We start from the raw sequence: 57,671 nt of genomic DNA, 5'->3' as shown, positions 1-57,671 counted from the left end.
GGGGCACGACGCTGCGGCTACTAGACACGCCATTCCGGTGCCACGACGTGCGACCACGGACGAGAACACGGCACCGGGCAAGAACACGGCAGCAGATGAGAACACAGCGCCGGGCGAAGACGGAAGCTGGAGAGCCGAGCCAAAGCATGGCCAGCCGATCGATCGACTGGCCAACGGCATCCGTCCGGGCCTGGACACGACGACGGTACTGCCCTACGCCGGCTCTCGCGCCTCCACACGTACCCGCAAACTGCGGGCCTGGATGCTGACTGCCCCGGTCGACGTCATCGCGCTGCTGGCTCCCCTGCTGTTGATACACCAGCACTGGCGCGGCACCCTGGCGATGGCCGGGCTGACCGTTGTCATCTTCGCGGCTGGCGGGCTTTACCGAGCACGCCGACACGTGAGCATCCTCGACGAGTTACCAAATCTCTGCGGCCGGCTGCTGGCCTCCGGAGCACTGGTCACCATCATTGCCGCACTGCGGCACGAATCCGCAGAGTACATGGGTGACTTCAGCCGCGGTGTGGGCATCTCCGCCGCCCTGGTCGTCCTCGGGCGTGCTCTGACCCGGGAGGCCACCATCGTCGCTCGAAAGCGTCGTTGGGTGGAGCACAACACCATCATCATCGGTAGCGGACCGACTGCGGTGGAACTCGCGCGACTGTTGCGTCGCTACCCTCAGTACGGCCTGCGATTCGTCGGCTTCGTTGACGTCGTGTCACGGCAGCAGGCCACCGCCAACCCACTGATCGGCACTCTCGACCAGCTCGACCAGCTCGTGAAGATGGTCGACTGCGACGTACTCATAATCGCGCAGCCGAACTGCCCGGAGCCGGTCCTGATGGAGATTCTCCACCGGCCGAGCAGTGCGAGCTGCGATCTGTGGGCGGTGCCCCGGCTCTGGGGATCCCGTTCCCGAGGCGACCACATCGGTGCAATCCCGATCGTCCGGGTGGGCGACATTACGCTGTCCGGACCCCAATGGGTGCTCAAGCGGGCGTCGGACGTCGTCTTCGCCGCCGTGGCGATGCTTCTGCTGAGCCCGGTCCTGCTGCTCTGCGCGATAGCCACGTTCCTGGAGTGCGGCCGCCAGATCTTCTTCCACCAGGAACGGGTGGGACGTGACGGCAAACTCTTCAACATCATCAAGTTCCGCTCGATGCACCCGGTTGACGACCACGAGGCACAGACGAAATGGTCGATTGCCAGCGACCAACGCGTTGGTCCGGTCGGGCGCTTCATGCGCCGTACGTCGCTAGACGAGTTGCCGCAGCTCTGGAACATCCTGCGGGGCGACATGAGTGTCGTCGGGCCACGACCAGAACGCCCGTACTTCGTCGAGAAGTTCTCCGCCGAGTACCCTACCTACGCAATGCGCCACCGAGTCCCGGTTGGGCTTACCGGGTTGGCGCAGGTCAGCGGCCTGCGAGGCGACACGCCAATCTCCGACCGGGCACGGTTCGACAACTACTACATCGAGAACTGGTCGCTCTGGTTGGACGTCAAGGTGCTCGTGCGCACAGTGCTGGAGTTGTTTCGCAGCAATGACCGTTAGCGACCTGCACCGCAACACAGGTCCGACCTGCCAACCCTATCGCGACGCACTGCTGCAGGCGGGGAGAGTCAATTGGCGAACGTATCAGTCGTAATCCCGACGACCGGCCGGACCAGCATCACGGAAGCGGTACTCTCCGCGCGCTCACAAAACGGGGTTTCTGTCCATATTGTAGTGGTGTGCGACCTAGCGCAAGTGCCTGCGTCCGTACAGCAGCTACGGGCGGAGATCGATGAGATCGTGGTTACCGGTGGCGGCAGGGGCGGTTCGTTCGCCCGGAACCTCGGAGTCGCCCACTCCACCAGCGAGCACGTCGCATTCCTAGATGACGATGATGCGTGGCTGCCAACGAAGCTGGCAGCTCAGCTACCAGTCGCCGAACGGCTGGCCGCAGCAGGCAAACTGCCCATCGTCTCGTCGCGGATACTGCAACGGAAAGCCGGCGGCGATCCGCTGCCGACAGCCGCGCCAGCGGAACTGATCGCCGAAGGCACCCTTCCCGAGGACTATCTCTTCCGCCATCGTCGCCTCGGCGTCGGCCGTCAGTCGTTGCCCACCTCGACCCTGTTGACAACACGGGAACTCGCCATCAGGTGCCGATGGGACGAATCACTGCCCCGCCATCAGGACTGGGACTGGCTGGTTCGCGCGGCCCGCACTCCGGCTGCCAGGATCGTCCAGATCGAGGAGGCCACCGCCATCTACACCGTCGGTAGTCCCGGATCGATCTCGGCGCGTGCCGACTGGCGGACCTCGTGGGAGTGGGCCAGGCGATGGGAAGGGAAGTGGGCAAAGGAGACGTTCTCCGACTTCGTAGCCGCCCAGACCCTTCGGTATGCCCTCCAGGCTCGGGATTGGCACGGTGCTCGCGAGATGGTGCACGCCATTCGGCGCAACTCCCCCCCGTCTCCAGGCAACGCCGTACTGGCCGTCCTGGGACTCGTACCTCGGGCCACGCTTGAGCGCCTCGCGATGCGACAGTCACGGACCCCCGACACCGCCCGCCCCCGGCCCACCCAGAAGGCTCCCTGATGCACCTGCATTTCGTACTGCCGCAGCTGGAACCCCTCTACGGCATGGAACGGGCCGCCGTGCTCCTCATGCGGGGCCTGCGGGCGCACGGCGTGGAGGTCTCCGCGACCGTACTGTCCCGGGCCGTACCACCCGGCCTTGACGATCTGGAAATTCACCACCTTGGTGTGGGCACCCGCATCACCCGCCTGATGGAGGCGGTTCCGCCACTACGCCGACGGTTACCGCACCTGCCGGCGGACGTCGAGATCGTCGCCAGCGGGTTGTGGGCGACCGTGCCGGTCGGTGCGGCGCTGGCCGGCACCGGCAGGAGCTTCGTTGCTTGGGAACACTCCATGCTGCCGGAGCGGCTCCGGATCGACCGGAGGGTGCGTACGCTCGCTCGGATCGCCCGGATCGGAACGCTGCGCCCCAGACTCGTGGTCGCAGTCTCCAACGGCGTCGCGAAGACCGTCCGACAGCTCATGCCCCGGCAACCGGTCATCACGATCACCAACCCGATGCCGCTTACCGAGTTCGTAGCGCCTCGCCAGGTCAGCGACCGCACGCGGATCCAACTCCTCACGACTGCGGCGTTCCGTCCCTACAAGAACCACTCCTGTGCACTCTCAGCGCTGGCCCTGCTACCGGATGACTACCACCTGACGCTCGCCGGCGACGGTGAGGAGCGTGAGCTGTTGCAGGCTCAGGTGCGAGAGCTCGGTTTGGAGAGCCGCACCGTGTTCCTCGGCCGGGTGCCGAGCGTCCGAGCCCTCCTTGCCGAGGCTGACCTGCTGGTACACCCCTCCCGCGCCGAGACGTTCGGATTCAGTCTGGTCGAGGCGGCCGAGGCGGGCCTGCCCGTCGCGGCCCTGCCGGTGCCCGCCCTCGACGAACTCGTTCCGAACCTCGTGCCTGGCACCCTAGCTGCGGATACGACACCAGCGACGCTCGCGGATGCGGTACGGCGAATGACTCGGGATGAGCGGCCCACCCAGGCCGATTTCGAGAAGGCCTGGCACACGCGGTGCGCCACCCTCGACCCCGCCGAGGTTAGCCGCCAGTGGGTGGAGGCGTTGCGCAGGTGACACTCGCTCATGGAACCGCAGATCCGGCAGGGCATAAAGACGCCGACGGACCCCCTGCCCCTCAACCGACCCGACGTCGGTTGCCCTTCGTTGGCCAGGGCGACAACTTCCTAAAGAAGTCCGGCAAGTTCTTTACCGGGACCCTGTTGCGCACCGCAGCTCAGGGCGCACTCTTCGTATTGCTCGCACGCGAGATGCAGATCGACACCTACGGGCTCTTCGTCGGTGTCACCGCACTCATCGCGCTGGTATCCCCGTTCGCCTCAGCCGGCGCACCAAGCCTGATCTTCCAGAACTATGCCGACTCCCCGGCGGAGTGGCCCCGGCATCTCGCCCGGGGCATGCTTCTGTCCGGAATCGTCGGGCTGGGCGCGGCCGGCCTGGTAGCAGGCGTGGGAGTCGCCATCTGGGGAAGCCAGATGGACTTTCTCGACCTCTTCTGGCTCGCCTGCGCGGACCTGGTCGCCTGGCGTTTGATCGAGGTCGTGGCGGCCTCGGTCCAGGCACGCGGTCGAGTGCTCCTCGCCTCGATGATCCCCGCCCTCCTACACGTGGTCCGACTGGCCGGGGCGCTGGCACTGGCGATGTCGACGCCGGAGCCCTTGGCGTTGCACACGTGGGCGACGACGTCAGCTCTGCTCTCCGGTGCCGTCTGCCTGTTGGTGATCTGGCACGGCCGGCGCGGATCGGGCGGGTTCCACCTGGACTTCCGTGGCGCGTTCGCCCAGGCACGATCCGGAATGCTCTTCGCCGTCGGTCTCTCGGCCCAGACCGTCTACAACGATCTCGACAAGGTCATGCTTTCGAAGCTGGGCACACCTGAGGGTGCCGCCATCTACGCTGCGGCGTATCGGGTGGTCGACTTCGCGTACACCCCGGCCCGTTCAATGGCGGCCATCGCCTATCCCCGGTTCTTCGAGGCCGGCCGAGACGGGCCGCGTGCGGCGTTCAAACTGACCCGCCGGCTGCTCCCGCGATATCTGCTCTTCAGCGTTCCGGCATGCCTACTGCTCGTCGCGTTCGCCTGGGTCATGCCGTACGTCTTCGGGCCTGAATTCGCGGCGGCCGAGGTGGCCCTCCAGGGGCTGGCTGCTCTCCTGGTCCTGAAGTCGATCCACTACCTCGCCGCCGACGCGTTGTCGGGAAGCCGGATGCAGGGCCGACGGACAATCGCCCAGATCGCGGTCGGCGTCGTCAACGCGCTGCTGAACATCTGGCTCATCCCCGCATACGGCTGGCAGGGCGCCATCGCCTCAAGTCTGCTCTGCGACGCGCTCCTCTGCGTCCTGCTCTGGAGTTGCCTCGCTGTCGCCATCCGCCGTCAGCCGCACCCCGAGACCGTCCCGGTACAACACCCGGCGACCATCAAGGAAAGGACCTGAGTTGGTCAGCCTCTTCGGTTTCCTGCTGACGGCGGCCGGTGTCGCGATAGCTGTCTGGCTGATCGCCACCAGGCGGAAGGTGGTGGCCGCGTTCGGTGACAGCTCTACCACCGTCGCACTCATCGGCTTCGCAGTACTCACAAACGCTGCGCCGGTACTCGCTGGGGACCACAGCTCCGCACTCATCGGATTACTCGTGCTGTGTCTGCTGGCCTGGGTGGTCTTCTCCGGCCGAGCGAGCCTGCGCGGCCCGTCCGACGGCTGGCTGCGGTTCTCCTGGCTGATGGCCGCAGTGCTGCTTGTCTGGTGCTTCAGCGTGGACGGCATCGTCGGCTCTGGGCTATACGGGTCGCGGATCGTGGCCTACGCCGCCGCCATGCTGCTGCTACTCACCGTGGGCCTGATGTCCGGCAGTACACCGCTGAACGTACGAGCAATGGCCTACCTGGGGCTGGCCATCCTCTCGATCATGACAATTCCGACGGTCTTGTCCGACTCGGCATGGCGGGCGTGCACCGCCGGAAAGCTCGAAAAGTGCTCGCTCGCCGGGGGACTGTTCAAGAGCTTCTACGACTCGGAAAACTACATCGCCATGCTCGCGACGTTCACCCTCGTCGCTGCGCTCTGTGTGATGCGGCGAGCCGAACTGCTGGCTGTGGGAGCCTTCTGCCTACTGATCGTCGTCGCCACCGGTTCACGAACCAGCTACCTGGCCATCGCCGCCGTCGCAGTCTGGCTGTTGGGCAGCTTCCTGCTGGAGCGGCGGCGGCAGTACGTCCGCATGCACCTCGCCATCTGCGGCACGATGGTGCTGACCGTTCTCGCGCTCGCCATCTACCTGACCTGGAGCGCCTCCAGGACGACCCTGAGCAACCGGGGCAACATCTGGATAACCGCGCGCGAGTACATAGCCGAAATGAAGGCGACCGGCGTGGGCGTATCGAAGTGGTATCACCTTCGGGACATCGGAGAGGCACCCACTCACTTCTTCCATTCGGGCTATGTCCTGGCCATCTTCGCCGGCGGTCTGATCGCACTGTCGATCTGGGGCCTCTGGGCAACCGCTCTGCTACGTGGGGCTGCCCTCGACGGCCGGGCGTTCTCCGCGAAGGCACCGCTCGTGCTACTCATCGTCTACTCGTTCACCGAGGTCGCCTGGAACCCGCTGTCGGTTGACGGACTGTCGTGGATCTTCGTTGCCCTGATGCTGACCCGATCCGCCTCCGTCATGCCAGATCCGGTCCCGACCATCGACCCGGCCGCCCCTGCCCGCAGCTCGGAAAGCCCCTATCCCCCGCCGATCGGCAGGTCGTAGAAGGTCAGCAACCCGGCCCCGGTCGCGTTGACGATCCATGGCCCGGGGCCGGAGTGACTGAGGTAGCTCACGCCGGACGCGTCCGGGGCCGGAGCAGACAATGTCAGAACCAGCCGGCCGCCGACACCGTACGCCACGTTGGTGACCGCGACCGTGGTGCCGTTGATCCGGAAATCCGCATTGACGCCGGGGGCGATGGTCAGCGAGTCGTCGGCTCGCAACTGGATGACGATCTCGGTACGTTCGGGGTTACCGAAGCTCGCGCTACGGGGGTTCGGCGGAGCCACTCCACTGGAGGGGCCCTGGTACAGGTCGCGGGCAACGACGGCGAAGGTGTGATCGCCCAACTCCCGGTAGCCATGCTCCCAGGAGAAGTGGCAGCCGTCGTGACCGGACAGACCGTTGGTCGACAACACCGTCACATCGAGCCGGTCACCCATCTGTCGTTGGGCCTCCCGTAGTTTTCCGGCGTCGCTGTCGGCACAGGGTGAGGTACGTACCTGGTAGACGTAGTACCGAGTGCCTCCGGTGACGTCGGCGCCGATATCCCGGCGCCAGCCCTTCAGCAACTCGCCGACCCCCGCCACATGCGCGTCGGCATCGTCGTTGTCGGTCTCCCCCTGGTACCACAACAGTCCTCGGACGTGTGAACTGACACTGGCGGCGGTCATGCGACGCAGCAGGCGGCCGTAGTTGGTGTCGACGGCATCGGTATCAGCATCCCGGCGCTGGAAAAAGGCGATCCTCTTGCCGTTCTCCCCGCCGTTGAGGACGGCCACCGGCACCTGATAGGTATCCATGATCCGATTGGCCAGTCGGATCCCCCACTGCCCGATCGCCCCGGGCTGGTTCATCGTGTCACCGATCGCATAGTTCCAGTTCCGGTCGGCTTCCGACAGGATCGGATCGGCCACCGGCGAGCCGAAACTACGCAGGAAGGGCGACTCCTCAGCGGCCGATGAGCCCTTCGTCATACGGGCCACGGCATTGGACTGGCCCTGGATGACGTAGACGTCCCCAGCCACCACCCCATCCCACCGGCCGACCCGACGGCTGACGCCCTCGCCGATCACCCGCAACTCGAACCGGTACTCGCGCAGCTCGGCAACGATACGTTGCCGGAACGAGAACATGCGGGTGGCGGTGACCGGCAGGGTCTGTTCCCACCCATCGGCGCCGCTGATGACCTTCAACTGCACCGCTTTGACCCGTAAATCGGTGACCTTCCCGGAGACGAGCACCGTGGCACCGTTCGCGGCGTCCCTCGGATAGAGCTGGAGTTGCTGAGGGTGATCGGTCACGGTGAGCACCGAAGCTCGGGCATAACCGGTCAGCCGGCGCTTGGTGAATGAGCCGCCGTTACCGGCCAACGTCCAGTCCGGGTGGCCCTCGGCCTGGGTACCGATACCGAGCGAGAGTGGCGAGGCGGCCCGTGCGAAACCGTTGACCGCCAATACCGTCTGCGCTGCCGCCCCCGACGACGACGCAGGATCGACCAGATGTACCTGGAACGACCCGTACCGCCTGCCCACCTGTATGTCGTCGTCGGCGTCGAACCGACTTGGCGAGGCCCCGGAGACCTGTCGGGAGGCTTCGGGGCGATAGGCGTAGGGCCACATCTCCAGATAGCCCTGAAGCCCGGTGCCCACGGTCAGGCCCTTGACGTTGGACGCGACCTCCAGGTCGGTGACACGTTGCCGGACAACTTGGTCGTCCCGAGTCGGCAGGCCGAGCCGGCGCGCGTCCGCGGTAAACGGCTCCATCGCGGTCCACACCCACTGCGCGCCGCCCGGCCCGGTCAGCTCCAGGCAGTATCCGACCCGATCGAACCCGCCGGCCAGCAGAGCGGTCCGGTCGAACGCGTACGCCGGGACGTCGCCCCCCGCATCGACCCGGTCCGGCAGGTCGAGCGCGGTTATCGGAATGAACTCGGTCATGCTGGCCACGTTCGCCGCACACATCGTGTCGTCTGTCGGGAAGGCTGGCAGTCGCGACCCGTCCGTGGACGGGGACACCGCAGCCTGCGGCACTCCCTCCGTCGGTGCCCGCCACGCCAGCAGGGCAACGGAGCCCAAGAGAAGGCTGACTGCCCCCACGATGCACCAAAGCATGCGAGACCTGGACCAGAGATGCAACACGGGAGAGAGTGGCTTGAACACTCTCGAACCTCCACAGGTCAGGCAGCTTGTCGTAGCAAGGCTATGCGATGTACCGCGTCCTATGACCGCTGGCCAGTTCCAGTCAGCCAGCTCGTCGGATTGGTCGCTGATCGCCATCATCAACTACCTCGGGGCAAGGTACATCCGATCATCGCTGTCTGCGATGATGCCCGCCATGGCCGTTACGGACACGACGACAACGGTGGGCACGCGTTCCGCCGGAATCGATCTCCTCCGGGTAGGTGGCATCGCCGCAGTCGTCGTCGGCCATGTTTGGATCAACGACATCACGCGTGCCGCGATCTACACCTGGCACGTGCCACTGTTCTTCGTCCTCACCGGATACTTCTGGACCCCGGGACGTACCGTGCGCACGGAGGTGCGCCGACGGTGGCGGACCCTGGGGGTACCGTACCTGCTCTGGTTCCTGCTTCTGTTCCTCATGTTGGTGGCGGCCGACATGTTCATGCGGGACCTGGCACCGACCACCTTCCAGGACGCGGTGTACGGCGGCAGCGCGGCGGTACGTCCATTCTCGGCCTTCTGGTTCGTCTCCGTACTGTTCCTACTCGCGATCGCCCACCGCTGGCTGGAGCGGTTCGGGGCAGCCGCCACCTGGGCCGTCGGGCTCGTGGGCCTGGCTGCTGCCTACCTCGCACCCGAGGCGGTAACCGCCGGGCCGCTTGGGCTGTTCCTCGTACCGGCCTGCCTGACCTTCGTGGCTGCCGGCCGGCTGTTGCGCCAACTCCGGGCCCGGATATCTGTCGTGACCGCTGCGCTCATGGTCGTGCTCGGCGCAGTTCTGGCGGCGGTGGGCCTTGGTACGCCGTTGGACCTGAAGGCCGGTAACTTCGGGTTTCCCGGGGTCGGTGTGCTGACCGCGATCCTGATCAGTAGTGGACTCGTCGTCTTGGCCGAACAGCTCGACCCCTATCTCGACGGCCGGCCGGCAGACATGATCGGTCGCCTCTCGGCATGCGGTATAGCGGTCGTCCTGAGCCACGCGGCCGTGCTGTGGGTCCTGGGCACGCAGCCGAACGGCGGATGGCTGGATCTCCTGGCTGCTCTCCTGCTGCCCTGGGGGTTCGCGCTGGTGATGCTCGGTACGCGACTCGGCCCGTACGTCACCGGAACGAGGGCCGGCCAGGGGTGAACCGCATGCGACAGTTCGGTTTCCTGGTCCGGCCCCGGCACAGGTACTCCGCGCTACACCAGGCGGTTCCTGCTTCGTCGGACCAATACCACCATTAGGACAACCCCGGCAACAATCACTACGCCGACGGCGATGAGCACCGGCAGAACCCAGCCCGGCCAGCCCGACGATTCGGACTCGCCTCGGCTGTCGACGGCCGCCTGCCGGTACAGCTGTGCCAAAACGTTGGCGGGCGACTTTTCCAGCACCTTGTCGAAGTGGGAGATGGCGGTCGAGTTGTCCCGCGCGAAGTACGCCTCTAGGCCGCTTCGGTACTGCCGGTCGGCTTCACCGAGGCTGTTCTGGACGCCTGCCGCAGAGAGCAGGCCAGTCATGGCGGAGACTGGCGCGACGAGACGGTTCGCCCGATCGGGTCGAAGCATGTCGTTGTCCAGCATGCCTACTACCCGTCCACTGGCATCGATCGCGATCCCGCCGCGCGAGTAGACGCCAATATCCTCACTGATGCGATACGGCCGCACCGGCGACTGGCTGTCCACCTCGGTGACCGTCACTGCCTTCGACATCAGGCTGTACGTCGCCGAGCGGAAACTGGTGTCGCTGGTCTGATAGCCGATGACGAGTAGCGGCGTCTCCGGCCCGATGGCAGCTGCCGGGTTCAGCTCCGCAACCGGCAGGTCTCCCTGGGCGAGTTTGACCAGTGCAAGGTTGCCCTCGTCGAGAACCTGGGCCTGTACGACTGTGGCGGGGATCGCCGGGCTATCGGTAATATCCCCCTTGGCCACGTTCAGCTGGCCGTAGAGCTTGGCCTCGGGCTCGGCCGTGGGTTCGAACCCCGTGAACAGAGTCGTCTTCATCCTGGCCGCAGTGAATGAGGCGAGATCCTTACCGTTGAGCGTGCCTTCCCGCACAAGAATGTTGCCCAGGGCGGAGAGTGCACCCGAAAGCACGATGTCCTGGGTGGGCCGTACGCATTGGCCGTTGGTGAGGACGTGTCCGTCGGAGTTGACCACAAAGCCGCTACAGCGCCGATTGAACGTGACAGGTGCCGGCCGCAGCAGAACGTTGTCCTTCTTGTTCCTGAGGTAACCAGTGAAGATGACCTCCACGAAAACCATGGATGGCGCGGCGGTCGCCAGCGCTCGTTCCTCTGGGCTGTAGAGCGTGGCCTGTGCCCATGGCTTCAACCCAGGGTTGGCCGAGGTGGCGCTGGGAAGGCTGGTCGGACCGGCCGTCGGGGTGACGGTCGGTTTGTCGGCCCCACGGAAGGCGATCGCCCAGACAGCGACCCCGCCTCCAAGGACCACCGCCAACACCAGGGCGGTGACGGCAATCCAGAGCCCGGAACGCCGCTTGGGTGGTGCGGACGGCTGGATGCGTCGTACCGGCGCAGCGAAGGGATCGTACGGCGGCGTGGTCGTCGAAGATGCCGACTGCTCGGCGGGTGACCACGGCGTCGCCGGTGCGAAGGGTGGCTCAGCCGTTGTGCCTTGCGGCGGGACGGAGAACGGTTGCGGTGCGGCAGACATGGACTGCGGCGGCGCGGAGACCGATGATGGCGGTGCCGACATCGGCTGCGGCGGGGCCGACACCGGCTGAGGCTGCGGCGGCGCTGAGACGGGCTGCGAATGCGGTACCGCAGAAACCGGCTGCGGCGGGAACGGACCCGGTTGCGGTGCAGTGGACGCCGGCTGCGGCGGGGACGACACCGGCTGAGACGAAAGCGGATGCGGCTGGGGCGGAGACGACACCGGCTGAGACGGGAACGGACCGGGCTTGGCCTGCGCGGGCATTGGCCCCATTTGCGGGGCGTTGGCCTGCGCGGGTGTCAGATCCATGCCGAGCGCCTGGAAGAGGCGCTGTGCACCAAGCGCTTCGCTGGCCGAGGGGTACGACACCCAGGGGTGGGTGGCGTAGAAGTCGGCGCTCTCGTAGTGAGGGCCGTCGGCCGTCTTCGACATCGTCTCGGCCGCGTTCGCGAACGCCTCCCGCCAGCGTTGGTCGGCCGCAGCGGCGCCCTCCAAGACCGCCACCGTCACAAGTCGGTTCAGACCATCGACGGCCCACCAGGCTTTACCCACCTGGCACACACCAATCACCTCAGTGAACCGGTACGGACCATTCGGCTGCATGTCGACTCCTCTGCCTCGCCCGCCGTGCGGATCTTACCGAGACGACGCTCATCGCTTTGTCCTGTAACCGTCCCGATCCGTGCCGCCAACCATCCAGGATTGATTGCCGCTGAAAGTTTTCATGCATACAGTCACAACATGAATGAGGAAGCCGCCTTGGCCTCCGCCGACCGGGTACTCGACCTGTTCCACGGCATCCGGCTTACGCCGACGCAGCGACGAATCGCGCACTTCCTGGTGCAGCACGCGGCTACTGCGACGTACCTCTCCGCCGCCGAGGTAGCGGAACTGGCCCAGGTGAGCCAGCCCTCGGTGACCCGGTTCGCGACGGCACTCGGCTACGACGGCTACCCCGCCCTGCGCCGCCGGCTACGCGAACTCACCACCACCGGCGGTACCGGCGCTACTGGGCGAACCGGTAACGAGTTGCAGCGGGCAGTCCAAGCCGAGCGCGAGAACCTGGATCGGCTGGCCGAGCAGTTGGCGGATCGCGAACCCATCATCGCCGCCGGCGGGCTCCTGGCCGCGAGCCGCCCCCTGCCGGTACTCGGCCTACGCGCCGCCGCGCCACTGGCCGCGTACTTCGCCTACTTCGCCGCGAAGGTACATCCGGACGTCCGAGTGCTCGACGACGGCGGCAGCCAGCTCGCCGACCGACTTGAGCAAGCCGGTGCGGCAGGGGCGAGCGCCCTGCTGGCGTTCCTGCTGCCCCGCTACCCCCGCGAGACCCTCGACGCGCTGGGTGAGGCGCGGGCCGCCGGGCTCTCCATCGTCGCGATCACCGACTCCCCGGTAAGCCCGGCAACCGAGTACGCCGACATCGTGCTGCCCGCCGCAGTCGGCACAGACCTCGTCTTCGACCTACACACCGCACCGATGGCCGTGGCGATGGTGGTACTCCAGGCGATCTGCGACGCGGCACCGTCGGACACCCAACGACGACTGGAGGAATTCGAACTCTCCGCCGCCCGCCGACAACTGTTCGTCAGCTGATCCCCGTACCTCGATCCTCAGCCAACAGGAGACCCCCGATGTCCGAGTCGATCCGCGCCCCCCGGGGCACTGGACGTACCGCCCAGGGTTGGCCGCAGGAGGCCGCCCTGCGCATGCTGATGAACAACCTCGACCCGGAGGTGGCCGAACGCCCCGAAGACCTGGTCGTCTACGGCGGAACTGGACGCGCCGCCCGGGACTGGCCGTCGTACCACGCGCTGGTCCGTACGCTGCGCGAACTCGCCGACGACGAGACGATGCTGGTGCAGTCCGGCCGGCCGGTCGGCGTGATGCGTACCCATGAGTGGGCCCCCCGGGTGCTGCTCGCCAACTCCAATTTGGTCGGTGACTGGGCCACCTGGCCGGAGTTCCGCCGCCTCGAACAGCTCGGCCTGACCATGTACGGCCAGATGACCGCCGGCTCATGGATCTACATCGGCACCCAGGGCATCCTCCAGGGCACCTACGAGACGTTCGCCGCCGTTGCCGCGAAACGGTTCAACGACACCCTGGCCGGGACGCTGACCCTGACCGCTGGCTGCGGCGGGATGGGCGGGGCGCAGCCGCTGGCCGTCACCATGAACGGCGGGGCCTGCCTGATCGTCGACGTCGATCCGACCCGACTGGCCCGGCGGGTGCAAACCCGCTACCTGGACACGGTGGCAGACTCGCTGGACGAGGCGGTGGCGCTGGCGGTCGCTGCGAAACAGGAACGCCGGGCGCTCTCGGTGGGTGTCGTCGGCAACGCCGCCACCATCTTCCCCGAGCTGCTGCGCCGGGGCGTCGGCATCGACATCGTGACCGACCAGACCAGCGCCCACGACCCGCTGTCGTACCTGCCGGAGGGGGTGGAGCTGGCCGACGCGGCGGAGTACGCGGCCAGCAAACCGGCCGAGTTCACTGATCGGGCCCGCGCCTCGATGGCCAAGCACGTCGAGGCGATGGTCGGCTTCCTGGATGCCGGTGTCGAGGTGTTCGACTACGGCAACTCGATCCGGGGTGAGGCGCAGCTCGGCGGCTACGACCGGGCCTTCGACTTCCCCGGGTTCGTGCCCGCGTACATCCGACCGCTGTTCTGTGAGGGCAAGGGTCCGTTCCGCTGGGCGGCCCTCTCCGGCGACCCGGCCGACATCGCGGCCACCGACCGGGCCGTACTCGATCTGTTCCCGGAGAACGAGTCGCTGGCCCGGTGGATCCGGCTGGCCGGGGAGCGGGTCGCCTTCCAGGGCCTGCCGGCCCGGATCTGTTGGCTCGGCTACGGCGAGCGGGACCGGGCCGGGGTGCGGTTCAACGACATGGTCGCCTCCGGTGAGCTGTCCGCGCCGGTGGTGATCGGCCGGGACCATCTGGACTGCGGCAGCGTGGCCAGCCCGTACCGGGAGACCGAGGCGATGGCCGACGGCTCGGACGCGATCGCCGACTGGCCGCTGCTCAACGCGCTGGTCAACACCGCCTCCGGGGCATCCTGGGTCTCCATCCACCACGGTGGTGGGGTGGGCATCGGCCGGTCCATCCACGCCGGCCAGGTCTGCGTGGCCGATGGCAGTGCGCTGGCCGGGCAGAAGATCGAACGGGTGCTCACCAACGATCCGGCCATGGGCGTCATCCGGCACGTCGACGCCGGCTACGACGCCGCCCGTACCGTCGCCGACGCTACCGGCGTCCGCATCCCCATGCCTCAGGTGTAAGGAAGGGCCCCTTGTTATCGCATTCTGTAGAGGAAGGGTCCCTTCCTAACCGGTTTCGCCACCTGTGGGACCAGCTCGCCCCGATCGGGCGGGACGAACACACCGGCGGCTACCTGCGCTACACCTGGACCGAGCCGGAGCTGCGGCTGCGGGACTGGTTCCGGGAGCAGGCCGCCCAACGGTCGATGCCGGTCACCGACGACGGCAACGGCAACCTCTTCGCCTGGTGGGGCGACCCGGCCGCCGGGGGCGCGCCCGACGCCGAGCGTGGCGGGAACGCGATACTCACCGGCAGCCACTTCGACTCGGTGCCACACGGCGGCGGCTACGACGGGCCGCTCGGCATCGTCAGCGCCCTGCTCGCCGTCGACGAGCTGCGCCGGACCGGGGTCACCCCGACCCGGCCGCTCGGCATCGTCGCCTTCGCCGAGGAGGAGGGGGCCCGGTTCGGCGTACCGTGTCTGGGGTCGCGGCTACTGACCGGCGCGCTGAGCCCGCAGCGGGCGGCGGCCCTGACCGACCGGGACGGCGTACGCCTGGCCGACGCGTTCGGCGGCGAGCCGGTGGGGGCCCGCCCGGAACTGGTCGGCCAACTCGGTGCCTTCGTGGAACTGCACGTCGAGCAGGGCCGCGCGCTGGTCGACCTGGGCTCGCCGGTCGCGGTGGCGAGCGCGATCTGGCCGCACGGCCGGTGGCGGTTCGATTTCACCGGCGAGCCTAACCACGCCGGTACGACCCGGATGGCCGACCGCCGCGATCCGATGCTCACCTACGCGTTCACGGTGCTCGCGGCGAACAAGGAGGCCCGGCTGCGCGGCGCGCACGCCACCATCGGCCGGGTACACGCCGAACCGAACGCCACCAACGCCATCCCGGCCCGGGTGACCGGCTGGCTGGACGCCCGGGCCGCCGAGCCGGAGACGCTGGCCGACCTGGTCGAGGCGGTACGGGCGAAGGCGGCCGACCGGGCCCACCGCGACGGTACGGAGTTGTCGGTGTCCGAGGAGTCGGTGACGCCGCTGGTCGGCTTCGATCCGGGGCTGGCCGGACGGATACATGACCTGCTGGACGTACCGGTGTTACCGACCGGGGCGGGCCACGATGCCGGGGTGCTCGCCGCGCACGTACCGACGGCGATGCTCTTCGTCCGTAACCCGACCGGGGTGTCGCACTCCCCCGCCGAGTCGGCCACCGACGACGACTGCGTCGCCGGTATCGCCGCCCTGGCCCGGGTACTGACGGAGTTGGCATGCCAGTGACCATGTGGAGACGTCAGCCGGACGGGAGCAGCCGGTGACCGCCTACTTCGCCGAGTACGCCTGGTTGCCGGACACGTCGGCACCAACGGCGGACGTGCTGATCGAGGTCACCGACGGGCGGATAACCGGGGTGACCACCGGAGCGCCAGCACGACCAGGCGCCGTACGGTTGGCCGGGCTGACCCTGCCGGGGCTGGCCAACGCCCACTCGCACGCCTTCCACCGGGCGTTGCGTGGGCGTACCCACGGCGGTCGGGGTGACTTCTGGAGTTGGCGGGACCAGATGTACGCCGTCGCCGACCGCCTCGACCCGGACAGCTACCTGGCCCTGGCCCGGGCGACGTACGCGGAGATGGCGCTGGCCGGGATCACCTGCGTCGGCGAGTTCCACTACCTGCACCACCGCCCGGACGGGGGCCGCTACCACGACCCGAATGCGATGAGCGCGGCGCTGGTGGAGGCGGCGGCGCAGGCCTGCATCCGGATCACCCTGCTCGACACCTGCTACCTGACCGCCACTGTGGATGGTCAGCCACTTACCGGGGCGCAGCACCGGTTCAGCGACGGCGACGCGTACCGCTGGGCCGAGCGGGCCGCTGCCTTCGCGCCAACCAGCGGCAACGCCCGGGTGGGCGCGGCGGTGCATTCGGTACGCGCGGTGCCCGCCGAACAGCTGGCGGTGGTGACCGCGTGGGCGGACGAGCGCGGGGAACCGCTGCACGTCCACCTCTCGGAGCAGCCGGCGGAGAACGAGGCGTGCCTGGCCCGGTACGGGTGCACCCCGAGTGAACTGCTGGCCGACCGGGGCGTACTCGGCCCGGCCACGACGGCCGTACACGCCACCCATTTGACCGACGCCGACCTGGCCCTGCTCGGCGGGACCGGCACCGGTACCTGCTTCTGCCCGACCACGGAACGAGACCTGGCCGACGGGATCGGCCCGGCCCGAGCCTTGGCCGACGCGGGTAGTCCGCTCAGCCTCGGCAGCGACAGCCACGCGATCATCGACCTGTTCGAGGAGGCACGGGCAGTCGAGCTGGACGAGCGGCTGCGTACCCGGCGGCGCGGGCACTTCACCACTACCGAACTGCTGACCGCCGCCACCGCCACCGGGCACGCGGCGCTGGGCTGGCGTGATGCCGGCCGGATCGCCGTCGGGCAGCGCGCCGACCTGGTCACGGTGCGGCTGGACAGCGTACGCACGGCGGGTGTGCCACCGGTCGGCGCGTTCTTCGCAGCCAGCGCGGCCGACGTGACCGACGTACTGGTGGATGGTCGGCCGGTGGTGCGCGACGGCCGGCACGTCACCATCGACGTACCGGCCGAGTTGCGTAAGACGATCGAGGCGGTGACCCGGTGATCGCCCCCGGAGTCGAGAGCGAGGTAACCCCGTGAGCCCGCTGGCCGACCGCAGTCTTCTGGTCGACAACATTGGCGAGCTGGTCACCAACGTCGGCGGCACCGGCGAGGGCGGCCCGCTCGGCATCCGGCGCGGGGCGGCGGTGCTGGTCGAGGGCGACCGGATCGCCTGGGTCGGCCCGGCCAGGTACGCCCCGGCGGCGGATCACCGGATCGACGCCGGAGGCGCGGCGGTACTGCCCGGGTTCGTGGACAGCCACGCGCACCTGGTCTTCGCCGGGGATCGGGCCGCCGAGTTCGCGGCCCGAATGGCCGGGCAGCCGTACACCGGTGGCGGGATCCGTACCACGGTCGCCGCCACCCGGGCCGCCAGCGACGCCGAGCTACGCACCAACGTCGCGCGCCTGCACCGCGAGGCGCTGAGGCAGGGCACCACCACCATCGAGATCAAGAGCGGGTACGGCCTCAGCGTCGCCGAGGAGGCTCGGTCGCTGCGGATCGCCCGGGAGTTCACCACCGAGACGACCTTCCTCGGGGCACACGTGGTGCCCACCGAGTACGCCGACCGGCCCGACGACTACGTGGGCCTGGTCTGTGGGCCGATGTTGCAAGCAGCCCTGCCGTACGCCCGGTGGATCGATGTCTTCTGCGAGCGGGGCGCGTTCGACGTCGACCACACCCGGGCGATCCTCACCGTCGGGCAGGCCGCCGGTCTGGGCGTACGGCTGCACGCCAACCAGCTCGGCCCCGGGCCGGGTGTGCAGCTCGCCGTCGAGGTCGGGGCGGCCAGTGTGGACCATTGCACCCACCTGTCCGACGCCGATATCGAGGCGCTGGCCTCGACCGGGTTCGACTGCATGTGTGCCGACGGCGGGCACACCACCACGGTGGCGACGCTGCTGCCCGGGGCTGAGTTCTCCACCCGCTCGCCCTATCCGGACGCACGTCGACTGCTGGACGCCGGGGTCACCGTGGCCCTGGCCACCGACTGCAACCCCGGCTCGTCGTACACCTCGTCGATGCCGTTCTGCGTGGCGCTGGCCGTACGCGAGATGGGGATGACCCCGGCGGAGGCGGTGTGGGCGGCGACGGCCGGGGGCGCGCGGGCGTTGCGCCGTGACGACGTCGGCGTGCTGCGTCCCGGGGCCCGGGCCGACCTGGTCGTCCTGGCCGCCCCGTCCTACCTGCACCTGGCCTACCGGCCGGGGGTTCCACTGATCAGCCAGGTCCTGCACAACGGAGTACCGCAGCATGAGTGAGCGAAGCGAACGAATCAACAAGCACAGGCAAATAACTCATGCCGACAACGAGCAAAGCGAGGCGACGGCATGAGTGAGCAAATTTTTGTGACTGTCCAGCCCACCGGGGTCTCCCCCGCCGATGTGCTCGCAGTGGCCCGGGGCAGCGCCATTGTCACCCTGGACCCGGCGACCGTGGCAGCGATGGAAACCAGCCGGGCGATCGTCGACGACATCGAGCGGGACGGGCGACCGGTGTACGGCGTCTCGACCGGGTTCGGGGCACTGGCGAACACCTTCGTCGCCCCGGAACGGCGGGCCGAGTTGCAGCACGCGCTGATCCGCTCGCACGCCGCCGGGGTCGGCGCGGCCATGCCGCGTGAGGTGGTTCGGGCGATGATGCTGCTGCGGGTGCGTTCGCTGGCGCTCGGTCACTCCGGGGTCCGGCCGCTGGTCGCACAAGCCCTGGTCGACCTGCTCAACCACGACATCACCCCGTGGGTGCCGGAGCACGGTTCGCTGGGTGCCTCCGGTGACCTCGCCCCGCTGGCACACTGCGCGTTGGTGCTGCTCGGCGAGGGTTGGACGGTCGGCAAGGGCGGGGTACGCGAGGACGCGGCGGTGGCCCTACAGCGGGCCGGGCTGGCCCCGATCGCGCTCTCCGCCAAGGAGGGGCTGGCGCTGATCAACGGCACCGACGGCATGCTCGGCATGCTGTTGCTGGCGATCGAGGACGCGCGGCACCTGTTCACCATGGCAGATGTCACCGCCGCGCTGGCCATCGAGGCGATGCTCGGGTCAGAGCGCCCATTCCGGCCGGAGCTGCACGCCATCCGGCCGCACCCAGGGCAGGCGGTCTCGGCGGCCAACATCCATCGGCTGCTCCAGGGCTCGGCGATCATGGACTCGCACCGGGACGATCTGGCCCACGCGGTACAGGACGCGTACTCGATGCGGTGCGCGCCGCAGGTGGCCGGCGCGGCCCGGGACACCTTGTCCTTCGTGGACGGTACTGCCGCCCGGGAGCTGGTCTCGATCGTCGACAACCCGGTGGTGCTGCCGAACGGGCAGGTGGAGTCGACCGGTAACTTCCACGGCGCACCGCTGGGCTTCGCCGCCGACTTCCTGGCCATCGCCGCCGCCGAGGTCGGCTCGATCTCGGAGCGCCGGGTGGACCGGCTGCTGGACGTGTGCCGCTCCCGCGACCTGCCGGCGTTCCTGTCCCCGGATGCCGGGGTCAACTCCGGCCTGATGATCGCCCAGTACACCGCCGCCGGCATCGTGGCGGAGAACCGGCGGCTGGCCGCCCCAGCGTCGGTGGACTCACTGCCGACCAGCGGCATGCAGGAGGACCACGTCTCGATGGGCTGGGCGGCAGCCAAGAAGCTGCGTACCGTGCTGGACAACCTGACCAGCCTGCTCGCGGTGGAACTGCTGGCCGCCGTACGAGGATTGCAGTTGCGGGCCCCACTGGTCCCGTCGCCGGCCGGACATGCGGCGGTGGCCGCCGTACGTGAGTTCGCCGGGGAGCCCGGCCCGGACATCTTCCTCGCCCCAGCCATGGAGGCTGCCCGGTCCGTGGTCGCCAACCGGGCACTCCGGTCCGCAATCGAGACCCACCTCGGCCCACTTGGATGAAAGAAAGAGGTGAAAGGAAGGGCCCCTTCTTATCGCTTTCTGTATAGGAAGGGGCCCTTCCTAACGTCTAAGCGTTCGGGAGCACGGACTAAAAACGCCACCAGCGCCGACTGTCGACGTTCCACAGCCGTACGGTCTCGTCACCGCCGCTGGTGGCGAGGGTCTTGCCGTCGGGGCTGAACACCACGCCGATGACGGGGCCGCCGTGGCCGATGGTGGCGCTGTTCCCGCCGGTGGCCGCATCCCACAGCCGCACCGTCTCGTCACTGCCAGCGGTGGCGAGCGTCTTGCCATCAGGGCTGAACGCCACGCTCTCCACCGATGCGGAGTGGCCGGTCAGGGTGGCGGTGGCCGTACCGGTGGCCGCATCCCACAGCCGCATCGTTCCGTCACTGCCAGCGGTGGCGAGCGTCTTGCCATCAGGGCTGAACACCACGCTCTCCACCGATGCGGAGTGGCCGGTCAGGATCCTCGTGGTCCTACGGGTAGCCACATCCCACAGCCGCACGGTGTCGTCGTTGCCAGCGGTGGCGAGCAGCTTGCCGTCAGGGCTGAACGCCACGCTCGAAACCCAGCCGTCATCGTCGAGGTCGCCGTCGTCGGTCAATATGGCGGTCGTCCTGCCGCTGGCCACCTCCCACAGGCGTACGGTGTCATCCCCGTTACCGGTGGCGAGCGTTCTGCCATCAGGACTGAACGCCACGCTGGTAATCCAGCCGTTGTGTCCGGTCAGGGTGGCGGTGGTCGCGCCGCTGGCCACATCCCACAGCCGTACGGTCTTGTCCCCGCTGCCGGAGGCGAGGATCTTGCCGTCGGGGCTGAACGCCACGCTCTCGACCGATTCGGTGTGGCCGGTCAGGGCGGCCGCGCTCTTGCCGGTGGCCACGTCCCACAACCGTACGGTCATGTCCCGACTGCCGGTGGCGAGTGTCTTGCCATCCAGGCTGAACGCCACGCTCGTAACCACGTCGGTGTGGCCGGTCAGGGTGCGGTCCGGTCTGCTTCCCAGAGAGGCCCAGAGCCCGATGGCGAAGACAATGGCCAGTACGAGGGCGATGGCGCCGCCGATGACGGCTTTGCTGCGACGAATCCGGGACAACCAGCGTGACCTGCGGACAGGGGTGGTGGCAACGCCGGTGTCTCCCGCCTTCACCGCACGGGGGATGACGCCGGCTGCTGTGGGCCGCTTGATGTGGTGGGCGTTGTCGCCAAAGGTCGAGGTCTCGGCCGGGGGCGGCGGGGCGGGCAGGGTCGGTGTAGCCGGTGCTACCGCCAGGCCAGTGGGCGCCAGGACTGGCGGGGTCGGTATGGCTGGTGTTGCCGGCACGGGTCGGGTTGGTGCGTGGGTGATTGCGGGGACGTGTAGAGCGCCCTCGGCGACGACGAGTTCGGGGGAGTCGAGAGCCGTGGGGGCGATGCGCAGGGCACGGTGCAGCAGGGAGGCGACGAGGGGTACCCGGGAGGATCCGCCGACCAGGAAGACGCCGGCGATGTGTCCCCTGGATACGCCGATGTCCCGCAGCAACGCGGCGGTAAGGTCGACGGTGCGGTCCAGATGCGGACGGGCCATCGTTTCGAACTCGTCGCGGGTCACATGGACAACCGTTTCGACAAGGGGAACATGCAGCTCGGCCGTGGCGTGCCGGGACAGCTGTTCCTTTGCGATCCGGGCATCGCGCCACAACAGTTGCTGGGCGCGTAGGTCCGTGGGGGTTTGCGGCCACTCCAGCCGCCCCCATGCATCGGTATTGGTGGCCGTCAACGACCGGACATGGGCCACGATAGCGGCGTCGAGGTCCAAGCCACCGACATCGTCCAGCCCCGCGGTGGCCAGCACCTCAAGCCCACCCCCGACGCGTCGAACGATACTGACGTCGCAGGTACCGGCACCAAGGTCGTAGACGACGAGAGACCGACCGACCGGGAGATCACGGCCCAGGACGGAAGCAAAGTACGCCGCAGCGGCAACCGGTTCGGCAACGAAGCCGCACTCACCGAGCTGCGCCCGCTGCGCGGCAGCAGCGAGGACACCCAACCGGGTACGACTCCACCCGGCCGGATGCGTCACCAGAACAGCGTCCGGCGGACCGCCGCCCACCCGTACCGCCTCGACAGCTACCCGGGACAGCACCGCCGCGATCGCCTCCGTGACGGCGACCTCCCGCTCGGCGAGCCAGATCACCCCGTCATCGATTCGCCGCTTCGGGTTGGCCTCGAAGCCAGCGGGGTAGGTCGACGCCCCGCGTTCGGCATCCACCCCGGTCAGCAGCGGGCCGGTGCCCGGGCGGACGAACACCCCGGAGGACAACAGTGGAGACGCGTCGAACAACAACGGCTTCGCCCGCGAGTCCAGGCCAGCGAGCATCGCCACCGTCGATGAGGTGCCGAAATCGATGCCGAGGCGATACCCACCCAGTGCCACCGGATCACCCTATGGCAATACATCAAAATCCTGTTGAGCCGCAGAACGCATCTCGGCCTGGGCCTTCGGTCCGGGCGTGCGCGAGGTCGTAGCGCCTCATGCCGCAGCCTCCGCGTGGAGCATCTGGACGCCGTAGGTGATCTGATCGCGGGGAAGGAATGTCGAGACGATCGCGATGTCCTCGTAGCATCCGACCGGGCGCCATGCTTGTGATGATCTTGGTGTCGCGTTGCATCGCCGGGCCGAGCACGGCGTCCATGCGGTCGTCGGCGAATCCTGCGCCAGCGCCGATTCTTACCTCCTTCATCGTCCGCCCCCGAAGAATGCGAGGAACTCGTCGACCGCGGTGATCTGGCGCGAGGTGCGCCCCATAATCCGGGGGGCTCGCTTCGTGCCGGGAATGACGTGCCCGCCGCCCTCGATCGTGATCAGGCGCACGGGTGAGTGGATGCCGTCAAGGAAATCGCTGCGCTCCACGCGGGTCCCGTCCGACTCGCGGGGAGTCAGCGGGGTCACGATCGGTGATGTGGTGATCCCGTTGCGGTCGGCCCAGTATGCGGCGGTGTCGAGCGCGGAGAGGCCGAGTCCACGCGGGCGGAAACCGAACAGCGACGCAGGCCCTCCCTGGTAGGGCACGTTCGGGTCTTTCGTGCCGTGGACGATCAGGACCGGAAAAGCGGCGTGACTGTCGCCGGAGGGGGCGAAGATTTCTGGCGCGGGCTGCGTCGCCGAGATGAGCATGATGCCCGCGAAGAGCTGGCCCGCCTCGTGAGCGGCGCGGATGGCGAGCTGGCCGCCGTTGGAGTAGCCGATGAGGTACACCTGCGAGCGGTCGATGCCGGGCTCGGCGGCAAGGGCGTCGATGAGCGTCCGCACGAAGAGGACATCGTCGTAGCCCTCTGCGCGGGCGGCGAATCCCGCAGTAGTGCGGGCATCGTTCCAGTGCTTCTTGTAGCCCTCCGGGTAGGCCACCACGAAGCCGTGGTCGACCGCGAGGGAGTCGAAGCTCGGGCCAGCGAAGCGCCGCAGCGTCTCCGGGGTCTGGTTCGAGCCGTGCAGTGCGATGACGAGCGGCGCGTTGGCGGGCACGGCGGGCAACGTCAGAAGATAACGCCGCTCGCGATCAGCCACGACGAGCCTGCGCAGGCTGCTCATACGAATGCCAAGCGCAGGACGAACTCGGCGACGACCAGGAGCCCGAGGACGATCGCGGGTAGAGCGCGGGCTGCCGGGTCGCCGATCCCACCGATCGACCGATAGGCCGGCACCGGTATCCGCAAGTGCCCGGCCTCGTTCCGCACCCGCTCTGAAGCGGGAAGCTTCCGGATACCGCTCAGCACGAACATCAACGCCAGCACCGCAGCGATGATCGCGGTCACGATCATTCGATCCTCCTCATGACGGCCGACAGGTGGGATCGTCAATCCAAGAAACGGATAGATTATCCGAAGCCTATCACGTAGCCGGATAGTCCATCCGCTTTGGGAGTCGATCAGCTAGGATCGGGCCGTGGTGGTACGAGGCGATGTGGTGCGCAACCGACAGCGACTCCTCGGCGCGGCCGCTGAGATGCGCCGCCGAGGGAAGCCCCTGCAGTTGAATGCGGTGGCGCACGAAGCCGGGGTGGGCGTCGGAACGGTCTACCGGCACTTCGCGGACGTCGAAGAGCTGACAGAGGCGCTCGTACACGATGGCTTCGCACAGTTGGAGGCGCAAGCGCGCGACATCACGGATGCCGCGTCCCTGCGAGTCTTTCTTGCCCGCGCCCTCGACATCCTGGTGACCGATGGCGACTTCGCGACCGTCGCCACCAACCCCGCGCCCGCGCTGCCGATGACGGCCGAGGCGCGAGCATCCCTGCTGGCGGTCCTCTCTGAGGGCATCGCCCACGCCCAGCGGGACTCGGCTACACCCACGCCATTGACTCCTGAAGATGTCCTCATGCTGCTATGCGGCCTGGCATATGCGATCCGGCGCAGTGGAGCCACCGGCGAGAGGGCGCGGCTCTACCTCGACGCATTCCTCCGGGGAGTTTTTCCGACTCCGGCGGAGTAGTCGCCGAGAGCGCTTCCCCGGGCGAACGGCTGACCGCCAGAAGCTCAGGCCCTGCCTTCGAGTGAGAGGCGGGGTTCCGGCATCAAGGTTTGCCACTCCAAGACAACCCGAACCAGGAACCCTGCTCGGTGGATCAGATTGCCATAACCCGTACGGTCACGGTAGCCGTCGGGCCGTTCGCGGCGGGTCATCTCGGTGAGCTGACCCGCCTCATCACCGCCGGTGAGATCACCCAAGCCACACGACTGGCCCGTAGCCTACGTACCGAAATGCTGCTGCTGGGCGACCGCGGCTATGCCGCCGCCGGCGTCATCGCCGACACCGCCATCGACCTGGTCGACGTCATCACCAACGACCCTTGGCAAACCAGCGACCGCCCTAACTGAACGGCGTTGGGACTAGAGCACCTTGGCGACTACCTTGGCCAGTTCGCGCAGGGCCTTGCCCCGGTGGCTGATCGCGTCCTTCTCCTGCGGGGTCAGCTCGGCGTTGGTCCGGTCCTGCCCGTCCCCGAGGAAGATCGGATCGTAGCCGAATCCGCCCTCGCCGCGCGGTGTGCGCAACAGTCGGCCGGGCTGCCGCCCCTCGACCAGGTGTTCCCTGCCGCTGGGCAGCACCAGAGCCACCGCGCAGACGAACGCCGCCCCCCGCTGCTCGTCGGAGACGTCGGCGATCTGGGCGAGCACCAGGTCCAGGTTGGCCCGGTCGTCGCCGTGCCGACCGGACCACCGGGCGCTGAACACGCCGGGCATGCCGTTGAGCGCGTCCACGGCCAGGCCGGAGTCGTCGGCGATGGTGGGCAGGTTGGTCTGCCGGCAGCCTTCCCGCGCCTTGAGCAGGGCATTCTCGCCGAAGGTGAGCCCGCTCTCCGGGACCTCCTGGTATTCGGCGACGTCAGCCAGACCGACCAGTTTGATCCGCTGTGGACCGAGCGCACCGTCGAGGATGCGCTGCAACTCGGCGAGCTTCTTGGCGTTACGGGTCGCCAGTAGCACCTGGATCATTCGGCGAGTGCCTTTCGTTGGGCTTCGGTCAGTTCGGCACAGCCGGCCACGCCGAGGTCGAGCAGTGCGTCGAGCTGCGCGCGGGCGAACACCCCGGACTCGCCGGTGCCCTGTACCTCCACGAAGTCACCGGTTCCGGTGCAGACCACGTTCATGTCGACCTCGGCGCTGACGTCCTCCGCGTAGCACAGGTCGAGTCGGGGCTCCCCGTCGATGATGCCCACGCTGACCGCGGCCACCGAGCGGTGCATCACCGCTGCTGGCTTGCCGGCCAGGGCCTTGCGGCTGGCCAGCCAGCTGACCGCGTCGTGCAGCGCCACGTACGCCCCGGTGATGGCGGCGGTCCGGGTACCGCCGTCGGCCTGGAGCACGTCGCAGTCGAGCACGATCGAGTTCTCGCCGAGCGCCTTCAGGTCGATGCAGGCCCGCAGGCTGCGTCCGATCAGGCGGGAGATCTCATGGGTACGACCACCGAGGCGGCCCTTGACGCTTTCCCGGTCGGAGCGGGTGGTGGTGGCTCGGGGCAGCATGGAGTATTCGGCGGTCACCCAGCCGAGTCCGGAGCCTTTACGCCAGCGGGGCACCCCTTCGGTGACGCTGGCGGTGCAGAGCACCCGCGTGTCGCCGAATTCGACGAGCACCGACCCCTCCGGGTGGATGCTCCACTTCCGGGTCAGGGTCACCGGTCGGAGTTGGTCGGGCTGCCGCCCGTCAGGTCGCGCCATGCCGGAAGCCTATGTGTTCGCCGGAACGCGCCGACCTGGGGTATCGGTTGCCCGACCAGCCCCAACCGACCCGCCCATCCAGCCAACCCACCTGCCCAGTAGCCTCGCGCAGCTGCCCAGCCAGCACGGCATCACGGCGACGCGGGTCAGATCTCGTAGCTGGCACCGGGGCGGACCACCTCGACCGGGCCGGCGAAGGCGGCGGAGGCGGACTCGAAGGTCGATGCCTCGCTGCCCCACGCGGCGACGAGGTGGGTGAGCAGCAGTTTGCCGACCTCGGCCTTGTTCGCGGCCTCGCCCGCCTCCCGGCCGGTCAGGTGCAGGTCCGGCGGGTTGTCCATTCCGTCGAGGTAGCTTGCCTCGCAGAGGAACACATCGGCGCCGTGCGCCAGCCGCAGCAGCGCCTCGCATGGGGCGGTGTCCGACGAGTAGCAGAGCACCCGCCCTTCGTGTTCCAGCCGTACGCCGTAGGTTTCCACCGGATGGTTGACCCGGTCGACGGTGACCGAGAACGGCCCGATGGGGAAACTGCCGGGCTGTAGGCCGTAGAAGGTGTAGACGTCGTCGACCGGCTCCTCGTCCGAACTGTAGGCGCGGGCGATGCGGTCCGGGGCCCCGGCTGGCGCGTAGACCGGCAGCGGTGGCTGCGGACCGTCCGGGGAATAACGGCGTACGACCACGTAGCTGACCGCGTCGAGGATGTGGTCGCAGTGCAGGTGGGTGAGGAGGATGGCGTCGACGGCGTTCAGCCCTACGTAACGCTGGAGTGCGGAGAGCGATCCGGAGCCAAAGTCCATGAGGAGACGGAAGCCTTCGGTTTCCACGAGGTACGCAGAGCAGGCCGACTCAGGGCCGGGGAAACTTCCGGCGCATCCCAGAACAGTCAATCGCATCTGGCTATCCCGTTTTTGCCCGCGGCCGGAGACAGCCCGCCCCCTACCACTTCGAAGATCGTTTTCGGCGAGTCTGCCACGGTGCGCAGCCTACGCCGCGACAAGTAGGCGGACCGAAGATCTGCTCCGTGTTGTCGCCAAGGTGACAGCACCCCCCACCTCGACCTACCGCAGTTCAGGGCAATTCACCCAAATCAGGCGTTACGCCCAAGCTACCTCTCCGTTGCACTGCGTAGGAGGCCGAGCGATCATCGCTGAGCCAGAACACTGAGCAGGATGGTGAAGGGGTGCCCGCGCAGGTCGACAGACGTCCGCCCGGTCTGGCGTCGTCCGAGCTTCCGGTGGTCGATACGGCGACCCTGGCCGCGTTGGCGCAGGCGCTCCAACTGAAGGCCGGATCTCCGCACGTCACCACCCGCTACGCCTCAACCCCGGTGCCAGTAGCGACCAAGATCAAGCCGCCGCCGCTGACCTCGCCACCACCGACTCCACCACCGACTCCGCCACCGCTGAACTCGGCGATGCTGCCCACCGCCGGCCGACACCGCTTCCTGGGCCGCCGACCACAACCCCGGGGAGCCAACGGACGCATGCTCGGCATCTGTGGCTGGGCCACCGGGCTCGGCATCGTCGGATTCGGACCCGCGCTGCGCGCGCTGGTCGCGGTCCACTCCGACATCGTGCCCGGATGGTATGAGCCGCTGCTGGCTGGCCTTGGCCTAACCGGAATCGGCCTGACCGTGGCCGCGCTCGGGATGGCCCGGCATCGGCGACTGCCGTGGATCGCGCTGGGGCTGGCCACCGTACCCGTCTGCGTCAGCGTGGGCCTGGCCATCGCCATTCCCTGACCAGGCAGCCAGCACACCATCGCCGCATTTCCTGACCAGGCAGCCAGCACACCATCGACATACCGCCTGGCATGCGACCTCGTCAGGCCCAGAGCTGACCTTCCAAGGCTTCCTCGGCATCGTTGAGCGTGCCGCCGTATGCCCCGGTCGACAGGTACTTCCAGCCGGCATCGGCCACCACGAAGGCGACGTCGGCCCGTCGGCCCTCGCGTACCGCCTGGTGGGCCACGGCCAGCGCGGCGTGCAGGATCGCACCGGTGGAGAGACCCGCGAAGATCCCCTCCACCTCGACCAACTGCCGAGTACGCAGCACCGCGTCCCGGGTCCCGACGGAGAACCGACGGGTCAGGACACTCGGGTCGTACAACTCGGGCACGTAGCCCTCGTCGATGTTGCGCAGCCCGTAGACGACCTCGCCGTACCGGGGCTCGGCCGCGACGATCTCGATGCCCTCGACCTTTTCGCGCAGGTAGCGGCCGGTACCCATCAGGGTGCCGGTGGTGCCCAGGCCGGCCACGAAGTGCGTGATCGTGGGCAGGTCGTGCAACAGTTCCGGGCCGGTGGTCTCGTAGTGGGCCCGGGCGTTGGCCTCGTTGCCGTACTGGAAGAGGGTCACCCAGTCGGGATGCTCGGCGGCGATCTGCTTGGCGGTCACCACCGCCTGGTTGGACCCGCCGGCCGCCGGCGAGAAGATGATCTCCGCGCCGTACATGCGCAGAACCTGCACCCGCTCGGCGGAGACGTTCTCCGGCATCACGCAGACCAGCCGGTAGCCCCGGGTCTTGGCCACCATCGCCAGCGCGATGCCGGTGTTGCCACTGGTCGGTTCGAGGATCGTGTCCCCCGGCCGGAGCCGCCCGGACTCCTCAGCCTCACGGACCATGAACAGAGCCGGGCGGTCCTTGATGCTGCCGGTCGGGTTCCGGTCTTCAAGCTTGGCCCAGAGCCGCACCGGCGGTGCCCCGTCGGGCACCGTCGGCGAAAGGCGGGGCAGGCCGACCAGCGGCGTGCCCCCACAGGCGTCGAGCAGGCTGTCGTACCGCGCCATCGCGGCCGACCTCAGCGTCCGGAGACCGGGGTACGGGCGGCCGCCAGCGCCGCGGCGGCGGCGAAGCCGAACGCGCCACCGGCGACGGCGGGCAGGATGGTCACCGTGTCGCCGTCGGCCACCTTGGCGTCCAGCGCGCCCAGGAAGCGGACGTCCTCGTCGTTGACGTAGATGTTGACGAACCGGTGCAGGCCACCCTCCTCGGTGACCAGGCGACCCCGCAGGCCGGAGTACTTGCCGTCCAGATCGGTCAGCAGCTCGGCGAGGTTGTCACCGGCGCCCTCGACGACCTTCGCGCCGCCGGTGTAGCTACGCAGGATGGTGGGGATACGAACTTCGATGGCCATGGTCTTACTCCTGATGGAACGACGGTGTCATGGAAGAAAGGGACTACGAAGGTATGGGTGTCGAGCTGCGCTGAGAGATCAGCGGTCGGAACACTCGTAGTCGACCGTCGCCGGGCTCTGCCCGAACATGTAGGACTGCACGGCGTGCTGGTCCACGTTGGCGTCGACGCGCTCGGCGTCGAGGATCTGGACCGGCTCCTCGGTGATCACGCCGTCCACGATGCGGAACGAGCGGATCTCCTCGGTGGCGGAATCGCGGGTGGAGACGAGCAGGTAGTGAGCCCCTGGCTCACCGGCGAAGGCGACGTCGGTCCGCGACGGGTACGCCTCGGTGGCGGTGTGCGAGTGGTAGATGACGACTGGCTCCTCGTCGCGGTCGTCCATCTCCCGCCACACCCGGAGCTGTTCCATCGAGTCGAACTCGTAGAACGTCATCGAGCGTGCCGCGTTGTCCATCGGGATGTGCCGGGTCGGGGTGTCGCTGCCAGCCGGTCCCGCGACGACGCCACACGCCTCGTCGGGATGGTCCCGACGTGCGTGGGCGACGATCGCGTCGATGATCGACCGGTCGATGCTCAGCACGCCCACCAGCCTACCCGCAGCCCCGCGAGGTTTTCACGTGGCGACCGTCACCCGGTACGGCCGCCGTGTTTCTCGATGAACACCTCGATCCCGTCCAGGACCCGTTGCAGGCCGAACTCGAAGTCCTCCGCGTCGACGTAACCGCTGATCTCGTCGAAGAAACCGGTCGAGGTCATCTCGTACAGCGCCGGGTAGCGGTCGGCGTCGACCACCTTGCGCAGGATCTGCCCGTACCTGATCGGGTCGTACGTCCCGGTGCCTATGGCCCGGTTCAGCTCCCGCGAGAAGTGCGCCTCGCCGTGGACGTACCCGGTGAGGAGCTGGACCACCGCCAGCCGGTAGCCGTCCGCCAGGCCGGTCCCGTCGAGCGCCCGGAGACCGCGGTCCATCCAGGTCAGGCCGTTCGGGGTGACCGGCGGGCCGCTGATCGGCACCTCCAGCAGCCAGGGATGCCGACGGAAGAGCTGTAGGTGGTCGCGGGCCCACCGCTCCAGACCGGCCCGCCAGCCCTCGTCCGCCGCCTCGTCCGCCGTCTCGTCTGCCGTCTCGTCTGCCGTCTCGTCTGCCGTCTCACCCGAGGATGACGCAGCGGCCTGCGGCATCACACCGGCGGCCTCCTGCATGAGCATGAGCAGTTCGTCCTTGCCCTCGACGTAGCGGTAGAGGGACATGGTCGTGAACCCGACTCGTTCGGCGACGCGGCTCATGGACACCTGCCCGAGCCCTTCCGCGTCCGCCAGCTCGATGGCCGCCTGGACGATTTGATCGAGGCTGAGCCCAGGTCGGGGCCCTCGGCGCGGGCGCTCCCGTCGTCCCCAGAGCAGTTCCAGGCTGCGTGGCAGCTCGTCGCCGGTGGCGTCGTCGTTCGTCATCCGTGTCCCTTGGTCGGCCTTGACCCCATCCTAGAACTGTGTATAGCCTACACATAAGCGTGTATGACATACACAGTTCGATCTCGGGCAGCGCCGAAACGAGAGACAAGATGACTGATGACGCAATCGTGAAGGCCCACGGAATCCACAAGTCGTACCGGCGGGTCAAAGTGCTCGACGGCGTCGACCTGAGCGTACGAAAAGGAACGGTATTCGCACTGCTCGGCCCGAACGGCGCCGGCAAGACGACCCTGGTACGAATCCTCTCGACACTCATCAAGCCGGATACCGGAACGGCGACGGTAGCCGGCCACGACGTGCTGCGCACACCGAAGAAGGTGCGCGAGACGATCAGCCTCACCGGGCAGTACGCCGCCGTCGACGAACTGCTGACCGGCGAGGAGAACCTGCTGATGATGGGTCGACTCTGCCATCTCGACCCGGCCGCGACCCGCCGTCGGACCGCCGAACTGCTCGACCAGTTCGACCTCGCCCAGGCCCGGAGCCGGTTGGTCAAGACCTACTCCGGTGGCATGCGACGACGCCTCGACCTGGCCGTCAGCCTGCTCGGTCGACCTTCGGTGATCTTTCTCGACGAACCGACCACCGGGCTCGACCCACGCAGCCGGCAGGCCATGTGGGACCAGGTCAGAGAGCTGGTCGCAGCGGAGGTCACCGTCTTCCTCACCACGCAGTACCTCGAGGAGGCCGATCAACTGGCCGACCAGATCGCCATGATCGACGACGGTCGGGTGATCGCCGAGGGCACCGCCGAGTCGCTGAAGTCGCAACTCGCCAGCGAGCGGGTGGAGCTGCTCCTCGGCACCGGGGACGACTTCGAACGGGCCCGCCAGGAGCTCGATGGCCAGACGATCGGCATCGACCGGGAGCTGCGCACCATCAGCGTGACGACCGACGGAAGCGCCGAGCAGGTGCGACACCTGCTCGACCAGATGGCGAAACAGAACATCGTCGTCGACCGGATATCGACACACCGCCCCAGCCTGGACGACGTCTTCCTGGCACTGACCGGCCGTACGGAAAGGGCAGAAAACCGATGACCACCCACTCGGCGCTCTATTGGGCGGCCAGTGATTCGCTCACCATGGTCGGCCGCAGCCTCCGACACACCCGGCGCAATTTCGACTCACTACTGCTGACCGTGTTACTACCGACGATCATGCTACTCATGTTCGTCTACGTATTCGGCGGCGCGCTCACCACCGGATTCGACCAGTACGTCAATTACGTCGTACCCGGAATCGTTTTGCTTTCCACCGGGTACGGCGCGTCGTCGACCGCCGTCAGCGTGGCCAACGACATGGTCAACGGCATCGTGGACCGCTTCCGTTCGCTGCCGATCCTCAGCACCGCCGTCCTCACCGGGCACGTGGTGGCGAGCATGGTCCGCAACGTCGTGGCCACCGCGCTGGTCATCGGCCTGGCACTCGTCGTCGGCTTCCGACCGAACGCCGAGCCGGTGGAGTGGTTGGCCACGATCGGCCTGCTGTTGCTGTACATCCTGGCGATGTCCTGGCTGGCGGTGGCGCTGGGCCTCCTCGCCGGAAATGTCGAGGCGGCCAGTGGCTTCACCGTCATCATCCTCTTCCTGCCCTACCTGAGCAGTGCCTTCGTACCGACCGAAACGATGCCCACCGCCCTGCGCCAGTTCTCCGAGCACCAGCCGATCACGCCGATGACCGAAACCGTCCGGGGTCTGTTGATGGGTACGCCGATCGGCGACAGCGCCATACTCTCGATCGCCTGGTTCGGCGGAATCCTGGTGTTGGGCTATCTGGCCGCCGGCTACCTCTTCAAACGCCGCGCCGCCCGCGGCTGACCAGCGGCTGACCGAGCCATCCAGCCAGCGCTCGATCGAGCCGTTCAGCCAGCGGCTAGTCGAGCAGGGCGTTCAGCAGGGACTCCTGAAGGTAGCCGAGATAGGCGTAGACGGAGAGCTGGAAGACCCGGGTCGATCCTGGGTCTTCCAGCACCGCCTCGTCCAGTTCGCTGGTGAGGTCGGTGTCGTCGGTCAGCTCCAGCCGCACGCCCATCGCCAACCGGGCGTCGTTGAGCGCCCGCAACCATGCCTCGGCGGCCTCGGCGTCGAGACGTACCGTGCCATCGGCGTCGTCGTCGGGCAGGGCGGCCAGAATCGCGCCCGCCTGGTCGATCTTGCCGGTCTTGAGGTCACCCTCGGTGTACTGACGGAACTCGGCGGAGTCGACCGGATCCCGCGGGTAGATGTCCGGAAAGAGTCGGCCGACCACCGGATCGGAGTGGTCGAACCCCTCGGTGAGCAGTCCGACGACCTCGGAGGCGACCTTGCGCAATACCCGCACCTCGTCGGGTGCCAACTGGGCCACGTAACGGTCGCCGCGCCGGCGGAAGGTGCTCACGAGCGATCCACCGTCGCCCAGAGCCCGTAGGCGTGCAACTGGGACGCGTCGTGCTCCATTCGTTCCCGGGCACCGCTGGACACCACCGCCCGCCCCTTGTGGTGAACGTCGAGCATCAGCTTCTCGGCCTTCTCCCGGCTGTATCCGAAGAGCTTCTGGAACACCCAGGTGACGTAGGACATCAGGTTGACCGGATCGTTCCAGACGATCGTCACCCACGGTCGGTCGGAGACCGGTACCTCTTCGGGGTTCATCGTCTCGACCGGAGCAACCTGCGGAGCCGTCACGTCCCCCATCGTGCCACCGTCCCGACGGTAGCGTTGAACCGGAACACCTGGACGGCCGACGACCACGGTATCGACCGCATCTAGGCAAGCAGGGTCGCGTGCGTGACCGTCTCGGTCAGCACGGTCACCAGGACCGCTCGTAGCGCCTCGAACCGGCGGTTGACCTCCCGCGACACCTCCAGCTCGACTTCCCGCAGCACCCGCTGCAACCAGGACCGGGCGATCGCTGGGGTGGCGTTGTCGGGGCTACGCCAATGCTGGTAGCAGTCACCGGCCAGGGCCACCCCGATCGGTGGCAGGACCGCCGCGCCGGCCGCGCCGGGGTACGCCAGCAGCGCACCCACCGCGCCGGAGCCGGTGCTGCTGGTCACCCGCCCGGCGGCGGTGACCAGCAGCACCCGGTCCAGATCCCGGCCGGTGCGATGGTTGACGAGTTCGAGGCGTACCGCGGCAACCAGGCGACGTCGTACGTCGTCCTCGACCGGTGCGCCGAAGACCCGGGTGATGACCTCATCGAGGATCTGGTCCACCCCCGTGTCGCATTCGACGGCGGCGTACAGCGACAGACCTTGGACCTCGCGGTCGAGGGTGGCCGACAGTCCGGCACAGCCGGTGGCGAAGAGCAGTTCCTGCACGCAACGCAGGTGGATGTTGGCCACTTCGAGGGCGAGGTGCTGCCGGATCCGGGGTGCCCAGGTGCGTACCTGACGGTCGAGCAGATCCGCCAGGTCGGAGACGGTGAGGTCGGATCGGACCCGTACGGCCCGGTTGGTCCCCGGGACCACGGGCGGGTTACCGCTGGCCCGGCGCAGTCCTTCGGCGCTCGCCCAGTCCACCAGCGCCCAGCGCAGGGGCACCGTGTCCCGCGTTGCCGGGTCTATCGCAAACCACTGGGCGGTGGCGAGGGCCGGCACGGCGGCCAGCAGGGTCGCCCGGTGTGCGTCGAGCGCGACCGACACCTGATCGAGGTACGGCTCGTCACCGGGATCGGCGCAGTCGTCGGCCTCGGCAGATGGTGTGACGACGAAGAAGACCGCCACGTCGTACGCGGCGAGGGCGGTCAGCAGGGCAAGCTCGGCGGCGCTCAACGTCTGCTCGGTGGAGATCACGAAAAGCGCGGCGCCGGCCCGGCTGACCGCGTCGAGCAGCACCCGGGCACCGGCCGGCCCGAGCGTACCGGTGTCTGGTGTGTCGACGACGGCGAAGTAGCGCAGCAGCCGATCCGGCAGCGTCATCTCGACCCGACGCGGTGGGCGAGCAATCGGCGGACCAGCACCGACCGGCTCGGCCCGGTAGGGATACGGCTCGGGATGGTCAGGCAGGTAGGCGACACCGTCGGCGGCGGGACCATGCTGGACAACCAGGAAACTGTCCGACGGGACCCGCAGGCTAGCCGGGGCGATGTCGAGCAGGGCACCGAGCACCTCGGTACGGCCGCTGCCCGCCGGGCCGATGGCGACGACCCCGAGTGGCTCGTCGAACTCGGGGCCTCCGGGAACATCGACCGCCCGATACTGGGCAAACTCATGGTGCTCGCCAGTGGCAGCGGCGTCGAGCGGCCGGTAGCCCATCCTCGGGGGCCTCCCTTACCAAGGTTCGATTCGGTCGGCACGCGGAAACGCTGGCGAATCAAGTCAGAAGCCGGACACCGGAACGTTACGCCGTCCGGGCGGTATGCGCCGAGCGCCCGTAATACTCATGGGTAATTCTACCGATACTCAACTTCGCTGCGTTACCGATCGCACGCGGACCGAGTTTGGTCTATATGCTGCGCCAATGGCTTTGTGGGAGTTCGTCGGCCGCAAGCAGCAACTCGATCGGTTGATCGATGCCGCGACTGGAGTCACCGGCCGGGGCCTGCTCATCAGTGGCGCCGCTGGAATCGGCAAGAGTCGGCTGCTCTCCCACGCGGTCAAGCAGCTTCCGACGGACCGGTACGCAGTCTGGTCCGCTTCGGCCAACATCGCCACCTCGGGTCTGCCCTTCGGGGGCCTGGCCCAGGTGCTACCCGCCGACCAACCTTCCGGCCTCTCCCCCGCCGGCATCCTCCGCTGGGCGGTGGATGCGTTGCACCAGCAGGCGGCCGGCCGGTCGGTCGTCCTCGCCGTCGACGACATCCACCTGCTCGACGACTCGTCCGCCGCCCTGGTCTACCTGATCGCCCGCTCCGACGATGCCACCGTGCTGAGCACCATGCTCACCGGTTCGGTGATCCCCCTACCCATCCGGGCACTGTGGACCGACGACCTGGTCGAGCACCTGGAACTGCCCGCGCTGCCGCTGGCCGAGACGACCGAACTGGCGGGGGCGATCCTGGGGACCACGGTCGACGCACCCTCGGCGGAACGTCTCTGGCGGTTCTCCGGCGGCAACGCCCTACTGCTGCGCGAACTGGTCAAGGCGGCAAACGACAGTGGCGAACTGGTCGAGATGTACGGCGTACTGCACTGGACCGGTCAACCAGGACTGACCGCCACCCTCGACACCCTGATCGACACCCAGGTCACGCAGTTCAGCCCCGGGGTACGCACCGCTGTGGAACTCGTCGCGCTCGGCGAACCCATCGGTGAGACGCTGCTGAAACAGGCGGTGCCGTGCCCGGACGCGGAGGCGGCCGAACAGCAGGGGCTGATTCGTATCGTCCAGCACGACCGACGCCGGAACGTGGTCCTGGCTCACCCGATCTATGGCGAGGTGGTCCGGCACCGCTGCCCGCTGATCCGGCTCCGCAGGCTGACCGCGCAACTCGCCGACCTGGTGGAGGGGACCGGTGCCCGGCGCCGCGACGACCTGCTGCGGGTGGCGGTCTGGCGGCTCGACTCCGATACCGCCGACAAGCCGGCGCCGCTGCTGCGCGCGGCCGGGCTGGCGTTCAGCCAGTACGACGTACCGCTGGCGGGACGACTGGCGCGGGCGGCGCTCGAGACCGGCGGTGGTTTCGCCGCCGCCGAACTGCTGGCCACCATCCTGATGTTCGGCGACCAGCCGCAGGAGGCGATCGGGGTGCTCGACTCCGTCGCCGACCAGATCGCCTGTGACCAGCAGCGCAGCCGCTGGCTGACGGTCCGCGGGATGGTCTCCTACTGGGGTCTGAGCCAGGAGTCGACGATCGAGTCGATCGAGGCGGACGTGGAACAGCTGACCGACCTGGCGCACCGGGCCCGGGTCCGGTCCTTCGAGGCGATCATGCGGTTGCACCGGCTCGACTGCGCCGGGGCACTCCGGCTCAGCCGCGAGGTGCTGGACCGTCCTGCGGCTTCCGTCGCCGCCCGAGGGCTGGCCCGCTGCACCATCGCCCATCTCCAGGCGGCCCGGGGGGAGCTGGTCCAGAGTGGCCGGGCCATCGCCAGCGTCGAGGCCGACGCGGCACAGTGGCGGAGCGACATGCCGTACCTGCAACTGGCTCTGGAGTTGGCCCGGGGCACCCGGCTCGCGCTCACCGGTGACCTCGCCGGCATCGACGCGATCGTCGCCGACGAGTTCGCGGACCTGGCCGACGCGGGTGACTTCCGGCTCGGCTCGGGCTATCTGTCGATCCTGCGCGCACAGGCCGCCCGGCTCCGTGGCCAGACCGGCGACGCACTCCGGTTCAGCCTGGGGGCCTGTGCGGTGCTCGCCGGTAGTCCGGCCTTCGCTGGGCTGGCCCACGCGGAGCGAACCCAGGCGGCGGCGCTGCGCGGTGACGCGGAACAGGCCGTCCTGGCGATGGCCGAGTCCGACCGGATGCACATCACCGGCATGGAAGTGCTCTATCCGTGGCGGGAGCAGGCCCGCGCGGCGATGCTGGCCAGCGCCGGGAACGTCGGCGGCGCGGTCCGGACCTTGGCCGAGCTGATCCGGCGGCTCCGGACCGACGGGTTCGCCGGCCATGAGATCCATGCCCTGCACGACCTGGTCCGCCTCGGTCACGCGGACTTCGAACTCGACCAGTCGATTGGAGGCGGGCGACGGCAGACCGTCGCCCAACGATTGACCGAGCTCTCCGAGACCGTCGATGGACGGCTGGCCCCGCTGCTCGCCCGGCATGCCCGCGCCGCCGCCAGCCGCGCCGGCGGGGACCTGCTTGCCGTGGCGGAGAGCTACGCCGAGCAGGGTCTGAACGTGTACGCCGCCGAGGCCGCTGCCGAGGCGGTCCTCCGGCTGCGGGCGGTCCGTTCCCCGCAGGCGCACCCGGCCAACCTCTTCCTCGGCGACCTGCTGGCTCGCTGCGACGTCGTACGCAGTCCGGTCTTCTCGATCCGGCAGCCGACGCTGACCGAGCGGGAGCGCCAGATCGCCAGACTGGCCGCTGGTGGGCTGGCCAGCCGCAACATCGCCGAAGAGCTTTACATCTCCACCCGTACCGTGGAAAACCATCTGCAACGGGTCTATAGCAAGCTCGGGGTGACCGGACGGGGCGAACTCTGGTCCGCCCTGCGGACGATGCCCGATCCGGACGGCTGACCGGGAAGGTGAGGCAGGCCCGCCGACGTCCCGAACAACGTCCTAGGCTGGGATGGTGAACCTCTCTCGTCCCGCGTTGCTGACCGACCACTACGAGCTGACCATGATCAGCGCCGGGCTGCGCGACGGCACCGCCGAACGACACTGCGTCTTCGAGGTCTTCGCCCGACGGCTGCCCACCGGGCGGCGCTACGGCGTGGTGGCCGGCACCGGCCGCCTGGCCAAGTTGGTGCGTGACTTCCGGTTCGACGAGACGGAGGTGGCGTTCCTGCGGGAGACCGGGGTGGTCGACGCGGAGACCGCCGACTGGCTGTCGCGCTACCGCTTCGGTGGCGACATCGACGGGTACGCCGAGGGCGAACTGTTCTTCCCCGGGTCCCCGATCCTCACCGTCTCCGGCACCTTCGCCGAATGCGTGCTGCTCGAGACGCTCATCCTGTCGGTGCTCAACTACGACAGCGCGGTGGCCGCCGCCGCAGCCCGGATGGTGACCGCCGCCCGGGGCCGTACGTTGATCGAGATGGGTTCCCGGCGGGTCCACGAGGAGGCGGCGGTGGCCGCCGCACGCGCCTCCTACCTGGCCGGCTTCGGCTACACCTCCAACCTGGCCGCCGGCCAGCGGTACGGGATCCCCACCGCCGGCACCGCCGCGCATGCGTTCACGCTGCTCTATGACGACGAGAAGGCGGCCTTCGCCGCCCAGGTCGCCGCCCAGGGCAAGAACACCACGCTGCTGGTCGACACGTACGACATCAGCCAGGGCATCCGCAACGCGATCGAGGTCGCCGGCCCGGACCTGCGGGCGATCCGGATCGACTCCGGTGACCTGTCGGTGCTGGCCCACCAGTCCCGGGAGCTGCTCGACTCGCTCGGTGCCACCGAGACGAAGATCACCGTCTCGGGTGACCTGGACGAGTACGCCATCGCCGCGCTCGCCGCCGAACCGGTGGACATGTACGGGGCGGGCACCGCCGTGGGTACCGGTTCCGGGGCACCCACCGCCGGCCTGGTCTACAAGCTGGTCGAGGTCGACGGGCGACCGGTCGTGAAACGCTCGGAGAACAAGGCGACGGTCGGCGGGCGCAAGTTCGCGGTCCGGCGACACAAGCCAACCGGTACGGCCATCGAGGAGATCGTGGTCTCCCAGGGCATGCCGGAGCGGCTGCCCCACGATCGGGCGTTGCAGCAGTCGTACCTGACCGGTGGGGAGCTGGCGGTGCTGCCCACGCTCGCCGAGTCCCGGGAGCACCTGCGCCAGTGCCTGATCTCCATCCCGTGGGAGGGGTTGAAACTCTCCGGGGGCGATCCGGCTATCCCGGTCACCATCGTCCCCGCCGGCTGAATGACATCCCCGCCGGCTGAACCAGTTGCGGAAAGGGTTCCCATGCGCCGTGCACTGATCATCGTCGACGTGCAGAACGACTTCTGCGAGGGCGGCTCACTCGCCGTGGCCGGGGGTGCCGAGGTGGCCTCGGCGATCACGCGGCTACTCGCCGACCAACCCGAGCGGTGGGACCACGTGGTCGCCACGAAGGACTACCACGTGGATCCCGGCGTCCACTTCGGCAACCCACCCGACTACGTCGACTCCTGGCCGGCGCACTGCGTGGTGGGCACCGACGGGGTCGACTTCCACCCCGACCTGAGCACCGACCGTATCGAGGCGGTCTTCCACAAGGGCGAACGCTCCGCCGCGTACTCCGGGTTCGAGGGCTACGCCGCCGACGGTCTGGACCTGGCCGAGTGGCTACGCGAACACGACGTCGCGGCGGTCGACGTGGTCGGCATCGCCACCGACCACTGCGTACGCGCCACGGCCCTGGACGCGGCCCGGGAGGGCTTCACCACCACGGTGCTGCTCGAGCTGACCGCTGCGGTGGCCGAGCCGAGCACCGACGCCGCGTTGCTCCAGTTGGCCGAGGCGGGGGTGCAGCTCACCGGCACGCCGATCGTCCCAGTGTGACGACCGAGACGTGACGACCTGCGCGGATAATCGCCGTGCGCTGGTCGAACGCCGGCGGGAGGATGGCTGCCGGAGGTACGGAGCCTGATGATCCTGAAGCCTTACCGGCAGGCGCTCGCCCTGCCCGGTGTCCGGTCGCTGCTGCTGGTGTCGTCGCTGGCCCGTATCCCGCTGACCGCCACGTCGATCGTGCTGACCCTCTACGTCGTCACCGACCTCGGCCAGGTCTACGCCGCCGCCGGGATGGTCGGTGCCGCGATGACGATCGGCATGGCGATCGGCCAGCCACTGCTGGGCCGGTTGATCGACCGGCGGGGCCTACGACCGGCGTTGCTGCTGGCCACCATCGGCGGGGCGGTGTTCTGGAGCACGACCCGGTTCATGCCCTATCCGGTCCTGGTGGGCGCGGCCCTACTGGGCGGGATGCTGGCCCTGCCGCTCTCGTCGGTGGTCCGGCAGTCCATCGCCGCTCTGGTGCCCGAGGGGCACCGCCGACAGGCGTACGCGCTGGACTCGATGACCACCGAACTGTCGTTCATGGTCGGCCCGGCGCTGGCGGTGCTGCTGGTCACCACCGGCTCGGCCCGGGCCACCATGGCGATGGTGGGCGGCGGCATCGTGCTGGCCGGGGTGGCGCTCATCGCACTGAACCCACCGGTACGCGGCCACGACGAACCGGCTGTCGCCCCAGGCCGACGGATCCCGCGCCGGGAATGGTTCACCCCCCGGCTGATCGGGGTGATGGCCATCGGTGCCGCCAGCACCCTGGTGCTGGCCGGGGCGGACATCTCCATCGTCGCGGCGCTCCAGGACGCCGACGAGGTCGGCTGGACCGGCGTCGTACTGACTCTGTGGTCTGCCGCGTCGCTGGTCGGCGGCTTCTCCTACGGGGCGATGGCCCGACCGCCGTCCCTGCTGCGGCTGGCGCTGCTGCTCGGGATCTGCACCATCCCGGTCGGACTGGCCAGCGGCCAGTGGTGGCTGCTCGCCCTCGCCCTGCTGCCTTCCGGGTTGATGTGCGCCCCGACCCTGACCGCCTCCGCCAACGCGGTCAGCAACCTCGTACCGGCTGCGGTGCGCGGTGAGGCGATGGGTCTGTACGGTTCGGCGCTGACCGTTGGACTCGCCCTGGGTGCCCCGTTCGCGGGCGCGGTCATCGACCGGTCGGGTCCGGGCTGGGGGTTCGCCGCGATCGGTGCCCTCGGCACCCTGGTGGCCCTGACCGTGCTCCCCGGCCAGCTCCGCCGAAACCGGCGCGCTGGCGGGCCCATCGCCGTACCGGCGAGCCCTGATCCGGCGAGCCCGTTGGCCTCCGAGCAGGCCGCACCGACGGTTTCCGACCCGATGGTTTCCGCACCATCGACGCTGGATGGAACGGATCCGACCCCGCTGATCAGGGGCTGAACCCGGGCGTCGAACAGGTAATCGTGGGGCCTAGCCACGGAGGAATCTGATGACGAAAAGGCCCTGCCTCCCAGATGTCTGGGAGGCAGGGCCTTGCTTCGTCGCGCGGCCGGCTGGTCAGCGCCGGTCGAGGTTGGACTCCACGTCCTCCTGGTAGCTGGCACCGTGGTCCGACTCGCTGGTGAGCGGCTTCGCGCCACCCTCCGGCGGCCCGGCCAGCGACTGTCCGCCAGCCGCCAGCTCCGGGAACTTGGCGTCGAACGCCGGCCGCTCGGAGCGGATCCGCGGCATCACGTCGAAGTTGCGCAGCGGCGGCGGGCAGCTGGTCGCCCACTCCAGCGAGTTGCCGTAGCCCCACGGGTCGTTGACCTCGACCACCGGGCCGGTCTTGTACGACTTCCACACGTTGTAGAGGAACGGCAGGGTCGAGACACCGGTGATGAACGCGCCGATCGTGGAGATCATGTTCAGCTCGGTGAAGCCGTCGATGGCCTGGTAGTCGGCGTACCGCCGGGGCATGCCCTCGTTACCCAGCCAGTGCTGCACCAGGAAGGTCATGTGGAAACCGACCAGGGTCATCCAGAAGTGCACCTTGGCCAGCCGCTCGTCCAGCATCCGGCCGAACATCTTCGGGAACCAGAAGTAGATGCCGGCGAAGACGGCGAACACGATCGTGCCGAAGAGCACGTAGTGGAAGTGGGCCACCACGAAGTACGAGTCGGTGACGTGGAAGTCGAGCGGCGGGCTGGCCAGCAGCACACCGGTGAGACCGCCGAAGAGGAAGGTCGTCAGGAAGCCGATCGACCAGAGCATCGGGGACTCGAAGCTGATCTGGCCCCGCCACATGGTGCCGATCCAGTTGAAGAACTTCATGCCCGTCGGTACGGCGATCAGGAAGCTCAGGAAGCTGAAGAACGGCAGCAGCACCTGACCGGTGGCGAACATGTGGTGCGCCCACACGCTCATCGACAGGGCGGCGATGGCGAGGGTGGCCGCGACCAGTCCCTTGTAGCCGAAGATCGGCTTACGGGAGAAGACCGGGATGATCTCGCTGATGATGCCGAAGAACGGCAGCGCGATGATGTAGACCTCGGGATGGCCGAAGAACCAGAAGAGGTGCTGCCAGAGCATCGGCCCGCCGGTGGCCGGGTCGTAGATGTGCGCACCGAGGATCCGGTCGGCGGCGAGCGCCAGCAGGGCGGCGGCCAGCAGCGGGAAGACCAGGAGCACCAGCAGGCTGGCGACCAGGATGTTCCACGTGAAGATCGGCATCCGGAACATCGTCATGCCCGGGGCGCGCAGCGTGATGATGGTCGTGATCAGGTTGACCGAACCGAGGATGGTGCCCAGACCGGAGATGGCCAGACCGAAGACCCACAGGTTGGCACCGATGCCCGGCGTGTGCTCCACGCTGCTCAGCGGCGCGTAGGCGAACCAGCCGAAGTCGGCCGCGCCACCCGGGGTGAGGAAGCCGGCCGTGGCCATCGTGCCGCCGAACAGGTAGAGCCAGTAGGCGAAGCTGTTCAGCCGCGGGAACGACACGTCCGGCGCGCCGATCTGGATCGGCACCAGGTAGTTCGCGAAGGCGAACACGATCGGCGTCGCGAAGAACAGCAACATGATCGTGCCGTGCATCGTGAAGAGCTGGTTGTACTGCTCGGGTGACAGGAACTGCAGCCCGGGTCGCGCGAGTTCGGCCCGCATGACCAGCGCCATCAGGCCGCCGATCAAGAAGAACACGAACGCGGTGACCATGTACATGATCCCGATTTGCTTCGCGTCGGTCGTACGCAACAGCCGCGCGAATGCCGAGCCCTTGACCGGCTGACGGACCGGCCATGGCCGGGTCACAATCGGCTTGGGTGCGACGGTGGTCACGAGTGGCCTCCGGTTCTCGTTAGTCCCACTCGGCACGCGCTGTTGATCTGCGAGCCGTACCTCGCAGGCAGAATAGTCCCCAGCAGCAGCGGGTCACGCGTCGGGTGCCGAACGCGCCGTCGACAGCCCTCGGGAAGGGCTGGTGCGCATGCCACGAGTGGCTCGGCCAGCACGTCACGCGATACCCGGCCAGGCGGCCAGGGGATATTCCGAGCAGGCGGCACGGCATGGTCCGAGCCGGCTGTCACGCCGGGTCGAGGAGCAACCGGTAATGCTCCTGGAAGATCCGTCCACCACGGCCCCGCAGCAACGGATCGCGCAGTGCTGGCGTCACGTCCCTGGTCCGGTCCCGGTCGCGGGTCCGGTCGAGCACCCATTTCGTACGGGGGCGACGACGACTCTCGTAGCTGTCGAGGGCGTCTGGGACGTGATCCGTACGACGTAGCGCGTCGGCGAGCGCCACCGCGTCCTCGATCGCCATCGCCGCGCCCTGGGACAGGGTCGGTGCGGTGGCGTGTGCGGCGTCCCCGACGAGCACCACTCGCCCGTGTGACCAGCGTCCTAGTTCGACCTCCTCGGCCACCTCCGCCCGCACCTTGTCCAGCGCGGCGAGTACGGCCGGCAACGGTCCGCCGTACTCGCCGAAGATCTCGCGCAGCCGGGCCAACGGGTCGGCGGGGAGCGTCGTGCCGGCCTCGTCGGCACAGCAGTAGAGCCGGCCGGCCCCCATCGGGACGACGACGAAGCCGGCACGCTGACCCAGCAGGGCGATCCAGTCGGCAACCCGTGGGCCACCGGTCACCACGCTGCGATAGACGATCTGACCCACCGGGCGGAGTGTGCCACCGAGCGCGGCCAGGGTACGGACGATGGACCGTCGACCGTCGGCACCGATCACCAGGTCGTATTCGGCCATCCGCCCGTCACCGAAGGTGACTGTGACCGTGTTCGGGGCCAGCTCCAACCGGCGCAGCTCGACGCCGTGTCGTACGTCACCGCCGGCGGCGGTGAGCAGTACCTGATGAAGCTCGGCCCGGGGCAACGCGCGGCACTCCCCGACGCCGGACCACAACCGGCCGAGGTCCACTTCACACAGTTGTCGACCTGCCACGTCAAAGAACCGCTGCCGGCCGATCACCTGTCCTAGTGGCCGGAGCGGACCGTCCAACCCGATCTCCCGGAGCGCCCGGGCGGCGTTGCCGGGCAGATAGATACCGGTTTCGACGGGCCGGCCCGCAGGAAGCCGTTCCACGATCTCGGGCCGGAAGCCGGCGAGCCGCAGGGTACGGGCGACGGCCAGGCCGGCGATGCCTGCGCCGACGACAAGGATGCGCAGGGTGGATCCGGGCATGGTGGTCACGCCTCCGGAGGGGAATTCGGCACGCGATGAAGGCAAGACACTACTCCGCGCAACCGCAACGCGGAAGTTCCGCCCAGAACTGCCCAGCTCATCGCCATCGACCGAATTCCCGTCACGAATGACTCAGCCCCCCTCGCCACGCAGGGCTACCAAGAAGCGACAGCTGGTAGGGGCGACACAACCGTTGCCAATTCGCCCCATCGATGCAAACCTGTCAATAGATAGTGGGAGCGCTCCCAGACCTCCAGCATCCCGAATGCAACAGGACAAGGAGCAACATGAAAAGTTCTTTCCAAATCCACCGCAGATGGCGGACCCGCCCGATGGTGGCCCTCGCAGTCGTCGGTCTGTTCGTCTCCGGCGCGCTCGTCGCCGCCGGTGTCCCCGCCACCCTCGGCACCACCGGGGCGCAGGCCGCCACCCGCCCGCTCGGCGCGACCGTGGCCGACACCCGCATCTGCGAGCAGTACGGCTCCACCACCATCCAGGGCCGGTACGTGGTGCAGAACAACCGCTGGGGCAGTTCGGCCGAGCAGTGCATCGACGTCAGTAACACCGGCTTCACCATCGCCAGCCAGCAGGGATCCGCACCGACCAACGGCGCCCCGGTGTCGTACCCGTCGATTTTCGTCGGCTGCCACTACACCAACTGTTCCCCAGGCACCAACCTGCCCATCCAGGTGGATCAGATCAGCAGCGCCACCAGCAGCATCGACTACCGGTACGTCAGCGGTGCGACCTACAACGCCTCGTACGACATCTGGCTCGACCCGACCCCGAGGACCGACGGGGTGAACCAGATGGAAATCATGATCTGGTTCACCCGGCAGGGACCGATCCAACCGATCGGTTCCCCCGTCGGCACCATCACGATCGGTGGTCGCAGCTGGGAGGTCTGGCGGGGCAGCAACGGCTCGAACCAGGTGGTCTCGTACCTCGCGTCCACCACCATCAACAGTTGGAGCTTCAGCGTGCTGGACTTCATCCACGACGTACGCGCCCGGGGCGCAATCACCAACTCCTGGTACCTGACCAGCATCCAGGCCGGCTTCGAGCCTTGGCAGGGTGGCGCCGGTCTCGGTGTCGACTCGTTCTCGGCCGCCATCAACGGCGGAGGTAACCCGAGCCCGAGCCCGACCGCCACGCCGACGACGCCACCGCCCAATCCCGGCGCCTGCCGGGTCGCCTACACGCCGAACTCCTGGCCTGGCGGCTTCACCGCCAACGTCACCATCACCAACACGAGCCCGCAAGCGCTGAACGGCTGGACACTGACCTACTCCCTGCCGGCCGGGCAGCAGGTCACCACCGCATGGAACGCGACCGTGACCCAGAACGGATCCGGGGTGACCGCCCGCAACCTGGGCTGGAACGCCGTAGTCGCCCCCGGCGCAACCGCCTCGTTCGGATATCAGGGCACCCTGACCGGTGACTACCGCAGCCCGACCGACTTCTCACTCAACGGGGTCACCTGCGCCCTCGGGTAGTCCCCCACCAACAGCGGCCGGGCCCGGTCCGTGCGACCACGGTCCGAGCCCGGCTCGCTGGGCGTCATACCGAGCTTGCCTCGCTGGGTGTCATACCGAGCTTGCCTCGCCGGACATCACACCGAACCCAGGTCCAACGGATGCAGGGCGGCGCGGCGCGAGCCGTCACCAGGCATGAGTGCGGGCCCGAGCTCCAGCTCGGCACTGGGCTGCTGGGCGTTCGCGAAGACCACCCGGCTGAGGTCGTGCCCCGGCAGGTCGCAGGGCTGTCCCGGCGGCAGGATCGGTGCCAGGGCCCGGAACACGGAACGGACCCGGTCGGACCGATAGTCCGCCGGAGCGTCGGTCGCCCGCAGCAGAGCACCGCCGTGCGCCAGCGGCACCACCTCGTGGAACGCCCCCGACCCGCGGAACGTGGCTGGGCCCCCGATCTGCGTGGTCAACTCCTTCGGGCAGACGGTCACCCACTCGTAGCCCCGCAGCCGGTTCCGGCTGGTTCGGGCCGACTCCTCGTCGTGCCGGTACAGCGCCAGATCCAGCATCGTCGCCGGCGACACGGTCTCCGCGTTGACCACAATCTCGCCGTACGCCGGATCGGCCGCATCCGCCACCAGCCGGGTCAATTCGACCAGCGCCGGAATCACCAACGGCAACCGGTCCGGCCGATTCTGGAAGCCGATCGACACCTGAAGCTTGACGTGCCGCCGCTGCGCGAACCGGAAGACGTAAAGGTCAAGCTCGGAAGCGATCGAGGAGGGTACGACGTCGAACCAGTGCGCCGACAACTGGAACAGGTCCTCGGTCAGTCCCTCCGCCCAGCTGGCCGGCCGGCGACGCCGCCCCCGACCGGCGGCGTTCTCCTCGTAGGCACTGATCGATCTCGTCGGCTCCGGTGCCCCCAACGGCTGTACGAACGGCAGCAGCAATCGGCACGCCTCGTCGTACCAGAGCTGCAACACGGGGGCGACCCGATCCAGGTCGTCCCCGTGGTCCAGATAGAGCAGGCAGGTCGCGAAATCCGGTTTCGGTCCGCCGCTCGGTGCCCAGGATGCGACGGGTCCGCCGTCGCCGAAATAACTTCCGTCCACTCCCGCTTCCTCCCCCGATTCCGCCCCCACGGTTGTCCAGCAGCCACCGTAGCGGCAACGGGCCAGGAAGCGGGGACACCGCGGTCAACCAGCGATCGCGTCGATGTCTCGCCGCTCGTCGTCGGTCAACGAAAAACCAAAGATGTCGAAGTTCGTCCTGATCCGTTCCGGTGTCACCGACTTGGGGATCACCACGATGTTGTGTTCGAGATGCCAGCGGAGTACGACCTGGGCCGGAGTGACACCGTGCGCCTCGGCCACCCGTACCAGCACCGGATCGTCGAGGTCGGTCTTGCGGAACGGGCTGTAGCCCTCCACCACCACGCCTCGGTTGCGGTGCTCGGCGAGCAGTTGGGCGTCGAACTTCGCCGGGCTCCACGGAATCTGGTTGACCGCCGGCGCCTCGTCGGTGGCCTGGATCAACACGTCCAACTCCGGCAGGCTGTAGTTACTCACCCCGACCGCCCGGGCCAGCCCCGCATCACGGGCGGCCAGGAACTCCCGCCACGTCGCCAGCCCGGCCGCGTCGGCCGGTGGCCAGTGGATCAGCCACAGGTCCACGTAGTCGGTGCCCAGGTCGGTCAGGCTCTGCTCGATCGTCTGCCGCTCCTCGCCGGCCCGCTCGGGCGGCAGTTTGGTGGTAACGAAGATCGCCTCGCGGGGCACCCCGCTGTCCCGGATCGCCTGGCCCACCTCCTTCTCGTTGCCGTACATGGTCGCGGTGTCGATGTGCCGATAGCCCGCGTCGAGCGCGTCGCGTACGGCCTGGTAGCCGGCGCGTCCGGTCGCCTGCCAGGTCCCGAAGCCGAGCAGCGGCATCTGGACCTCGCCAGGCAGCAGGACGGTGGGTTGGTCGCCGAATTGGTCAGCAGCTTTGATCATGCGGCCAGTTATACCCCGGACAAGTTGCCAATAAGCTGCCTTTTCTGGCGACAGACGTTAGGTCAGTTATGACCGACCACCGGGAAGATCCACTCCAGGCTCGGGTCCGTGAGGTTCTCGACGCCAACTGGACCGGTACGCACACCGTCCCATCTCGTACGCTCTATCCGCATCAGTGGAGCTGGGACGCCGCGTTCATCAGCATCGGGCTGGCCCGGATCGCCCCGGACCGGGCCTGGCGCGACCTACGCAGCCTCTTCTCGGCGCAATGGTCGGACGGCCGAGTGCCGCACATCGTCTTCGACCCGGGTGTCGCCGAGCGCGACTACTTTCCCGGCCCGACGTTCTGGGCCGTGCCAACCGAAGCCGAGGTGCCTGAACCACCCGAGCCGACCAGCACAAGCGGACCAACCAGGCCGACCGACCCAAGCGGACCAACCAGGCCGACCGACCCAAGCGGACCAACCAGGCCGACCGACCCAACCGGGCCAGCGGCGACGCCCGGGCCTCGAACACCGGGCGACGTGCAGATCCGGCCGGGATCGCCGACGACGGCGGGCAGCAGCGGCATCGTCCAGCCACCGGTGCACGCCCTCGGGGCCTGGGAGATCTACCGGCATACGCCGGACGACGCGGGGATGGCACACCTGCGGTGGCTCTATCCCCGGCTGGTCGCCCAGCAGGACTATCTTTCCGACGCCCGGGACGTTGGTGGCGGTGGACTCGCCAGCATCGCGCACCCGTGGGAGTCCGGCCTCGACAACAGCCCAGCCTGGGACGCCGCCCTGGCTTCCGTACCGGTGGTGGCCGATCTGCTCCGCCGACACCGCCGCCGGGACAACCAGGTCGGCCTGGTCGACCATCGGCCCACCGACGACGACTACGCCCGGTACCTGGCGCTGGCCGCCGCGTACCGGGATGGTGGCTACCGGGACGCGGACCTGGCCGACCGGCACCTGTTCCTCGTCGAGTGCCCGGCGTTCAACGCGCTACGCGGCGTTGCCGAGCTGACGCTGGCCCGCATCGCCCGGGTGATCGGGGCCGATCCCGCCGGGCACCAGGCGCGGGCAGCGGTGATCACCCGGGCGCTGGTCGAGCGGCTGTACGACCCCACGACCGGGATGTTCCACGCCCTGGACGTACGGACCCGGCGGCTCAGTCCGGCCCGCTGCGTCAACGGCCTGGTACCGCTGGTACTGCCCGACCTGCCCGGTCGACAGGTGACCGAACTGGTCGCGACACTCCGGTCTTCGCGGTTCGGGCTGACCAGCAGGTCGGCGGTGCCCAGCTACGACCGGACCGCCGCCGACTTCGACCCGGTGCGCTACTGGCGCGGACCGGTCTGGCTCAACATCAACTGGCTGCTGTGGCGGGGGTTGCGCAGCCACGGCCACGAGGAACTCGCGGCGACGCTGCGCGGCACGCTACTCAACCTGGTACGTCGATCCGGCTGCTACGAGTACTTCCACGCCGACAGCGGGGTCGGCATCGGCTCACCGGCGTTCAGCTGGACCGCCGCCCTCACCCTGGACCTACTCGACCCCGACCATCCCGAGCCTGCGTAGAAATCAGCGCGACGCGGTCTCGGTCAGCCGCCAAGCGGCGTTGATCAACCCAATGTGGGACAGCGCCTGCGGGGTGTTGCCCAGGTGCGCGCCGTCCGGGGCAAGTTGCTCGGCAAAGAGGCCCACGTCGTTGGCGTGCGCGACGGTACGTTCGAACAGCTCCACCGCCCGGTGGTACTCGCCCGCCAACGCCAGGCACTCGACCAGCCAAAACGTGCAGAGCACGAACCCGGCCGGGTCACCGGACCAGCGCCGGACCAGACCGTTGACGGTCAACTGGGACTCGATCGCGTGGATCGTGGAGCGCATCCTCGGATCGGTGGCCGGCAGGAAGTGCACCAGGGGCAGGATCAGCGCGGAGGCGTCCAGCTCGGGGGAGCCGAACGCACCCGTGTACGCGTGCATCTCGTCGTCCCAGGCGCTGTGCAGCACGGCGAGCCGAATCTCGTCCCGTACCGCCGCCCAACGTTCCGGGTCGGCGCGCTCGCCCAGCAGCGGCGCGAGGCGTACCGCCCGGTCCAACGCGACCCAGCACATCACCTTCGAGGAGAGATAGTGCCGCTGGGCGTCCCGGGCTTCCCACATGCCGGCATCGGCCTCCCGCCAGGTGGCGGCGGCTTGCTCGGCCAAGCCAACCAGAAGTTCACGTAACTCCTCGTCGAACTCGTCCAACTGGTCCTGCAACCGGTACGCCGCAGCCAGCACCTCGCCGAGCACATCGAGCTGCCGTTGCCGCCACGCGTCGTTGCCGGTGCGGACCGGCCGGCTCTCCGCATAACCACGCAGGTTGTCCATCACGTTCTCGGCGAGGTACCGCTCGCCCTCGACGCCGTACATGATCGGCACCGGGCTGGCCCCGATCCGGCCGGCGGATCGGGCTGCCCAACCGAAGAGCCGAGCCGTCTCCTCCGGGCAGGCCCCGACCCAGAGGGCGTTCATGGTGAAGGCGAAGTCGCGCAGCCAGGCGTAGCGGTAGTCGTAGTTACGGTCCGCGGTGGGCTGCTCGGGTAGCGAGGTCGTCGCGGCAGCCACCACCGCACCACTGGGCTGATAGGTCAACCCCTGGAGCACCAGCGCACTGTGTCGCACCAGTTCGGGATAGAGCCCCTGGTAGCGGTGGGTTTCCCGGATCGCCCGCCAGGCTTCGACGGTGTCGTCGACGGTGGCAACCGGGTCGAGTTCGGCCGGGGCGGCGCTGTCGTAGGCGGGGGCGTACGCCACGTCGAAGCCGAGTACCTGCCCGGCGGTGACGTCGAACTCGGCGTACACCCGGCCGGGCTGGCAGGTCAGTGGCACCGGTGCGTGCAGCGTCACGGTGGTCGGGCCGGCGGCGGCCACCACCCGGTCCGGCTGGCTGTGCAGGTACGGCGTGAGCAGCCCGTACTCCGGGCGGGGTACGAAGTCGACGCGCATCCGTACGGTGCCGGTGAGCCCTTCCACGACGCGCACCAGTACGGCCGGCGAGGCCCGGCCCAGTTCGTGGCCACGGGCCCCCGGTTCGGCGGCGAGCGCCTCGGTGACCGCCACGCTGCCGGTGTCGGTGTGATGCACGGTACGGAGCACGAGCGTGTCGGTCAGATAGCTCCGTTCGACGTGCGGTCCCGGTGCGGTGGCCACATCTGCCTGCGCCTCGCTCTCCCCCACCGGGGCGAGGGACCAGTAGCCGGCCTGCGGATCGAGTAGCCGCCCGAAGACCGATGGGCCGTCGAAGCGTTCGGGACACCACCAGTCGACCGAGCCGCCCCGGCTGACCAGGGCGGCCGAACGACAGTCGGACAGGAACCCGTAGTCGGAGATGGGCACCTGCGACACCGGGTGGGGCCCGTCCTGGTTGGTGACGATGGGTACGTCCGGCACGCCTGCCCGCGTACCCGGTTCTGGCCCGCTCAGCCCTCCACCCCGGGGATTTACGATCCTCAGGAGGTCGGCGGCTCGTCCTGGCCTGACTCCTCGGCGGCGTCGGCCTCCTCCTTCGTCTTGTGCACCGCCTGGTCGGCATGCTCCGGCGGCCCGTAGACGGTGTAGAGGACGAGCGGGTTGGGGCCGGTGTTGACGAAGTTGTGCTTGGTGCCGGCGGGAACGACGACGAGATCCCCCTGGGCTACCGCCTTCTTCTTGCCGGCTACCCGGGCCTCGCCGGTACCGCTGACGAAGGTGAGGATCTGGTCGATGCCCTCGTGCACCTCCTCACCGATCTCGCCGCCGGGCGGGATGGTCATGATGACGAGTTGGGTGTGTTTCCCGGTCCAGAGGACCCGGCGAAAGTCCGGACTCTTCTCGGCGACTGTGGCGATAGTGAAGTGCTCCATGCCTGGTCACATACCCGGCGGGAGCGCAACTTACGCACCACGGGGCGCAGCCGGGACGGTAGTGGCGATCACCTCACCGTGGCGTCCTGCGGCGGTTCGCCCCGACCGACTTTCCATAGGCAACCCAGGACGATCATGGTGAAGCCGCCGGACGCCGCGAGCAGACATCGACGGATCAGCACCCGGGAATGCTGCCACAGGCCGGGGACGTTCCCAGCGGCCTGGCACCTGGGCCAGGGACACTCCCGGCAGCCCAGCTAGCTGGGCCGGTGCCGGCCCCCGGGATAGGTCCCGGGAACCGACACCGGGGGTCGTCCCCTACCGACGGACGGTCAGGAGATGACGCTCAAGTGGAAGGCGCGGTCGGCTGCCACGCCTGCCGAGGTGAAGGTCTGGACGAAGACACCATTGGCAACACCGGAGCGGCCGACCACAGCGATCTCACCGGAGGGCGAGGTGCCGACGTTCCCGGGCAGCCCGAGGGTGCCGATGTAGGCGGAGCCGGTCACGTCGTGGCTGAAGACCACCTGGTACGTCCCGACGGCCAGCCGGGCCGAGGAGACCACCCCGAAGCCCCGGACCAGGGCGCCCCCGGCGGTGACCACGGCGAAGAAGGTCTGCGCGGTGGGGGGCATCCCAGCGGAGGTCGCGGGGACGAACTCGGCACCTACCTCGTCGACCGCAGCGGCGCTGGCCGGGGGCTGTTCGTCGGCGCTGTGCTTGGCTTGGGCGCTGCTGGATTCGGACATGCTGCCACTCCTTGCTGAGGCGGGCCATGGACGGCCCAGGACGAACGGGTTTTGCGGCGAAAGTACTGATCAGCGAGAAAGAGGAACTCGAATACGATCAATACATATTTCCATCGATAGGTTAGGACGGCGCCGGCCCCTGAGACCAGATGGCACACCTGTACAATCATGGACAGATGTCAATATCTCCGAATAATTTTCGCTTTCTACCGAGATCGCTCGTATCGGACTCAACTCGTCCGGGAGAGCAACTCACTGGGGTCGACAACTTACTCAGGTCGACAACTCACTCGGGTCGACAACTCACTCGGATCGGCGGCGGTTGCGTAGCCGAGCGGCACCACCAACCATGACCAGGACAACCCCGGCCACTCCGGCGAAGAGGACCACGCCGAGCAACGCCAGTCGACCCGCCCGCGCCGCGTCGTTCGACTCCCGTCCGGCGGCACTCGGCAGCACCGCGGTTCGCTCTGATGCCGATGCGGTGGGGGCAGCCTGGGCTGGTCCGCTGGGCGCTGCCTGCCCCGCCCCGGTCGGTGCCGCACTTGCCGGACCGGCAGGCAGCGCCGACGGATAACGGCGGATGACCGGCCTGGTACCGGCTGGCGCATCGCTGACTTCGGAGACGGTGACCAGGGATCGCCCATCCGGGGTGTAGCTGATCGACTCCCCCTGCGGTTCATCCGGCAATGGAACCGCCGTTGGCTCGCCCTGAGTGATCGCCTTGACCGGATCGCCGTCGGTCACCTTGAACTCGAACGCGTCCGCATAGGTACGTAGCGCTACCCGGGTGCCATCCGGCGAGGCGGATGCGCCGGTAACCACGAACCGGCCAGCCAGCCCGAACGGATTACTCGTCCGGCTCGTCGGCAACCGGAACTCGCCAACCGCCGTCAGCCGTACGGTCTTGTTGGCGCGTAGCGGTTCCGCTGGCGCGTACAGCCGGGGACGGAAGGGGTCCTTGGTGACGATGATCGGCGTACCGTCGCCGGCCAGTAGCAGCGCCTCGGCGTCGCGGGCACCATCCGGGTAGCTGAGCCGGTGGATCACGGGCGACGTCGCTCCCGGGGACAGCTTCCAGAGCGCGACAGTCTCCCGTGCCGCGTCGTTGTCGCCAACGTCGGCGACCCACAGCGTGCCGTCCGAGGCGAGCGCCAGGTCCTCCGAATCGCGGGGGCGGGACGGGTAGGAGACCGTTCTGGTCACCGCGCAATTGCGGTTGAGAAAGAAGATCCGCCGTCGGTTGGCAACGTCCGAGCTGTCGTTGATGACGACGTAGCCGTTGTCGGTGGCCACCATTCCGGAAATCTCGTCAAGCCGCTCGTCGTCGATCTCGCAGACCTCGACCCCGGCCAGTCCGGCAGCAAGGCTCCTGGCCCGCTCAGAAGTCCCGACCGCCGCTACGGGGATCGGAGTGGCCGTGCCGGCGACGACGCCCAACACCAGGCTGGAGACGATCATGAGCGGTCGCACCCGCCCAGTTTTCCACGGCGTATCCACCCCGGTACGGCGATCCAGCCAACCATCCGGTGCAACGCTGCTCGCCATGGGTCAGCCAGCTGCTCACACTCGGACGAACACCACTATTTCTGACTCCCCCATCTCCCTGAGCGTCAACTCATCGCCGGACGAATCCAGATCTGCCCACACCGTGCTCTTGTCATCCGAGCCCGAGCCGCAATCGAACCTGATCGTGTAGTGGGATCGGGCTGGTGACTCGATCTCTCCCGCGCAGGAGTTCCTCTTGTAGGTCAATACGACTGCGCGATCCGATCCGATGGTGAGCGTGCCCCCGCTCGCCTCGCCTTGGCCGTACCACTGTCCCGCCACCCGGTCCAGCCGGGCGCCCTCGGTGAGACCGACGTAGGGTGCCACGACATTGAGATAGAGCGCCGCGCCGACCACCAGGACGACCACCGCGACGGCGACCGCCACCACGATCCCTGCCTGGCTGAGCTTCGGACCTCGCGCCGGTTGAACGACCGGTCGGAGGCCGCTACCGGCCGCCGCAGCGGCCGGTAGCTCCCCGACCAACTGGCGCAGCGCATCGGCGAATGGGGCATCCGCCTCGGCCTCGGCTGCCACGGCCTGCGCGGCGTCCCACCGGGCGGCCGGGTCGGCTGGTCGCTCCTCCAACGTACGTAGGATCCGGCCGCCGATCGGCGAGCCACTCAGGCGTACGGCGACTACGCCGTAGAGCCTGTCGACAGTGGACGCGCCGAGCGCGGCGGTGTGAGCGTCCCCGACAGCGACGATCCGATCGGCCACGACGTCGACCGCCCCACGCGCCACGTCGAGCATGGCTTCCCACCTTCCCAGTGGTCGTCGAAATATGTCCACACTCTACGGTCGGGACACAGCCTGACGGGCTACCGCTCGCCTGCCGGTGACTCACGTTCGGTCGAGTACGACCTGCACGGACTGCCCCGGCCAATCGAGCGTCAGCCGGTCACCGTCCGGGGACAGTTCTGCCACCAGCGCGGTTTCGAGCAGTCCACAGTCCACTCGGATCGTGTATTCGGATCGGGCCGGCGAGGTGACCTCCCCCGCACAGGACCAGATGCGATTGGCGACCGTGGCCACGCCATCCGGCCCGATGGTGAGCACGAGTTGACCGCCGCCGACCTGGCCTCGCCACTCTCCCGCCACCCGGTCCAGCCGATCCCCCTCGGTCAGGCCGAGACGGGGCGCCACAAGGTTGACGTAGAACGCCGTACCAAGCACCAGCAGAACCGCCGCGAGCGCGACGCCCACCACGATCCCGCCGAGGTTCAGCCTTGACCGCCGGACCGGCCGGTCCGGCGGCGGGACCGGGTAGCTGGCCGCCTGACCGGGATCACCAATCGGCTGCGTGGGGTGACTGACCGGCTGGCCGGGATGGCCGACCGCTGTGGTGGGCAGTTCCGCGACCAGCCGTCCCAGCTCACTGGCGAACCAGGCATCCGACTCCGCCTCGGCGGTCACGGCCTGTACGGCGTCCCACCGAGCAGCAGGGTCGGCGGGGTACGTCTCCAGCGCCCGTAGGAAGCGTCCGCCGATCGGTGACCCACCCAGGCGTACGGCAACAGTGGCATAGAGCTGGTCCACAACGGACCCGGTGAGCGGGGCGGTCTGCACATCGCCCACGGCCAGAATCCGGTCAGCCACGGTGGTCACCGCCGTACTCGCCAGCTCCAGCACCGTTCCTCACCTTCTGACCTCTGTCGATGCGCGCCATCAACCTACCGCCGTGGCCAGGGTTGAAGAAGCCCGCTGCGGCCCGACAAAAGCCGATCACAACACCGCGATGGTCAATCCGCATCAGAACGGGCCGAGGCCGATTGCGGTGAGGGCAATCTCGGCGGTTCGGGCGGTGGCGAGGTGGCGGACGCTGTCGCGTTCGTGCAGGTAGAGGTGGCATCCGGTGTGGTGGTAGCGGATGCTGACCGGGTCGCCAGCATGGTGTCGGGCGAGGCGTCGGATCAACGGCACGGGGTCTTCGACCAGCGGCGCGGGCTGCGGGGTCTGCGGGACACGGATGGCCTGGTACAGGTCGGTGGGTACCGCCGCGTGGATAGCGTTTTCGAGGTATTCGAGAAAGTACTCGGCGGCTGATTCGATACTGGGTCGGTAGGGGCGCAGGTCGACGTCGATCGACTGGTCAGGCGCGATCATCTCGATGTTCCAACCTTCGCCGTGCACACAGCGCGGGTCGTCGGCGTTGAGCCGGTGATCCTCAAGGGTGACCACCAGGGTCTGGTGCAGCCCCAGGGCGAGCCGGATCAGCTCGGTCAGCCGCGCGGCCGGTGGCCGGGCGACACTGATCAACACCCGGCCGGCGGGTTGGCGGGCGCTGGCGTCGGCGATGTACTGCACGTACGGGTCGACCCCGAGATGATCAACGGTGACGATCCCGTCGCGTAGGTCCTGGCCAACGGGCTGACCGCCGTCAAGATTGGTGAGGTCCACCGGCCGGGCCTGGAGCACGGCAGCCCAGTGCCGCAGCTGGTAGTGGCGGGGCAGTTGACAGACCGGCTTACCGCCCGGCTGGGTCGCGACCTGCGGTGCGGCGGCTGGTCGGGCCGGGGGTAGCCAGTTGAGGTGCAGAATGCCCTCGGCCTCGTCGGTAAGCGTCACCACCGCACCCCGGTAGACCCGGCGGCTGCCCCGACAGGTGTGGCACGGCCCGGATTCCGCAGCCACCCCGAGACCTTGACAGCCGGGGCAGTCCGGATCAGGTGACCGGTCGCCCAGGGTGCAGAGACACCGCCGAAGCCGATGCTCGGGAGCACAGTCCGGGCACACGTCGTACGGGATCGGCTCGCCCTGCCACGACGGTGCCGGCTGTTCCCAGGCCCGTGACAGCGCGGTCACGGTCTCGCGGACCACCTGCCCGGTGCTCTGCTCACGCAGCACCTCGGTCACGTCACCCGGGCAGAGCCGGGTGTGCTGCCAGCGGCCGTCCCGCCAGATCGCCTGCGCGCCGACCGCTGGGCCGGCGAGGCCATCCAGGTCGGCGTGGACCCGCCGTTCGACCTGGTCCAGGTCCACCGTCGGCAGCCCGGAGCGATCCAGCCGATGCGGCCGTAGGTAGTGCGCCGGGGCGGTCAGCGACCGGTCGGCCAGGCCCAACATCGCCTCCGCGACCGTGGTGGCCGCCACCGCCGCCGGCAGATCGTCGGCCCAACCCCGCTGACCGACCGGCACTCCAGCATCGGGTAGCTCGTATCGAATGTCCCAGTTCAACCGGCCGTACCGGACCCGTCGGACCTCCACCACCAGGTCCAGGCAGCACAGGTCCGCCAGGTGACACAGCCAGCCCAACTCGGCGTCCAGGTTCCGAGCGGGTGCCGGCTCGACCCGACCGAACCAGAGCCGCCACGGATGCCAGGAGTGCCGGGCTATCGCCTGCCCTTCCCACCGCCAGCGGTCCGCCACCGGCAGGTCCGGCCGCCAGTCAGTCGGCAGCAGGATGCTTTCGCCGGTCGCGGGCCGACGCGCGTCGTAGGCGTCCCAGAACTCGGCCGCACCCACCTCGGCGGCAAGGGCGGCCACGATCGGCGACAGGGCCAGCTCCCACCGCCCGCCCGCGTTGCGCCGTGGTTCCCC

The 57,671-nt window shown here is 68.5% G+C and carries 50 protein-coding genes (1 of these 50 running past the window's edge); 24 read left to right on the top strand and 26 right to left on the bottom strand.

Going from position 1 to position 57,671, the window contains the following annotated elements:
• From ACWDV4_RS23400 to ACWDV4_RS23380, 5 genes are all read left to right on the top strand, one after another.
• Nucleotides 1-1,558, top strand: partial view of a sugar transferase gene (locus ACWDV4_RS23400; protein ID WP_449982298.1) — the 3' portion only. It extends 20 nt beyond the left edge of the window; the window shows 1,558 of its 1,578 coding nt (coding positions 21-1,578); its start codon lies off the left edge, out of view; it ends in the stop codon at nt 1,556-1,558.
• 72 nt (nt 1,559-1,630) lie between these two features.
• Nucleotides 1,631-2,590, top strand: a complete 960-nt coding sequence (locus ACWDV4_RS23395) for a glycosyltransferase family 2 protein (protein WP_449982295.1) — start codon at nt 1,631-1,633, stop codon at nt 2,588-2,590.
• Entirely contained in the window at nt 2,590-3,657 is a 1,068-nt protein-coding gene (locus tag ACWDV4_RS23390) for a glycosyltransferase (protein WP_449982292.1), read from the top strand. Before ACWDV4_RS23395 ends, ACWDV4_RS23390 begins: the two co-directional genes overlap by 1 nt.
• Nucleotides 3,658-3,737: 80 nt before the next feature.
• The gene (locus ACWDV4_RS23385) at nt 3,738-5,039 is read left to right on the top strand and encodes a lipopolysaccharide biosynthesis protein (RefSeq protein WP_449982289.1); all 1,302 of its coding nucleotides are present in this window, start codon (nt 3,738-3,740) and stop codon (nt 5,037-5,039) included.
• A gap of 1 nt (nt 5,040) precedes the next feature.
• Nucleotides 5,041-6,354 (top strand): O-antigen ligase family protein, encoded by a 1,314-nt coding sequence (locus tag ACWDV4_RS23380; protein ID WP_449982286.1) that lies wholly within the window; start codon nt 5,041-5,043, stop codon nt 6,352-6,354.
• Here ACWDV4_RS23380 and ACWDV4_RS23375 read toward each other — a convergent pair.
• Nucleotides 6,327-8,291, bottom strand: a complete 1,965-nt coding sequence (locus ACWDV4_RS23375; RefSeq protein ID WP_449982283.1) for a sialate O-acetylesterase — start codon at nt 8,289-8,291, stop codon at nt 6,327-6,329. The genes ACWDV4_RS23380 and ACWDV4_RS23375 overlap by 28 nt on opposite strands.
• Before the next feature lie 397 nt (nt 8,292-8,688).
• On the opposite strand from ACWDV4_RS23375, the gene ACWDV4_RS23370 reads away from it, so the two are divergent.
• On the top strand, nt 8,689-9,666 hold the full coding sequence (locus tag ACWDV4_RS23370; RefSeq protein ID WP_449982280.1) for an acyltransferase family protein: 978 nt from the start codon (nt 8,689-8,691) through the stop codon (nt 9,664-9,666).
• A gap of 53 nt (nt 9,667-9,719) precedes the next feature.
• Here ACWDV4_RS23370 and ACWDV4_RS23365 read toward each other — a convergent pair whose 3' ends face one another.
• Nucleotides 9,720-10,982: a S1 family peptidase gene (locus tag ACWDV4_RS23365; RefSeq protein WP_449982277.1), complete on the bottom strand. Its 1,263-nt coding sequence runs from the start codon at nt 10,980-10,982 to the stop codon at nt 9,720-9,722.
• Between the two features lie 7 nt (nt 10,983-10,989).
• On the opposite strand from ACWDV4_RS23365, the gene ACWDV4_RS23360 reads away from it, so the two are divergent.
• From ACWDV4_RS23360 to hutH, 7 genes are all read left to right on the top strand, one after another.
• Nucleotides 10,990-11,265, top strand: coding sequence for a hypothetical protein (locus tag ACWDV4_RS23360; RefSeq protein WP_449982274.1), 276 nt, complete (start codon nt 10,990-10,992; stop codon nt 11,263-11,265).
• A gap of 671 nt (nt 11,266-11,936) precedes the next feature.
• Nucleotides 11,937-12,791, top strand: coding sequence for a MurR/RpiR family transcriptional regulator (locus ACWDV4_RS23355; RefSeq protein WP_449982271.1), 855 nt, complete (start codon nt 11,937-11,939; stop codon nt 12,789-12,791).
• A gap of 38 nt (nt 12,792-12,829) precedes the next feature.
• Nucleotides 12,830-14,479, top strand: coding sequence for a urocanate hydratase (hutU, locus tag ACWDV4_RS23350; RefSeq protein WP_449982269.1), 1,650 nt, complete (start codon nt 12,830-12,832; stop codon nt 14,477-14,479).
• Nucleotides 14,480-14,490: 11 nt separating this feature from the next.
• A complete protein-coding gene (locus ACWDV4_RS23345) occupies nt 14,491-15,738 on the top strand; it encodes an allantoate amidohydrolase (RefSeq protein WP_449982266.1) in 1,248 nt (415 codons plus the stop codon).
• A gap of 34 nt (nt 15,739-15,772) precedes the next feature.
• Nucleotides 15,773-17,098 (top strand): formimidoylglutamate deiminase, encoded by a 1,326-nt coding sequence (locus tag ACWDV4_RS23340; protein ID WP_449982263.1) that lies wholly within the window; start codon nt 15,773-15,775, stop codon nt 17,096-17,098.
• 40 nt (nt 17,099-17,138) lie between these two features.
• On the top strand, nt 17,139-18,356 hold the full coding sequence (hutI, locus tag ACWDV4_RS23335) for an imidazolonepropionase (protein ID WP_449982418.1): 1,218 nt from the start codon (nt 17,139-17,141) through the stop codon (nt 18,354-18,356).
• Nucleotides 18,357-18,425: 69 nt separating this feature from the next.
• Nucleotides 18,426-19,973, top strand: a complete 1,548-nt coding sequence (gene hutH, locus ACWDV4_RS23330) for a histidine ammonia-lyase (protein WP_449982260.1) — start codon at nt 18,426-18,428, stop codon at nt 19,971-19,973.
• An 88-nt stretch (nt 19,974-20,061) separates the two neighbouring features.
• Here the strand turns inward: hutH and ACWDV4_RS23325 are convergent, their stop codons facing one another.
• The 3 genes from ACWDV4_RS23325 to ACWDV4_RS23315 form a co-directional block, all read right to left on the bottom strand.
• Nucleotides 20,062-22,395: a WD40 domain-containing protein gene (locus ACWDV4_RS23325; protein WP_449982257.1), complete on the bottom strand. Its 2,334-nt coding sequence runs from the start codon at nt 22,393-22,395 to the stop codon at nt 20,062-20,064.
• A gap of 303 nt (nt 22,396-22,698) precedes the next feature.
• The gene (locus ACWDV4_RS23320) at nt 22,699-23,550 is read right to left on the bottom strand and encodes an alpha/beta hydrolase family esterase (protein ID WP_449982254.1); all 852 of its coding nucleotides are present in this window, start codon (nt 23,548-23,550) and stop codon (nt 22,699-22,701) included.
• The gene (locus ACWDV4_RS23315) at nt 23,547-23,780 is read right to left on the bottom strand and encodes a hypothetical protein (RefSeq protein ID WP_449982251.1); all 234 of its coding nucleotides are present in this window, start codon (nt 23,778-23,780) and stop codon (nt 23,547-23,549) included. The genes ACWDV4_RS23320 and ACWDV4_RS23315 overlap by 4 nt, the downstream gene beginning before the upstream one ends.
• 124 nt (nt 23,781-23,904) lie before the next feature.
• Between ACWDV4_RS23315 and ACWDV4_RS23310 the strand changes: the two genes are divergently transcribed.
• Both ACWDV4_RS23310 and ACWDV4_RS23305 read left to right on the top strand, forming a co-directional pair.
• Nucleotides 23,905-24,450, top strand: coding sequence for a TetR/AcrR family transcriptional regulator (locus ACWDV4_RS23310; RefSeq protein WP_449982249.1), 546 nt, complete (start codon nt 23,905-23,907; stop codon nt 24,448-24,450).
• Between the two features lie 128 nt (nt 24,451-24,578).
• Nucleotides 24,579-24,836, top strand: a complete 258-nt coding sequence (locus ACWDV4_RS23305) for a hypothetical protein (RefSeq protein ID WP_449982247.1) — start codon at nt 24,579-24,581, stop codon at nt 24,834-24,836.
• A gap of 12 nt (nt 24,837-24,848) precedes the next feature.
• On the opposite strand, the gene rdgB is transcribed toward ACWDV4_RS23305, so the two are convergent.
• From rdgB to ACWDV4_RS23290, 3 genes are all read right to left on the bottom strand, one after another.
• Nucleotides 24,849-25,454 carry an RdgB/HAM1 family non-canonical purine NTP pyrophosphatase gene (gene rdgB, locus ACWDV4_RS23300; protein ID WP_449982244.1) on the bottom strand — a complete coding sequence of 202 codons (606 nt, stop codon included), beginning with the start codon at nt 25,452-25,454 and terminating at the stop codon, nt 24,849-24,851.
• A complete protein-coding gene (gene rph / locus ACWDV4_RS23295) occupies nt 25,451-26,179 on the bottom strand; it encodes a ribonuclease PH (RefSeq protein WP_449982241.1) in 729 nt (242 codons plus the stop codon). Before rph ends, rdgB begins: the two co-directional genes overlap by 4 nt.
• Before the next feature lie 146 nt (nt 26,180-26,325).
• The gene (locus ACWDV4_RS23290; protein ID WP_449982238.1) at nt 26,326-27,072 is read right to left on the bottom strand and encodes an MBL fold metallo-hydrolase; all 747 of its coding nucleotides are present in this window, start codon (nt 27,070-27,072) and stop codon (nt 26,326-26,328) included.
• Between the two features lie 287 nt (nt 27,073-27,359).
• Between ACWDV4_RS23290 and ACWDV4_RS23285 the strand changes: the two genes are divergently transcribed.
• Nucleotides 27,360-27,920, top strand: a complete 561-nt coding sequence (locus ACWDV4_RS23285; protein ID WP_449982235.1) for a hypothetical protein — start codon at nt 27,360-27,362, stop codon at nt 27,918-27,920.
• A gap of 82 nt (nt 27,921-28,002) precedes the next feature.
• On the opposite strand, the gene ACWDV4_RS23280 is transcribed toward ACWDV4_RS23285, so the two are convergent.
• The 4 genes from ACWDV4_RS23280 to ACWDV4_RS23265 all read right to left on the bottom strand — a co-directional run bounded on the left by ACWDV4_RS23280 (nt 28,003) and on the right by ACWDV4_RS23265 (nt 30,769).
• Entirely contained in the window at nt 28,003-28,968 is a 966-nt protein-coding gene (locus ACWDV4_RS23280) for a PLP-dependent cysteine synthase family protein (RefSeq protein ID WP_449982233.1), read from the bottom strand.
• 11 nt (nt 28,969-28,979) lie between these two features.
• Complete coding sequence (locus tag ACWDV4_RS23275; RefSeq protein WP_449982230.1) at nt 28,980-29,315, bottom strand: MoaD/ThiS family protein; 336 nt, start codon at nt 29,313-29,315, stop codon at nt 28,980-28,982.
• A 78-nt stretch (nt 29,316-29,393) separates the two neighbouring features.
• Nucleotides 29,394-29,897, bottom strand: coding sequence for a Mov34/MPN/PAD-1 family protein (locus ACWDV4_RS23270; RefSeq protein ID WP_449982227.1), 504 nt, complete (start codon nt 29,895-29,897; stop codon nt 29,394-29,396).
• Nucleotides 29,898-29,944: 47 nt separating this feature from the next.
• Nucleotides 29,945-30,769 (bottom strand): TetR/AcrR family transcriptional regulator, encoded by an 825-nt coding sequence (locus ACWDV4_RS23265; protein ID WP_449982224.1) that lies wholly within the window; start codon nt 30,767-30,769, stop codon nt 29,945-29,947.
• A 110-nt stretch (nt 30,770-30,879) separates the two neighbouring features.
• Here ACWDV4_RS23265 and ACWDV4_RS23260 point away from each other — a divergent pair, with 110 nt between their 5' ends.
• On the top strand, nt 30,880-31,830 hold the full coding sequence (locus ACWDV4_RS23260) for an ATP-binding cassette domain-containing protein (RefSeq protein ID WP_449982221.1): 951 nt from the start codon (nt 30,880-30,882) through the stop codon (nt 31,828-31,830).
• The gene (locus tag ACWDV4_RS23255) at nt 31,827-32,609 is read left to right on the top strand and encodes an ABC transporter permease (protein ID WP_449982218.1); all 783 of its coding nucleotides are present in this window, start codon (nt 31,827-31,829) and stop codon (nt 32,607-32,609) included. The genes ACWDV4_RS23260 and ACWDV4_RS23255 overlap by 4 nt, the downstream gene beginning before the upstream one ends.
• A gap of 55 nt (nt 32,610-32,664) precedes the next feature.
• Here the strand turns inward: ACWDV4_RS23255 and ACWDV4_RS23250 are convergent, their stop codons facing one another.
• The 3 genes from ACWDV4_RS23250 to ACWDV4_RS23240 all read right to left on the bottom strand — a co-directional run bounded on the left by ACWDV4_RS23250 (nt 32,665) and on the right by ACWDV4_RS23240 (nt 35,026).
• Nucleotides 32,665-33,189: a DUF2017 domain-containing protein gene (locus tag ACWDV4_RS23250; RefSeq protein ID WP_449982415.1), complete on the bottom strand. Its 525-nt coding sequence runs from the start codon at nt 33,187-33,189 to the stop codon at nt 32,665-32,667.
• Nucleotides 33,165-33,455, bottom strand: a complete 291-nt coding sequence (gene clpS, locus ACWDV4_RS23245; protein ID WP_449982215.1) for an ATP-dependent Clp protease adapter ClpS — start codon at nt 33,453-33,455, stop codon at nt 33,165-33,167. Before clpS ends, ACWDV4_RS23250 begins: the two co-directional genes overlap by 25 nt.
• Before the next feature lie 80 nt (nt 33,456-33,535).
• Nucleotides 33,536-35,026: a hypothetical protein gene (locus ACWDV4_RS23240; protein ID WP_449982213.1), complete on the bottom strand. Its 1,491-nt coding sequence runs from the start codon at nt 35,024-35,026 to the stop codon at nt 33,536-33,538.
• A 205-nt stretch (nt 35,027-35,231) separates the two neighbouring features.
• Between ACWDV4_RS23240 and ACWDV4_RS23235 the strand changes: the two genes are divergently transcribed.
• From ACWDV4_RS23235 to ACWDV4_RS23220, 4 genes are all read left to right on the top strand, one after another.
• Nucleotides 35,232-37,898 (top strand): LuxR C-terminal-related transcriptional regulator, encoded by a 2,667-nt coding sequence (locus tag ACWDV4_RS23235; RefSeq protein WP_449982210.1) that lies wholly within the window; start codon nt 35,232-35,234, stop codon nt 37,896-37,898.
• Nucleotides 37,899-37,953: 55 nt separating this feature from the next.
• Entirely contained in the window at nt 37,954-39,240 is a 1,287-nt protein-coding gene (locus tag ACWDV4_RS23230) for a nicotinate phosphoribosyltransferase (RefSeq protein ID WP_449982208.1), read from the top strand.
• 42 nt (nt 39,241-39,282) lie between these two features.
• Nucleotides 39,283-39,861, top strand: coding sequence for an isochorismatase family protein (locus tag ACWDV4_RS23225; protein WP_449982205.1), 579 nt, complete (start codon nt 39,283-39,285; stop codon nt 39,859-39,861).
• Between the two features lie 87 nt (nt 39,862-39,948).
• The gene (locus tag ACWDV4_RS23220) at nt 39,949-41,265 is read left to right on the top strand and encodes an MFS transporter (RefSeq protein ID WP_449982202.1); all 1,317 of its coding nucleotides are present in this window, start codon (nt 39,949-39,951) and stop codon (nt 41,263-41,265) included.
• 117 nt (nt 41,266-41,382) lie between these two features.
• Here ACWDV4_RS23220 and ctaD read toward each other — a convergent pair whose 3' ends face one another.
• Both ctaD and ACWDV4_RS23210 read right to left on the bottom strand, forming a co-directional pair.
• Nucleotides 41,383-43,143, bottom strand: coding sequence for an aa3-type cytochrome oxidase subunit I (ctaD, locus tag ACWDV4_RS23215; protein WP_449982200.1), 1,761 nt, complete (start codon nt 43,141-43,143; stop codon nt 41,383-41,385).
• A 244-nt stretch (nt 43,144-43,387) separates the two neighbouring features.
• On the bottom strand, nt 43,388-44,494 hold the full coding sequence (locus tag ACWDV4_RS23210) for an FAD-dependent monooxygenase (RefSeq protein WP_449982197.1): 1,107 nt from the start codon (nt 44,492-44,494) through the stop codon (nt 43,388-43,390).
• Nucleotides 44,495-44,826: 332 nt separating this feature from the next.
• Between ACWDV4_RS23210 and ACWDV4_RS23205 the strand changes: the two genes are divergently transcribed.
• Complete coding sequence (locus ACWDV4_RS23205; protein WP_449982195.1) at nt 44,827-45,990, top strand: GH12 family glycosyl hydrolase domain-containing protein; 1,164 nt, start codon at nt 44,827-44,829, stop codon at nt 45,988-45,990.
• 116 nt (nt 45,991-46,106) lie between these two features.
• Here the strand turns inward: ACWDV4_RS23205 and ACWDV4_RS23200 are convergent, their stop codons facing one another.
• Both ACWDV4_RS23200 and ACWDV4_RS23195 read right to left on the bottom strand, forming a co-directional pair.
• A complete protein-coding gene (locus ACWDV4_RS23200; RefSeq protein WP_449982192.1) occupies nt 46,107-47,078 on the bottom strand; it encodes a hypothetical protein in 972 nt (323 codons plus the stop codon).
• Nucleotides 47,079-47,162: 84 nt separating this feature from the next.
• On the bottom strand, nt 47,163-47,960 hold the full coding sequence (locus tag ACWDV4_RS23195; RefSeq protein ID WP_449982189.1) for an aldo/keto reductase: 798 nt from the start codon (nt 47,958-47,960) through the stop codon (nt 47,163-47,165).
• Between the two features lie 68 nt (nt 47,961-48,028).
• Between ACWDV4_RS23195 and ACWDV4_RS23190 the strand changes: the two genes are divergently transcribed.
• The gene (locus ACWDV4_RS23190) at nt 48,029-49,525 is read left to right on the top strand and encodes an MGH1-like glycoside hydrolase domain-containing protein (RefSeq protein WP_449982186.1); all 1,497 of its coding nucleotides are present in this window, start codon (nt 48,029-48,031) and stop codon (nt 49,523-49,525) included.
• Between the two features lie 3 nt (nt 49,526-49,528).
• Here the strand turns inward: ACWDV4_RS23190 and ACWDV4_RS23185 are convergent, their stop codons facing one another.
• The 7 genes from ACWDV4_RS23185 to ACWDV4_RS23155 form a co-directional block, all read right to left on the bottom strand.
• Nucleotides 49,529-51,337 (bottom strand): glycoside hydrolase family 15 protein, encoded by a 1,809-nt coding sequence (locus ACWDV4_RS23185; RefSeq protein WP_449982412.1) that lies wholly within the window; start codon nt 51,335-51,337, stop codon nt 49,529-49,531.
• 104 nt (nt 51,338-51,441) lie between these two features.
• Nucleotides 51,442-51,834, bottom strand: coding sequence for a cupin domain-containing protein (locus ACWDV4_RS23180; protein WP_449982184.1), 393 nt, complete (start codon nt 51,832-51,834; stop codon nt 51,442-51,444).
• Nucleotides 51,835-52,166: 332 nt separating this feature from the next.
• Nucleotides 52,167-52,583 carry a hypothetical protein gene (locus ACWDV4_RS23175; RefSeq protein WP_449982181.1) on the bottom strand — a complete coding sequence of 139 codons (417 nt, stop codon included), beginning with the start codon at nt 52,581-52,583 and terminating at the stop codon, nt 52,167-52,169.
• Nucleotides 52,584-52,886: 303 nt separating this feature from the next.
• Nucleotides 52,887-54,131 carry a hypothetical protein gene (locus tag ACWDV4_RS23170; protein ID WP_449982178.1) on the bottom strand — a complete coding sequence of 415 codons (1,245 nt, stop codon included), beginning with the start codon at nt 54,129-54,131 and terminating at the stop codon, nt 52,887-52,889.
• 15 nt (nt 54,132-54,146) lie between these two features.
• Nucleotides 54,147-54,884, bottom strand: a complete 738-nt coding sequence (locus tag ACWDV4_RS23165) for a hypothetical protein (RefSeq protein WP_449982175.1) — start codon at nt 54,882-54,884, stop codon at nt 54,147-54,149.
• 90 nt (nt 54,885-54,974) lie between these two features.
• Entirely contained in the window at nt 54,975-55,763 is a 789-nt protein-coding gene (locus tag ACWDV4_RS23160; protein ID WP_449982172.1) for a hypothetical protein, read from the bottom strand.
• 120 nt (nt 55,764-55,883) lie between these two features.
• Nucleotides 55,884-57,671 (bottom strand): hypothetical protein (locus tag ACWDV4_RS23155; RefSeq protein ID WP_449982169.1); only part of this gene is annotated, 1,788 nt, incomplete at its 5' end.

The sequence above is a fragment of the Micromonospora sp. NPDC003197 genome, from assembly GCF_053590565.1.
Note: the sequence above shows the minus strand (reverse complement) of the source record. Positions and strands in the feature narration are given on the sequence as shown.

Coding starts and splice junctions, on each gene's coding strand:
- ACWDV4_RS23220 (WP_449982202.1), top strand. CDS start 39,949: ATGATCCTGAAGCCTTACCGGCAGGCGCTCGCCCTGCCCGGTGTCCGG.
- ACWDV4_RS23390 (WP_449982292.1), top strand. CDS start 2,590: ATGCACCTGCATTTCGTACTGCCGCAGCTGGAACCCCTCTACGGCATG.
- ACWDV4_RS23240 (WP_449982213.1), bottom strand. CDS start 35,026: ATGGGCTACCGGCCGCTCGACGCCGCTGCCACTGGCGAGCACCATGAG.
- rph (WP_449982241.1), bottom strand. CDS start 26,179: ATGGCGCGACCTGACGGGCGGCAGCCCGACCAACTCCGACCGGTGACC.
- ACWDV4_RS23165 (WP_449982175.1), bottom strand. CDS start 54,884: ATGCTCGACGTGGCGCGTGGGGCGGTCGACGTCGTGGCCGATCGGATC.
- ACWDV4_RS23205 (WP_449982195.1), top strand. CDS start 44,827: ATGGTGGCCCTCGCAGTCGTCGGTCTGTTCGTCTCCGGCGCGCTCGTC.
- rdgB (WP_449982244.1), bottom strand. CDS start 25,454: ATGATCCAGGTGCTACTGGCGACCCGTAACGCCAAGAAGCTCGCCGAG.
- hutU (WP_449982269.1), top strand. CDS start 12,830: ATGTCCGAGTCGATCCGCGCCCCCCGGGGCACTGGACGTACCGCCCAG.
- ACWDV4_RS23235 (WP_449982210.1), top strand. CDS start 35,232: ATGGCTTTGTGGGAGTTCGTCGGCCGCAAGCAGCAACTCGATCGGTTG.
- ACWDV4_RS23375 (WP_449982283.1), bottom strand. CDS start 8,291: ATGACCGAGTTCATTCCGATAACCGCGCTCGACCTGCCGGACCGGGTC.
- ACWDV4_RS23225 (WP_449982205.1), top strand. CDS start 39,283: ATGCGCCGTGCACTGATCATCGTCGACGTGCAGAACGACTTCTGCGAG.
- ACWDV4_RS23175 (WP_449982181.1), bottom strand. CDS start 52,583: ATGTCCGAATCCAGCAGCGCCCAAGCCAAGCACAGCGCCGACGAACAG.
- ACWDV4_RS23195 (WP_449982189.1), bottom strand. CDS start 47,960: ATGATCAAAGCTGCTGACCAATTCGGCGACCAACCCACCGTCCTGCTG.
- ACWDV4_RS23190 (WP_449982186.1), top strand. CDS start 48,029: ATGACCGACCACCGGGAAGATCCACTCCAGGCTCGGGTCCGTGAGGTT.
- ACWDV4_RS23170 (WP_449982178.1), bottom strand. CDS start 54,131: ATGGCGAGCAGCGTTGCACCGGATGGTTGGCTGGATCGCCGTACCGGG.
- ACWDV4_RS23260 (WP_449982221.1), top strand. CDS start 30,880: ATGACTGATGACGCAATCGTGAAGGCCCACGGAATCCACAAGTCGTAC.
- ACWDV4_RS23210 (WP_449982197.1), bottom strand. CDS start 44,494: ATGCCCGGATCCACCCTGCGCATCCTTGTCGTCGGCGCAGGCATCGCC.
- ACWDV4_RS23315 (WP_449982251.1), bottom strand. CDS start 23,780: ATGATCGTGACCGCGATCATCGCTGCGGTGCTGGCGTTGATGTTCGTG.
- ACWDV4_RS23320 (WP_449982254.1), bottom strand. CDS start 23,550: ATGAGCAGCCTGCGCAGGCTCGTCGTGGCTGATCGCGAGCGGCGTTAT.
- ACWDV4_RS23280 (WP_449982233.1), bottom strand. CDS start 28,968: ATGGCGCGGTACGACAGCCTGCTCGACGCCTGTGGGGGCACGCCGCTG.
- ACWDV4_RS23265 (WP_449982224.1), bottom strand. CDS start 30,769: ATGACGAACGACGACGCCACCGGCGACGAGCTGCCACGCAGCCTGGAA.
- ACWDV4_RS23355 (WP_449982271.1), top strand. CDS start 11,937: ATGAATGAGGAAGCCGCCTTGGCCTCCGCCGACCGGGTACTCGACCTG.
- ACWDV4_RS23290 (WP_449982238.1), bottom strand. CDS start 27,072: ATGCGATTGACTGTTCTGGGATGCGCCGGAAGTTTCCCCGGCCCTGAG.
- ACWDV4_RS23255 (WP_449982218.1), top strand. CDS start 31,827: ATGACCACCCACTCGGCGCTCTATTGGGCGGCCAGTGATTCGCTCACC.
- ACWDV4_RS23180 (WP_449982184.1), bottom strand. CDS start 51,834: ATGGAGCACTTCACTATCGCCACAGTCGCCGAGAAGAGTCCGGACTTT.
- hutH (WP_449982260.1), top strand. CDS start 18,426: ATGAGTGAGCAAATTTTTGTGACTGTCCAGCCCACCGGGGTCTCCCCC.
- ACWDV4_RS23275 (WP_449982230.1), bottom strand. CDS start 29,315: ATGGCCATCGAAGTTCGTATCCCCACCATCCTGCGTAGCTACACCGGC.
- ACWDV4_RS23370 (WP_449982280.1), top strand. CDS start 8,689: ATGGCCGTTACGGACACGACGACAACGGTGGGCACGCGTTCCGCCGGA.